Annotated in this window: 47 protein-coding genes (1 of these 47 running past the window's edge); 31 read left to right on the top strand and 16 right to left on the bottom strand. The window is 73.7% G+C overall.

The annotated features are described in order from the left end of the window. On the top strand, positions 1–766 hold the final stretch of the coding sequence (locus tag OGL89_RS08010; RefSeq protein ID WP_263119395.1) for a ribonuclease J. The gene continues 920 nt to the left of window position 1, outside the view; only the last 766 of its 1,686 coding nucleotides appear in the window; its start codon lies beyond the left edge, outside the window; the stop codon is at positions 764–766. A gap of 50 nt (positions 767–816) precedes the next feature. Here OGL89_RS08010 and OGL89_RS08005 read toward each other — a convergent pair whose 3' ends face one another. After that, positions 817–1,974 (bottom strand): winged helix DNA-binding domain-containing protein, encoded by a 1,158-nt coding sequence (locus tag OGL89_RS08005; protein ID WP_263119394.1) that lies wholly within the window; start codon positions 1,972–1,974, stop codon positions 817–819. An 84-nt stretch (positions 1,975–2,058) separates the two neighbouring features. Between OGL89_RS08005 and OGL89_RS08000 the strand changes: the two genes are divergently transcribed. The 4 genes from OGL89_RS08000 to OGL89_RS07985 all read left to right on the top strand — a co-directional run bounded on the left by OGL89_RS08000 (position 2,059) and on the right by OGL89_RS07985 (position 6,591). Then, on the top strand, positions 2,059–4,722 hold the full coding sequence (locus OGL89_RS08000) for a DNA translocase FtsK (RefSeq protein ID WP_263119393.1): 2,664 nt from the start codon (positions 2,059–2,061) through the stop codon (positions 4,720–4,722). Positions 4,723–4,757: 35 nt separating this feature from the next. Further along, positions 4,758–5,408, top strand: a complete 651-nt coding sequence (gene pgsA, locus OGL89_RS07995) for a CDP-diacylglycerol--glycerol-3-phosphate 3-phosphatidyltransferase (RefSeq protein ID WP_263119392.1) — start codon at positions 4,758–4,760, stop codon at positions 5,406–5,408. Between the two features lie 86 nt (positions 5,409–5,494). Beyond that, positions 5,495–5,986 (top strand): CinA family protein, encoded by a 492-nt coding sequence (locus OGL89_RS07990; protein WP_263119391.1) that lies wholly within the window; start codon positions 5,495–5,497, stop codon positions 5,984–5,986. Positions 5,987–6,255: 269 nt separating this feature from the next. Then, positions 6,256–6,591 carry a helix-turn-helix transcriptional regulator gene (locus tag OGL89_RS07985; protein WP_263119390.1) on the top strand — a complete coding sequence of 112 codons (336 nt, stop codon included), beginning with the start codon at positions 6,256–6,258 and terminating at the stop codon, positions 6,589–6,591. Positions 6,592–6,941: 350 nt separating this feature from the next. Here OGL89_RS07985 and OGL89_RS07980 read toward each other — a convergent pair whose 3' ends face one another. Then, positions 6,942–7,745 (bottom strand): DNA-formamidopyrimidine glycosylase family protein, encoded by an 804-nt coding sequence (locus tag OGL89_RS07980; protein WP_263119389.1) that lies wholly within the window; start codon positions 7,743–7,745, stop codon positions 6,942–6,944. 33 nt (positions 7,746–7,778) lie between these two features. Continuing rightward, positions 7,779–12,779: an ATP-dependent helicase gene (locus OGL89_RS07975; protein ID WP_263119388.1), complete on the bottom strand. Its 5,001-nt coding sequence runs from the start codon at positions 12,777–12,779 to the stop codon at positions 7,779–7,781. 95 nt (positions 12,780–12,874) lie between these two features. On the opposite strand from OGL89_RS07975, the gene OGL89_RS07970 reads away from it, so the two are divergent. The 6 genes from OGL89_RS07970 (at position 12,875) to rny (ending at position 20,454) form a co-directional block, all read left to right on the top strand. Further along, positions 12,875–13,108: a DUF3046 domain-containing protein gene (locus OGL89_RS07970; RefSeq protein ID WP_263119387.1), complete on the top strand. Its 234-nt coding sequence runs from the start codon at positions 12,875–12,877 to the stop codon at positions 13,106–13,108. A 23-nt stretch (positions 13,109–13,131) separates the two neighbouring features. Next, positions 13,132–15,264 carry an alkaline phosphatase family protein gene (locus OGL89_RS07965; protein WP_263119385.1) on the top strand — a complete coding sequence of 711 codons (2,133 nt, stop codon included), beginning with the start codon at positions 13,132–13,134 and terminating at the stop codon, positions 15,262–15,264. After that, complete coding sequence (locus OGL89_RS07960; protein ID WP_263119384.1) at positions 15,261–16,070, top strand: MBL fold metallo-hydrolase; 810 nt, start codon at positions 15,261–15,263, stop codon at positions 16,068–16,070. Before OGL89_RS07965 ends, OGL89_RS07960 begins: the two co-directional genes overlap by 4 nt. A 258-nt stretch (positions 16,071–16,328) precedes the next feature. Further along, the gene (recA, locus tag OGL89_RS07955) at positions 16,329–17,369 is read left to right on the top strand and encodes a recombinase RecA (RefSeq protein ID WP_263119382.1); all 1,041 of its coding nucleotides are present in this window, start codon (positions 16,329–16,331) and stop codon (positions 17,367–17,369) included. 476 nt (positions 17,370–17,845) lie between these two features. After that, entirely contained in the window at positions 17,846–18,766 is a 921-nt protein-coding gene (locus tag OGL89_RS07950; protein ID WP_263119381.1) for a RecX family transcriptional regulator, read from the top strand. Positions 18,767–18,840: 74 nt separating this feature from the next. Further along, entirely contained in the window at positions 18,841–20,454 is a 1,614-nt protein-coding gene (gene rny, locus OGL89_RS07945) for a ribonuclease Y (RefSeq protein WP_263119380.1), read from the top strand. Positions 20,455–20,464: 10 nt separating this feature from the next. On the opposite strand, the gene OGL89_RS07940 is transcribed toward rny, so the two are convergent. The 4 genes from OGL89_RS07940 to OGL89_RS07925 are packed head-to-tail and all read right to left on the bottom strand — an operon-like array spanning position 20,465 to position 23,677. Beyond that, positions 20,465–21,355, bottom strand: a complete 891-nt coding sequence (locus OGL89_RS07940) for an amino acid ABC transporter permease (RefSeq protein WP_263119379.1) — start codon at positions 21,353–21,355, stop codon at positions 20,465–20,467. Further along, entirely contained in the window at positions 21,352–22,053 is a 702-nt protein-coding gene (locus tag OGL89_RS07935; protein ID WP_263119378.1) for an amino acid ABC transporter permease, read from the bottom strand. The genes OGL89_RS07940 and OGL89_RS07935 overlap by 4 nt, the downstream gene beginning before the upstream one ends. A 5-nt stretch (positions 22,054–22,058) precedes the next feature. Beyond that, positions 22,059–22,901 (bottom strand): glutamate ABC transporter substrate-binding protein, encoded by an 843-nt coding sequence (locus tag OGL89_RS07930; RefSeq protein WP_263119377.1) that lies wholly within the window; start codon positions 22,899–22,901, stop codon positions 22,059–22,061. 23 nt (positions 22,902–22,924) lie between these two features. Then, positions 22,925–23,677 carry an amino acid ABC transporter ATP-binding protein gene (locus tag OGL89_RS07925; RefSeq protein WP_276582169.1) on the bottom strand — a complete coding sequence of 251 codons (753 nt, stop codon included), beginning with the start codon at positions 23,675–23,677 and terminating at the stop codon, positions 22,925–22,927. 83 nt (positions 23,678–23,760) lie between these two features. Between OGL89_RS07925 and miaB the strand changes: the two genes are divergently transcribed. Then, positions 23,761–25,302: a tRNA (N6-isopentenyl adenosine(37)-C2)-methylthiotransferase MiaB gene (gene miaB, locus OGL89_RS07920; protein ID WP_263119376.1), complete on the top strand. Its 1,542-nt coding sequence runs from the start codon at positions 23,761–23,763 to the stop codon at positions 25,300–25,302. 10 nt (positions 25,303–25,312) lie between these two features. On the opposite strand, the gene OGL89_RS07915 is transcribed toward miaB, so the two are convergent. After that, a complete protein-coding gene (locus OGL89_RS07915; RefSeq protein WP_263119375.1) occupies positions 25,313–25,810 on the bottom strand; it encodes a YbjN domain-containing protein in 498 nt (165 codons plus the stop codon). Continuing rightward, entirely contained in the window at positions 25,807–26,325 is a 519-nt protein-coding gene (locus OGL89_RS07910; RefSeq protein WP_263119374.1) for a YbjN domain-containing protein, read from the bottom strand. Before OGL89_RS07910 ends, OGL89_RS07915 begins: the two co-directional genes overlap by 4 nt. Positions 26,326–26,456: 131 nt before the next feature. On the opposite strand from OGL89_RS07910, the gene OGL89_RS07905 reads away from it, so the two are divergent. From OGL89_RS07905 to OGL89_RS07875, 7 genes are all read left to right on the top strand, one after another. Beyond that, positions 26,457–26,942 carry a YbjN domain-containing protein gene (locus OGL89_RS07905; RefSeq protein WP_263119373.1) on the top strand — a complete coding sequence of 162 codons (486 nt, stop codon included), beginning with the start codon at positions 26,457–26,459 and terminating at the stop codon, positions 26,940–26,942. A 64-nt stretch (positions 26,943–27,006) separates the two neighbouring features. Continuing rightward, entirely contained in the window at positions 27,007–28,914 is a 1,908-nt protein-coding gene (locus OGL89_RS07900) for an HSP90 family protein (protein WP_263119372.1), read from the top strand. Next, positions 28,911–30,869 (top strand): hypothetical protein, encoded by a 1,959-nt coding sequence (locus tag OGL89_RS07895; RefSeq protein ID WP_263119370.1) that lies wholly within the window; start codon positions 28,911–28,913, stop codon positions 30,867–30,869. The genes OGL89_RS07900 and OGL89_RS07895 overlap by 4 nt, the downstream gene beginning before the upstream one ends. Before the next feature lie 17 nt (positions 30,870–30,886). Further along, positions 30,887–31,690, top strand: coding sequence for a hypothetical protein (locus tag OGL89_RS07890; RefSeq protein WP_263119369.1), 804 nt, complete (start codon positions 30,887–30,889; stop codon positions 31,688–31,690). Further along, positions 31,687–32,646 (top strand): tRNA (adenosine(37)-N6)-dimethylallyltransferase MiaA, encoded by a 960-nt coding sequence (miaA, locus tag OGL89_RS07885; protein ID WP_263119368.1) that lies wholly within the window; start codon positions 31,687–31,689, stop codon positions 32,644–32,646. The genes OGL89_RS07890 and miaA overlap by 4 nt, the downstream gene beginning before the upstream one ends. Next, positions 32,643–33,581 carry a diaminopimelate epimerase gene (gene dapF / locus OGL89_RS07880; protein WP_263119366.1) on the top strand — a complete coding sequence of 313 codons (939 nt, stop codon included), beginning with the start codon at positions 32,643–32,645 and terminating at the stop codon, positions 33,579–33,581. The genes miaA and dapF overlap by 4 nt, the downstream gene beginning before the upstream one ends. 125 nt (positions 33,582–33,706) lie before the next feature. After that, positions 33,707–34,027: a thioredoxin family protein gene (locus OGL89_RS07875; RefSeq protein WP_263119365.1), complete on the top strand. Its 321-nt coding sequence runs from the start codon at positions 33,707–33,709 to the stop codon at positions 34,025–34,027. Positions 34,028–34,175: 148 nt separating this feature from the next. Here OGL89_RS07875 and OGL89_RS07870 read toward each other — a convergent pair whose 3' ends face one another. Further along, complete coding sequence (locus OGL89_RS07870; protein WP_263119364.1) at positions 34,176–34,787, bottom strand: methyltransferase; 612 nt, start codon at positions 34,785–34,787, stop codon at positions 34,176–34,178. Positions 34,788–34,952: 165 nt separating this feature from the next. On the opposite strand from OGL89_RS07870, the gene hflX reads away from it, so the two are divergent. The 3 genes from hflX (at position 34,953) to OGL89_RS07855 (ending at position 39,730) form a co-directional block, all read left to right on the top strand. Then, the gene (gene hflX, locus OGL89_RS07865) at positions 34,953–36,464 is read left to right on the top strand and encodes a GTPase HflX (protein WP_263119403.1); all 1,512 of its coding nucleotides are present in this window, start codon (positions 34,953–34,955) and stop codon (positions 36,462–36,464) included. Between the two features lie 42 nt (positions 36,465–36,506). Further along, positions 36,507–38,618: an ATP-dependent DNA helicase gene (locus OGL89_RS07860; protein ID WP_263119363.1), complete on the top strand. Its 2,112-nt coding sequence runs from the start codon at positions 36,507–36,509 to the stop codon at positions 38,616–38,618. Positions 38,619–38,722: 104 nt separating this feature from the next. Continuing rightward, positions 38,723–39,730: an L-lactate dehydrogenase gene (locus OGL89_RS07855; protein ID WP_263119361.1), complete on the top strand. Its 1,008-nt coding sequence runs from the start codon at positions 38,723–38,725 to the stop codon at positions 39,728–39,730. A 64-nt stretch (positions 39,731–39,794) separates the two neighbouring features. Here OGL89_RS07855 and lexA read toward each other — a convergent pair whose 3' ends face one another. Next, complete coding sequence (lexA, locus tag OGL89_RS07850; protein WP_263119360.1) at positions 39,795–40,511, bottom strand: transcriptional repressor LexA; 717 nt, start codon at positions 40,509–40,511, stop codon at positions 39,795–39,797. Between the two features lie 276 nt (positions 40,512–40,787). Here lexA and OGL89_RS07845 point away from each other — a divergent pair, with 276 nt between their 5' ends. The 3 genes from OGL89_RS07845 (at position 40,788) to OGL89_RS07835 (ending at position 44,108) form a co-directional block, all read left to right on the top strand. Next, on the top strand, positions 40,788–41,195 hold the full coding sequence (locus OGL89_RS07845; protein ID WP_263119359.1) for a LysM peptidoglycan-binding domain-containing protein: 408 nt from the start codon (positions 40,788–40,790) through the stop codon (positions 41,193–41,195). 365 nt (positions 41,196–41,560) lie between these two features. Further along, the gene (nrdR, locus tag OGL89_RS07840) at positions 41,561–42,073 is read left to right on the top strand and encodes a transcriptional regulator NrdR (RefSeq protein ID WP_263119358.1); all 513 of its coding nucleotides are present in this window, start codon (positions 41,561–41,563) and stop codon (positions 42,071–42,073) included. 43 nt (positions 42,074–42,116) lie between these two features. Beyond that, positions 42,117–44,108: a S9 family peptidase gene (locus tag OGL89_RS07835; RefSeq protein ID WP_263119357.1), complete on the top strand. Its 1,992-nt coding sequence runs from the start codon at positions 42,117–42,119 to the stop codon at positions 44,106–44,108. Positions 44,109–44,164: 56 nt separating this feature from the next. On the opposite strand, the gene OGL89_RS07830 is transcribed toward OGL89_RS07835, so the two are convergent. From OGL89_RS07830 to OGL89_RS07815, 4 genes are read right to left on the bottom strand one after another with little or no spacing between them, the layout of a single operon-like run. Then, positions 44,165–45,865 (bottom strand): AMP-binding protein, encoded by a 1,701-nt coding sequence (locus tag OGL89_RS07830; protein WP_263119356.1) that lies wholly within the window; start codon positions 45,863–45,865, stop codon positions 44,165–44,167. 46 nt (positions 45,866–45,911) lie between these two features. Beyond that, complete coding sequence (locus OGL89_RS07825; protein ID WP_263119355.1) at positions 45,912–46,943, bottom strand: aldo/keto reductase; 1,032 nt, start codon at positions 46,941–46,943, stop codon at positions 45,912–45,914. Between the two features lie 21 nt (positions 46,944–46,964). Further along, entirely contained in the window at positions 46,965–48,161 is a 1,197-nt protein-coding gene (gene serA / locus OGL89_RS07820; RefSeq protein WP_263119354.1) for a phosphoglycerate dehydrogenase, read from the bottom strand. Between the two features lie 45 nt (positions 48,162–48,206). Next, positions 48,207–50,453 (bottom strand): AAA family ATPase, encoded by a 2,247-nt coding sequence (locus OGL89_RS07815; RefSeq protein ID WP_263119353.1) that lies wholly within the window; start codon positions 50,451–50,453, stop codon positions 48,207–48,209. 197 nt (positions 50,454–50,650) lie between these two features. On the opposite strand from OGL89_RS07815, the gene OGL89_RS07810 reads away from it, so the two are divergent. From OGL89_RS07810 to OGL89_RS07800, 3 genes are all read left to right on the top strand, one after another. After that, positions 50,651–51,583: a PAC2 family protein gene (locus tag OGL89_RS07810; RefSeq protein ID WP_263119352.1), complete on the top strand. Its 933-nt coding sequence runs from the start codon at positions 50,651–50,653 to the stop codon at positions 51,581–51,583. Between the two features lie 22 nt (positions 51,584–51,605). Continuing rightward, complete coding sequence (locus OGL89_RS07805; protein WP_263119350.1) at positions 51,606–52,907, top strand: MFS transporter; 1,302 nt, start codon at positions 51,606–51,608, stop codon at positions 52,905–52,907. Between the two features lie 290 nt (positions 52,908–53,197). Beyond that, a complete protein-coding gene (locus OGL89_RS07800) occupies positions 53,198–53,401 on the top strand; it encodes a cold-shock protein (RefSeq protein ID WP_154731012.1) in 204 nt (67 codons plus the stop codon). A 339-nt stretch (positions 53,402–53,740) separates the two neighbouring features. Here the strand turns inward: OGL89_RS07800 and OGL89_RS07795 are convergent, their stop codons facing one another. After that, on the bottom strand, positions 53,741–54,553 hold the full coding sequence (locus OGL89_RS07795) for a fused MFS/spermidine synthase (protein ID WP_263119348.1): 813 nt from the start codon (positions 54,551–54,553) through the stop codon (positions 53,741–53,743). Positions 54,554–54,704: 151 nt separating this feature from the next. On the opposite strand from OGL89_RS07795, the gene OGL89_RS07790 reads away from it, so the two are divergent. From OGL89_RS07790 to OGL89_RS07780, 3 genes are all read left to right on the top strand, one after another. Further along, positions 54,705–55,166 carry an SAV_6107 family HEPN domain-containing protein gene (locus OGL89_RS07790; RefSeq protein WP_263119347.1) on the top strand — a complete coding sequence of 154 codons (462 nt, stop codon included), beginning with the start codon at positions 54,705–54,707 and terminating at the stop codon, positions 55,164–55,166. A 48-nt stretch (positions 55,167–55,214) separates the two neighbouring features. Continuing rightward, positions 55,215–56,909 carry a DNA polymerase IV gene (locus OGL89_RS07785; RefSeq protein ID WP_346770689.1) on the top strand — a complete coding sequence of 565 codons (1,695 nt, stop codon included), beginning with the start codon at positions 55,215–55,217 and terminating at the stop codon, positions 56,907–56,909. 77 nt (positions 56,910–56,986) lie between these two features. Continuing rightward, positions 56,987–57,376, top strand: a complete 390-nt coding sequence (locus OGL89_RS07780) for a DUF3040 domain-containing protein (protein WP_263119346.1) — start codon at positions 56,987–56,989, stop codon at positions 57,374–57,376. The last annotated feature ends 295 nt before the right edge of the window (positions 57,377–57,671 follow it).

Genomic DNA, 57,671 nt, shown 5'->3' with positions numbered 1-57,671 from the left:
CACCGGCTCCCAGGGCGAGCCGATGGCCGCGCTGAGCCGGATCGCCAACAACGACCACAAGATCTCGGTCGGGCCGCGGGACACCGTGATCCTGGCCAGCTCGCTGATCCCGGGCAACGAGAACGCGGTGTTCCGCGTGATCAACGGCCTGACCCGGCTCGGCGCCCGCGTGGTGCACTCCGGCAACGCCAAGGTGCACGTCTCCGGGCACGCCTCGGCCGGTGAGCTGCTCTACTGCTACAACATCCTGCGGCCCAAGAACGTCATGCCGGTGCACGGCGAGGTCCGGCACCTGGTGGCCAACGGAGCGCTCGCGGTGAAGTCCGGGGTCCCGGCCGATCGCGTGGTGCTGGCCGAGGACGGCGTGGTGGTCGACCTGGTCGACGGCAAGGCCTCCGTGGTCGGCGCCGTGCCCTGCGGCTACGTCTACGTGGACGGCTCCAGCGTCGGCTCGATCACCGAGGCCGAGCTGAAGGACCGCCGGATCCTGGGCGACGAGGGCTTCATCTCGATCTTCGCCGTGATCTCCTCCGCGGACGGCACCGTGCTCGCCCCGCCGCAGATCCAGGCCCGCGGCTTCGCGGAGGACGACGCGGTGTTCCGGACCATCCTGCCGGAGGTGACCTCGGCACTCGAGGACGCCCTGCGCGGCGGTGCGGTGGACACCCACCAGCTGCAGCAGATCATGCGCCGGGTGGTCGGTCGCTGGGTGTCGAACCGCCTCAAGCGCCGCCCGATGATCCTGCCGGTGGTCGTCGAGGCCTGAGCGCACGACGCGGAGCCCCCCGGTCGTCCCGGCCGGGGGGGGGTCCGTCGTCACTCCGCCCAGAGCAGCCCGCGGTGCGCGGCCAGCTCCTTGGCCTGGGCGCGGACCCGCGCGGTGACCGACCGGCCCCAGGGACCCCAGGGTTCGGCGAGCACCCGCAGCCTCCGACCGCTCGCCCTGGGTCGCCAGACGCCGACCGGCACCCCGTCCACCACCACGGCACCGGGACGACCGAGGACCGGCCACAGTTCCGCGCGCCGATCCGGGTCCGGCACCAGCAGCTCGCGGTCCCGCGCCTGGAGCAGCAGGTCGAAGGGGCCGAGCAGCCGGACCACGCTCTCGGGCTCGGTCGCCGACTCCAGAGCGGCCAGGTCGGCGGCCAGCACCCAGCCGGGGGAGGCCTCGGCGTCCTCGTCCACCACGACCACCTCGACCGCGTCGGACGGCCAGCGTCCGCGCACGTCCCGCACCGGCGCGTCCAGGTAGCCCGCGACGAGCTCCGGCGTGGTCGGGCCGAGCAGGTGCACGCAGGCCCGGACCAGGTCGAGCCGGGCGTGGTCGTCGGTGGGGTCCGGGACCGCGGGAGCGGACAGGTCCGGTCGGCTCCGGGGCCAGCCGTCGATCCGGCGCAGCACCGGGGGAGAGGTGTCCGGGGCCAGTTCCAGCCCGGCGTGCAGGGCGGCCAGCCGGAACGGCTGCTCGTAGGCGTGGGTGGTGGCGCACGAGCGGCACCAGCGCAGGTACGGGTCGGGGAGCTCGGCGGTCAACCGCCCGGACACCTCGCCCTTGGACCGCGGCTCGTCCACGATCTCCCGCAGCAGCGCCGCCACCCGGGTCAGCGCGTCCACCGCCGGGATGCCCGCCTGCTTGAGCGGCCGGTTCGCGTCGAAGATCCGTTTGCCGGCGTCCGCCTCGGAGAACGGGCGCACCGCCACCTCCACCGCGGGCAGGTCCGCGCGACGGTAGGCGTGCGGGGCGCCGCGCACTGTCCACGCCAGCCCGAGCTCACGGTCCCGGGCGGATGGGTCCGGCGGGGCGGGCACGCCGCGGTTCGCCAGGGACCAGGTGTACGCGGCCGGGCCGGTGGCCTGCACTCCGAGGTCGAGCACCGCCGCGTCGGTCAGCGCACGCCCGGGATCGGTCGCGCGCCCGAGCTGCTGGGTCCGAGCGCGGAACCGGAGCGCCTGCGCCCTGGTCACCGTCGTCATCGGCACACTCTGGCACGCCTCGACACGCCACCGCGATCCCCCGGTTCCCCGGTCGCGAGCGGGCTGACGGTTACCGTGGACGGTATGTCCCCGCGTGCCTCCACCCCCGCCGCCCGCTCGACCGGGCGTGCCGCGGGCACCGCGAGCAGCACGGCCAAGAACGCCGGCAACCGCGGACGGGGGGGTGGTGGTCCCGCCGCGACCCCCGCCGAGCGTCGTCCGGCCCTGCCGGTGCGGATGGTCCGCGGCACCTGGATGGGCATCGCCCACCTGGTCGGCGGCGGTGCGCGCAAGGTCGGCACCGGGGCGCGTGAGCTCGACCCGGCGCTGCGCCGGGACGGTGCCGCGCTGTTCCTGCTGGCGCTGGCCGTGATCGTGGCGGTGCGCGAGTGGTGGGGACTGGACGGGATGGCCGCGGACGCGGTGCACGTGGTCGCGGCCGGCACCTTCGGCCGGGTCGCGGTCGCGGTGCCGGTGGTGCTGGTCGGCATCGCGGTGCGCCTGATGCGGCACCCCGAGCAGAACCAGGCGAACAGCCGGATCGCGATCGGCCTGACCGCGATCACGCTGGCGTCCTGCGGGCTGGTGCACATCTCCGCCGACCTGCCCGCACCGTCCGGTGGATTCGAGGCTGTCCGGGACGCGGGCGGCATCGTCGGCTACCTGGTCGGTGCCCCGTCGGTCGCGCTGATCACCGCCTGGGCCGCGGTGCCGGTGCTGATCCTGCTGGCGTTCTTCGGGCTCCTGGTCGTCACGGCGACCCCGGTGAACCAGATCGTGCCCCGGCTGCGCGCCGCCTACGACCGGCTGACCGGCAACCACCGGCCCGAGACCGAGGACGTCGACGACGACGCCCCGCTGGTGATCAACGCCGGGCACACCGCCTTCGACGAGGAGCCGGCCAAGCCCAAGCGCTCGCTGTTCGGGCGCCGGCGCAAGGACCAGGCGGCCGAGGACGACACCCGGATCCTGGACGAGTACGACGGCGACGAGGCGTTCACCCGCGCGGCCGCGGTGGCCCCGGTGGACGACGACGCGACCGAGATCGTCGAGCCGGAGGCGCCCGGGACCCCCGAGACCGCGCCCACCCAGGCCGTCACCACGATCGCCCCGTCACCCGCGAAGGAGCTGGCCGCGCCGCCGACCAGCGGGGTGCCGCGCGGCGAGCAGCCGATGCTCGAGGGCGACGTCGTCTACATCCTGCCCACCGAGGAACTGCTGGCGAAGGGCGCCCCGCACAAGGTGCGCTCCGCCGCCAACGACCGGGTGGTCGAGGCGCTCACCGGGGTGCTGGACCAGTTCGGCATCGACGCCAAGGTCACCGGTTTCACCCGCGGCCCGACGGTCACCCGGTACGAGGTCGAGCTCGGCAAGGGCGTCAAGGTCGAGCGGGTCACCGCGCTGAGCAAGAACATCGCCTATGCGGTGGCCAGCGCCGACGTGCGCATCCTGTCCCCGATCCCGGGCAAGTCGGCGATCGGTATCGAGATCCCGAACACCGACCGGGAGACGGTCTCGCTCGGTGACGTGCTGCGGTCGTCCGTGGCCCGGCGCAGCGACCACCCGATGGTGATCGGCGTCGGCAAGGACGTCGAGGGCGGCTACGTCACCGCGAACCTGGCCAAGATGCCGCACCTGCTGGTCGCCGGTGCCACCGGTGCCGGTAAGTCCAGCTTCGTGAACTCGATGATCGTCTCCATCCTCATGCGCTCCACCCCGGACGAGGTCCGGATGGTGCTGGTCGACCCCAAGCGGGTCGAGCTGACGATCTACGAGGGCATCCCGCACCTGATCACCCCGATCATCACCAACCCCAAGAAGGCCGCCGAGGCCCTGGAGTGGGTGGTCCGGGAGATGGAGGCGCGCTACGACGACCTGGCGATGTTCGGCTACAAGCACATCGACGACTTCAACGCCGCGGTGCGCTCCGGCAAGGTGAAGCCGTTGCCGGGCTCCGAGCGCAAGATCGCCACTTACCCGTACCTGCTGGTGATCGTGGACGAGCTCGCCGACCTGATGATGGTCGCCCCGCGGGACGTCGAGGCGTCGATCCAGCGGATCACCCAGCTGGCCCGTGCCGCAGGCATTCACCTGGTGCTGGCCACCCAGCGTCCGTCGGTGGACGTGGTCACCGGTCTGATCAAGGCGAACGTGCCGTCCCGGCTGGCGTTCGCGACCTCGTCGCTCACCGACTCCCGCGTGGTGCTGGACCAGCCCGGCGCGGAGAAGCTGATCGGCCAGGGTGACGCGCTCTTCCTGCCGATGGGCGCCGCCAAGCCGATGCGGACCCAGGGCGCCTGGGTCGCCGAGTCGGAGATCCACGCGGTCGTCGAGCACGTCAAGAAGCAGCTCAAGCCGGTCTACCGCGAGGACGTGGCGGTCGTCGCCGCCAAGAAGCAGGTGGACGAGGACATCGGCGACGACCTGGACCTGCTGCTGCAGGCCGCGGAGCTCGTGGTCACCAGCCAGTTCGGGTCGACCTCCATGCTGCAGCGCAAGCTCCGGGTCGGCTTCGCGAAGGCCGGACGGCTGATGGACCTGCTGGAGTCGCGGGAGATCGTCGGCCCGTCCGAGGGGTCCAAGGCCCGTGAGGTCCTGGTGCAGCCGGACGACCTGCCCGGCACGCTCGCCATGCTGCGCGGCGAGGACGAGCCCGCGGCGGACCGGTACGCCGCCCCCGACGGCCGGATGCCGAACGAGCCGCCGGAGGCCGTGGACTACGACGACGACGCGGACGATCTGCGCTGAACGGGACCGATCCGCGAGGCACGTACCCTGGGCGGGTGGTGGATCACCGACCCCCCGTCCTCAATGTCGCGAACGTGCTGACGCTGCTGCGCATCGTCGTGGTGCCGTTCTTCGCCTGGGCGCTGCTCGTCGACGGCGGGGACTCGATCAGCTGGCGGCCGGTGGCCACCGGGCTGTTCGTGCTCGCCGCCGTGACCGACCAGGTCGACGGCCATCTGGCCCGGCGGATGAACCTCGTCACCGACCTGGGCAAGCTGCTGGACCCGATCGCGGACAAGCTGCTGGTCGGCGCCGCGCTCGTGCTGCTGGCGGCGCTGGGGGAGCTGCCGTGGTGGATCCCGGCCGTGATCCTGGCCCGGGAGCTCGGCATCACGGTGATGCGGTTCTTCCTGCTCAAGTACCTGGTGCTGCCGGCCTCCCGGGGCGGCAAGATCAAGACCGTGCTGCAGATCGCGGCGCTGACCCTGTTCCTGCTGCCGCTGGGTCACCTGCCGGCGTTCGTCGCGATGGTCGCCTGGGTGCTGATGATCGCCGCCGTCGTCGTGACCGTGGTCAGCGGCGCCGACTACGTGCGCACCGCGGTCCGGGTGCATGCGGAGCACCGGCGCGGACTGGCCGGGGGCCACGAGCTCACCCGCCATGCCGCCGCCACCGGCACCACCCCGGCGGAGCCGGCCGGGGAGTGACCGCGGAGGGCGCGAGCCGGACGGGTGACCGACCGTCACCGCAGACGCCAGGGCCGTCGAGGACCGCATCGTCCAGGGAGGACGTCATGAGCGCCGAGGAGTCGGAGGACGGTGCCCTCGCCGTCGCCCTGCTGGACACCCTGCTCGACCGGGGCCGCACCCTCGCGGTCGCCGAGTCCCTGACCGGGGGACTGGTCGCCGCCACCCTGGTCGACGTGCCGGGGGCCTCGCGGGTGCTGCGCGGCGGGATCGTCGCCTACGCCACCGACCTGAAGGCCGCCCTGCTCGGTGTCGACCCGGCGCTGCTGGCCGTCCACGGCGCCGTGCACCCGGAGGTCGCGGCCCAGATGGCCCGTGGCGTCCGGGAGCGGCTGGGCGCCGACGTCGGACTGGCCACCACCGGCGTGGCGGGGCCGGATCCCCAGGACGGCCGCGCCGCGGGCACCGTGTTCGTCGCGGTGTCGACGTCGGACGGGGAGCAGGTCCGCCAGCTCGCGATCGAGGGCGGCCGGGCCGAGGTCCGGGCGGCCAGCCGGGACGCGGTGCTCGCGCTCGGGATCGACGTGGCGCAGGGCTGACCCGGTGTGCGCAGCGGGTGAACATCCGGTGCCGGGTCGGGGTCGGTTGCAGGGCCGGGAACACGGAGAACACCCCGGGCGTTGTGCCCACCGTGATGAACACCCGGCCGACCGCCCGTCCAGCCGCTGCCTCTGTGGGCGGCGACCTGTACGGTGGGAGCCTGCCCCAGCGGGGCCACCAGGGAGCCGCACTCCGGAACCGTCCGACCCGACCGGGTCAGGCGCCGACCGTGCGGCAGGATGAACGAGGAACGAGAGGGGGACACCAGATGATCGTGTTGCGTCGTGAGATCGGTGACGTGCTGCGGGATGCCCGTCAGCGGCAGGGTCGCACCCTGCGAGAGGTGTCCTCCGCCGCTCGGGTGTCGCTGGGATATCTCAGCGAGGTCGAGCGCGGTCAGAAGGAGGCGTCGTCGGAGCTGCTGGCCAGCATCTGCGACGCGCTGGACACCCCGATGTCGCTCGTCCTGCGCGAGGTCAGCGACCGGATCGCCGTCGCCGAGGGTCTGCTGATCCCCGACACCGTCCCGGCCGACTTCACCACCTGGGACGGCCCGGAGGGCACCTGGGGGCGGCGACGCCCCGAGCTCGCCCCCATCGGCTGAGCCACCGACCGGCCATCGCGTCGGCGCGGCCCCGGAACGCCTCGGCGTCCCGGGGCCGCGCTGTGTGCGGCATCGCGGTCCCCTGGTCCCTGAGAGGGCCCGCTGGGTTCTTCGAGCCGCCGAGGGGCCGCTCAGTTCCTCTACGGTGACCGCCCACCGAGTCCCACGAACCAGTGACAGCCCGCCGAGTGCGAGGAAGTTGTCGCTGTTCGGGCGATTTGGGCGGCAACTTCTTCGCATTCAATGCTCTGGGGTACGCGGGGTGGGGCGGGCTGGATGGGTGCGCGTGTGGCTCGGCGCGGGTGTGCCCGCGGAACGTACTGGTCTCGCTCGCGTGCGGCCGGCCGGGCTCAGGACGGGGTTTCCGGCTGACAGCGCGGGCACCAGAACACCGGTCGCTCCTGCGGTGGCCGGCGGGCGGTGCCGCGCCGGATCGGGGTGCCGCAGCGTCGGCACGGTTCGCCGCGGCGCGAGTGCACCCAGCTGCCCCGGCCCCGGGTGACGTCGCCCGTGGTGGTCGGCAGCGGAGTCTGCACCGAGCGCTGCATCAGGGCGCGGGCGATCCGGATCAGCCGGGTCGGGTCCGGCACCCGGTCGGCGGGGGTCCAAGGCCACAGGTGGTCCAGGAACTGGGACTCAGCCATGTAGATGGTGCCGATCCCGGCGAGCACGGTCTGGTCCAGCAGCACCTCGCACACCGGCATGGCCCCTCGTGCGGACCAGCGACGGAGCACCTCGGGCAGTCCGGCCGTCTCGAAGTCGTCGGCCAGGATGTCCGGACCCAGATGCCCGATCAGGGTGTGTTCCTGCGTGGTGGGCAGCACGTCGAGCATGCCGAGCAGCTCGCCGACCGCAGTCCAGGTGGCGTTGGCCAGCACCGCGCGGACCACGGGGGACCCTGCCTTCGCGCCGGGGGTGCCGGTGCGGGCGATCCGCCAGGACCCGTCCATCCGCAGGTGGGTGTGCAGCGTCCGGCCGTCGTCGAACCGGGTCAGCAGGTGCTTGCCGTAGGACGCGGTGCCGAGCACGGTGCGGCCGACCAGGTCGACCGTGGCCGCGGTGGGCCAGCGCAGGTCGGCACGGGTCAGCTCGCGTCCGGCCAGGGCCTCGTCCATCCGGGTGGCGGTGCGACGGAGGATGTCGCCCTCAGGCACCGGGCCTCCCGGGGACGGTGACGATTGGTCCGGTCATCGTGTGCCCCGCAGCCGCAGGCCGCGCGGGGTCGGCACGAAGCCCGCGTGCGCGAGCACCCGGGCCAGTGCGGTCGGCTCGGCACCGGAGGCGACCAGGAGGTCCACCCCGTCCGCCCGGACCAGGGTGATCCGGCCGAGCCGCTCCTCGCGCACCGCGTCCGCGAGCCGGGCGGTGGCCAGCCGGAGCTCGTCGGGCCGGTCGGAGAAGGTCAGCACGGTACGGCCGCCCTTCTCCAGGTACAGCACGAGGGCCCCGTCGACCAGCACGACGACCGCGCCGGACTTGCGGCCGGGCCGGTGACCGGTGGCGTCGTGGGCCCAGGCGGGCGAGGCGGGCCAGGCCAGTGCCGCCCCGTACGCGTTCGCGGGATCGGTGGCCGCGAGCAGCACCACTGCACGGTCGGCGTCGGCGGGCTCGCTCGCCTCGGCGATCTGCTCGATCCGCCGGGCCTCGCCGCGCAGCTCGTCCACGGCCCCGGGCAGCGCGAACTGCGAGCCGCCCAGGTGTTCGGTGAAGTACCCGCGCCGCACCTGCCCGGACTGCTCCAGCGCGGACAGCACCCGGTACACCCCGGCGAACTGGCGGGTGATCCCCTCGGCGGGGGCGACCGCCCGGGTGAGCACGCCGTGCCGGTCCAGCAGCTGGGCGGCGAGTGCGTGCGCGCGCCGGGTGGGATCCGTCTCCGGACGGGGCAGCACCGACCACCGTCCACCACCGTCCGGGCCGGTGACCGCGGGGCGGGGCGGACGCATGCCGCCCCGGAGTCCGAGTGCGCCGCCGTAGCGTCCGCCGGACATCGATCGTGCCCGGGGCGGGGCCGCCGGGGTGCGGTGCGCGGTGCGACCGGCGCCGAGCCGGGCCCGCAGCGGGGCGAGCCCGTCGTTGGTGGCGAGGCCGGCCCACACCAGGTCCCAGACCGCGTCGGTGAGTGCCGCCTGGCTCGGTGGGGTGCCGTCCTCGCCGAGCAGGTCGCGCACCCGCTCGGCCAGAGCCCCGAGGAAGTACGCGCCGCCGCCGGACAGGGCGCCCAGCACGGCCCGGTGCACATCGGTGTCCACCGTGCCGGGCAGCTCCTCCGGTGGCAGCGGCAGCGTGAGGTCGGCGGTGGCGGCCAGGTGCAGGCTGACCAGCCCGTCCTTGCCCGGCAGCGTGGCGTGGCCCGCCCAGAGCACCTCGCCGGAGGCGGTGAGCTCGTCCAGCATTTCCGGTCGGTAGTCGCGCACCCGGGCGGGCAGCACCAGCTGCTCCAGCGCGGAGGCGGGCAGCGCCGTCCCGGCCAGCTGTTCGACCGCACGGGCCACACCGTCCACGCCACGCAGCCCGGCGCCCGAGGACCCGGCGGCCAGCCCGGTCGCGTGCTGCCACGCGGGGAGGAACCGGGCGAGGGCCTGCTGCGGCACCGGCTCGACCTCGGAGCGCAGCGCGGCCAACGACCGGCGGCGCAGGGTGCGCAGGACGTCGGCGTCGCAGTACTCGTCGCCGGTGCCGCCGAGCGCGTCCGGTCGCAGCCGACCCTGCACGATCGACCCGGTGCGCTCGAGCCCCCGCAGCCCGGCCTGCACCACGGCGGTGCCGAGACCGAACCGCGCGCCGGCCTGGGCGGCGGTGAACGGTCCGTGGGTGCGGGCGTGCCGACGCAGCAGGTCACCGAGCGGATCGGGCAGCACCTCGGTGAACGCCTCGGGCACCCCGACCGGCAGCGCCACACCGAGCGCGTCCCGCAGTCGGCCGGCGTCCTCGATCGCGGCCCACTGGTCGGGCTCCGCCACCCCGGACATCCGGACCCGGATCAGCCGGCGACGGTGTTCCAGGTCGGCCAGCCACTGCTCGGCCTGGTCCCGGACGTCCTCCCGGGTGCGGTCCAGCACGCCGGACAGCGGCAGCGGGCCGTGCCGACGGACGACGTCGGCCAGTCCCTCCAGGTCACGGGCCTGCCGGTCGGGGTGCACGCCGGAGACCTCGGCCTCGGTGCGTTCCACCGCCTCCGGGTCCAGCAGGTCGGCGATCGCCGCGTCCCCGCCGCCGCCGAGCAGTTCCTCCAGCAGCGCCGGGTCCAGGGTCAGGGCGGCAGCCCGGCGCTCGGCCAGCGGGGCGTCGCCGTCGTAGAGGAACTGCGCGGTGTAGCCGAACAGCAGCGACTGGGCGAAGGGCGACGGCCGGGTGGTGGTGACCTCGACCAGCCGGATCCGCCCGGCCTGGACGTCCCGCATGATCTCGACCAGCGCGTCCACGTCGAAGTCGTCCTGCAGGCACTCCCGCACCGCCTCCAGCAGGATCGGGAAGTCGGGGTACCGGGACGCGACCGACAGCAGCTGGGCCGACCGCTGCCGTTGCTGCCAGAGCGGCTGACGACGGTCGGGGCGGCGGCGGGGCAGCAGCAGCGCGCGGGCCGCGGCCTCCCGGAACCGGGCGCCGAACATGGCCGACCCGCCGAGCTCGCTCCGGACCGCGGTGGCGACCTCCTCCGGCTCGATCAGCAGGTCGTCGGTGGTGACCGGTGACTCGTCGCCTGCGCCCGCGGCGGGTCCGGTGCCGAGCAGCTCCTCCAGGAAGTCGCCGGAGGCGATCATGTCCGGCAGCCTCAGCACGATGCCGTCGTCGGCGTGCATCGCGGCCGCGTCCACCCCGAAGCGTTCGCGCAGACGCGCGCCGACCACCAGGGCCCACGGGGCGTGCACCCGGGCGCCGTAGGGGGAGTGCACGACCACCCGCCAGTCGCCGAGCTCGTCCCGGAACCGCTCCACCACGATGGTGGAGTCGCTGGGCAGCGCACCGGTGGCCTCCTGCTGCTCGCGCAGGTAGGCCAGCAGGTTGTCGCCGGCCCAGTCGTCGAGACCGGCGGCCGTGACCCGCTCGCGGGCCTGCTCGTCGGGCAGTGCGGCCACCTCCCGGGACCAGGCGCCCATCGCGCGGCCGAGGGTGGCGGGCCGGCCCTGGGAGTCGCCCTTCCAGAACGGCAGGCGTCCGGGCAGTCCGGGGGCGGGGGTGACCAGCACCCGGTCCGGGGTGATGTCCTCGATCCGCCAGGTGCTGGAGCCGAGCGTGAAGGTGTCGCCCACCCGCGACTCGTAGACCATCTCCTCGTCCAGCTCACCGACCCGTTTGCCGCCGCGCAGCTGACCGCCGGAGCGCTCGGCGTCCACCGGTACGTCCGCCGTCTCGGCACCGGTGGCCAGGAACACGCCGTACAGCCCGCGGTCGGGGATGGTGCCGCCGCTGGTCACCGCGAGCCGGAGCGCGCCGGGCCGGGCGGTGAGCACGTCGGCGGCCCGGTCCCAGACGATCCGGGGCCGCAGCTCGGCGAACTCCTCCGAGGGGTAGCGCCCGGCCAGCATGTCCAGCACCGCGCGCAGCGTGCCCTCGCCGAGGGTGGCGAACGGCGCGGAGCGGCGCAGCACCGTGGCGAGCTCGGCCACCGACCAGTCCTCGGTGGCCACCATGGCGACGATCTGCTGGGCCAGCACGTCCAGCGGGTTGGCGGGCACCGACACCGGTTCGATCAGGCCGGCTCGCATCCGCTCGGCGGTGACCGCAGCCGGCACCAGATCACCGCGGAACGCCGGGAAGACCACCCCGTGCGACACCGCGCCGACCTGGTGCCCCGCCCGGCCGATCCGCTGCAGACCGCTGGCCGCCGACGGGGGAGCCCCGACCTGCACCACCAGGTCGACCGCGCCCATGTCGATGCCGAGCTCCAGCGAACTGGTGGCGACCACCGCGGGCAGTCGACCGGCCTTGAGCTCGGACTCGGTGCGGGTGCGCTCGGCCCGGCTCATCGATCCGTGGTGCGCCCGGGCGATGATCGTCTCCGCGTCCCGGGTGTCCACGCCGACCGCGGCACCGGACTGCGCGATCACCTGCGCGGGCTGCACCTCGCCGTGATCGGGCAGCTCCTCGCCCTGCCGCTCGGCCCAGATCTCGTTCATCCGGGCGGTCAGTCGCTCGGCGCCGCGCCGGGAGTTGGTGAAGACCAGCGTCGAACGGTGCGCGGCGACCAGGTCGACCACCCGCTCCTCGACGTGCGGCCAGATCGACGGGCGGCTGACCGCGCCGCCCGGGCCGGCCGCCTGACCGGTCAGATCGCGCTCCCCGTCGGGCAGCGGTTCCGGTCGATCGGCCTGCGGCCGTGCGGAGCCGAGGTCCGGCGCGGACGCCAGGTCGGACAGGTCCGGCACCGGGACCACGACGTCGACGTCGATCACCTTGCTCGACGGCGGCTGCACCACCACGACCTCGCGTCCGCCGTCCGCGGGGGTCCGGGCGCCGGACAGGAACCCGGCCACCCGGTCCACCGGGGTGACCGTCGCGGACAGCCCGACCCGCTGCGCCGGTCCGGGCCCGCCAGGGCGGTCGAGCATCGCGTCGAGCCGTTCCAGCGACGCCGCCAGGTGCGCACCGCGCTTGGTCCCGGCGACGGCGTGGATCTCGTCGATGATCACCGTGCGCACCCCGGACAGCCCGGAGCGTGCGGCCGAGGTCAGCACCAGGAACAGCGACTCCGGGGTGGTGATGAGGATGTCCGGCGGTTTGCCGGCGAACGCCCGGCGCTCGGCCGGGGGCGTGTCGCCGGTGCGGACGCCGACCTGCACGTCGGGCAGCTCCAGCCCGCGCCGGGTCGCCGCCTGGCGGATGCCGACCAGCGGGGACCGGAGGTTGCGCTCGACGTCGGTGGCCAGGGCCTTGAGCGGGGAGATGTAGAGCACGTGGCAGCGCTGCAGCGGGTCGGGATCGCCCCCGCCGCTCTGCGGGTCGCCCTGGGGCCCGAGCGGCGCCCGGCCGGTGAGGATGCCGTCCAGCGCCCAGAGGAAGGCGGCCAGGGTCTTGCCGGAGCCTGTGGGGGCGACCACCAGGGCGTGCCGGCCGGTGGACACCGCGTCCCACGCACCGGCCTGGGCGCCGGTGGGCTCCGCGAACGCCCCGCGGAACCAGTCCTCGGTGGCCGGGGAGAACCGTCGCAGCACGTCATCGGGGGCGGGGCGTTCTGCGTCGGTCACCGGGTCATTGTGGCCCGGGGGTCCGACATCCGCGCCGCGGCCGATCGGCGGGGAGGGGGTGCGTCGGCACCGGCCGGTCGTGGCAGGGTGTGCGGGTGCGGTATCGCGAGTTCTGGCAGTTGGTGGACGAGGTCTTCGGCAGTGCGCACGGCCGGTCGCTGGTGCGCGAGTACGTCCTGCCCCGGCTCGGCGGCCTCACCGCGGAGCAGGCGATGGAGCAGGGCGTCGAACCTCGGGACATCTGGCATGCACTCTGCGACGAGCTGGACGTGCCGGACGCGCAGCGCTGGGGCACGGACCAGCACCGGCAGGCACCGCCGCGCCGCTGACCAGCGCGTGGCACGCTGAGGGCATGACCGGACGGCAGGCGCTGCGTCGCTGGTGGGCGATCACGCTCAGCGACCTGGGCGACGTGCTGCTCGGCCTGATGATCACCGCGCTCGGCCTCGGGGTCGGCATCGCCCTGGTCGACGGGGTGAGTGCCAGCAACCCGGGATCGGTGCTGCTGGTGACCGCCGCCGTCGGACTCGGCGACCTGGTGCTGCGGCCGTCGCTGCGGGTGCTGGCCCGGGTCGGCGGGGCGATGGGCGCCCTGGTCGCCGGGCTCGGAGCGCAGGTGCTGGTCGCGTGGCTCGCGCTCTGGGCGGTGCCCGGGGTCCAGGTGCGCAACGGTTGGGCCGCGATCGGCGTCCTGCTGGTCACCGCGGTGGCGATGGCGATCGGCCGCTGGGTGTGGGGCGCGGGAGACTCGGACTACGTGGTCGGCGACGTGCTGCGGCGCGCGCGCTCGCGGGCCCGTCGCGCTGGGGAGGGCGGTGCGGTCGACGACGACCGGCCACGGCCGCCCGGACTGCTGGTGGTGCAGCTGGACGGGGTGTCCGCTCCGGTGCTCGCCCAGGCGGTGGACGCGGGTCTGGTGCCCACCATGGCGAGCTGGGTCTCCGCGGGCAGCCACCGCCCGGACCGGTGGTGGGCGCGGATCCCGTCCACCACCCCGGCGAGCCAGGCCGGGATCCTGCACGGCGCCGCCGACCGGGTCTGCTCCTTCCGCTGGTGGGACCGGGAGGCGGGTCGACTGGTGGTGACCAACCATCCCGACGACGCCGCCCTGGTCGAGCGTCGGCTGAGCGACGGTGCCGGGCTGCTGGCGGGCGGCGGCGCGGCGGTGGCGACGATGTTCTCCGGCGACGCGGAGCGGCAGTTCCTGGTGATGAGCCAGGCCCGGCGGGGGATCGGCCCCGGTGCGCCGTACCTGCGGTTCTTCGCCAGCCCGTTCGTGCTGGCCCGCGCGGTGACCCTGACCGCCGGCGAGGTGGTCAAGGAGCTCTACCAGGGACGTCGTCAGCGGCTGCGCGACGTGCGACCCCGGGTGGCGCGTCGCGGGTGGTACGTGGTGCTGCGCGGGATCACCAACGTGCTGCTCCGCGACCTGGCGACCTCCCTGGCCGCCGAGCAGCTGGTGCGCGGGGTGCCGGTGCTCTACCTGTCGCTGGTCGACTACGACGAGATCGCGCATCACGCCGGGCCCACCCGGCCGGAGTCGCTGCGGTCGCTGGAGGGGCTGGACCGGGTGCTCGGCACCCTCGACCGGGTGCGGGAGGTGGCGCCCCGGGACTACCGCGTCGTGGTGCTCTCCGACCACGGGCAGACTCTCGGTCCGACCTTCGAGCAGGTCACCGGGAGCTCGCTGCCCGATCTGGTGCGCCGGTTGATGGCCGAGCCCGGACTGGACACGGTGCAGGCCGCCGGCGACGAGGAGTGGGGACCGTTGAACGCCTTCCTGGCCTCGGTCCGGCCGCATGGGGAGGACCGCTCGGTCGTGCTCGGTCCGCAGGGCAAGGAGCGGTCCGGCGACCGGCACGCCGACAGCAGCCGGCCGGCGGGGGTGCGCACCGGGGCCCCGCCGCCGGATGTCGCGGTGACCGGCTCCGGCAACCTCGGCATGGTCTGGTTCCCGCGCGCAGAGCGGCGGCTGTCGCTGGAGCAGATCGACGCCCGCTGGCCCGGACTGGTCGGCGGGCTCGCGGCGAGCCCCGGGATCGGTCTGGTGCTGGTCGACACGGTCGCGCACGGCCTGGCCGCCGTCGGCCCCGAGGGGATCGCCTGGCTGGAACGCGGGGACGACGTCGTGGTCGAGGGCGTCGACCCGCTCGCCCCGTTCGGACCGCACGCCGGGCCGGATCTGCGTCGTCTGGGACGGCTGGCGCACGTGGGGGACCTGGTGCTGCTGTCCGAGCTCACGCCCGAGGGCTGGGTGCACGCCTTCGAGGGGCAGGTCGGGTCGCACGGCGGGATCGGCGGCGCGCAGAACTCGGCGGTGCTGCTGCACCCGGCCGAGCTGACCCTCGACGACGACCTGGTCGACCCGGAGGCGGGCACGCTGGTCGGCGCGGACGCGGTGCACCGCCAACTGGTGCGCTGGGCCGAGCGGCTGGGCCTGCGGGACGGCGTGACGCCGGTCGCGGAGCCGGGACGCACCCGATGAGCACCCTCGGGCTGCACTGGCTCGGGCACGCGAGCGTCGTCCTGGACCTGGCGGGGGCCCGGCTGCTCACCGACCCGCTGCTGCGCCCGCACGCCGGACTCCTCCGCCGTCGGGCCGCCCCGCCCCGCCCCGCGGACTGGGCGGGTGCGGACGCGGCGCTGATCTCCCACCTGCACCACGACCACGCCGAGCTCGGCTCGCTCCGGCTGCTCGGCGACACCCCGGTGCTCTCCGCCCCGGCGAACGCGCACTGGCTGGCGGGTCACGGACTGCCGGGGGCGCGGGGGATCGGCCCCGACGAGTGGTGGCCGGTGCCGGGGACCCCGGTGCGGGTGCGGCCGGTCACCGCGGTGCACGGGCACCGGCCGATGCCGCACCGTCCGAACGCCACGAACGGCTTCCTGATCGTGGCGCCCGGGATGCGGGTGTGGTTCGCGGGGGACACCGCCCCGTATCCGGCGATGCGTGAGCTGCCCGAGCTCGCCGGGGGGCCGATCGACCTCGCCCTCGTGCCGGTGGGCGGCTGGGGGCCGCGGCTGTCCGGCGGGCATCTGGACCCGGTGCAGGCGGCCCGGGTCTGCGCACTCGTCGGGGCGCGGCACGCGGTGCCGATCCACTGGGGCACCCTGCACGCGCCCGCCTCGCGGCGACTGCCGCCGGGCTGGATGGACCGGGGCGGTCCGGCCTTCGCGGTGGCGCTGGCGCGGGAGGGGCTGACGGGCAGCGTGCTGGAGCCCGGCGAGCGGCTCGCGCTGCCGGTCCCGGGCTCGACACGCGGGGTCCCGGACGACGTTTCTGCCCCCTGACCTGCGACGGCATCGTTCCCCGACACTCCGGGGCGGTGTGGTGGGTCACTCGAACAGATGTTCGGCTAGAGTGACCGCTGATGACACCGGAGCGGCGTCGTCCAGGGTCGTCGGACCGTCCCCAACCGGGGTGGAACGATGAGCTGTGGACAGCCGCACCGGGCATGTCGGTGGTCGGGCATACCGTCGTCGCAGCAGCCAAAGACCAGCCCCCGCAGGCGCAGCGAGAGACGCTGCTCGAATCGACGAGGTGGACACATGCCCGCTCCCCAGGACCGCGAGAAGGCCCTCGAGGCCGCCCTCAGCCAGATCGACCGCCAGTTCGGCAAGGGCTCGATCATGCGCCTCGGAGACGACGGCCGGCCGCCGGTCGCGGTCATCCCGACCGGCTCCATCGCGTTGGACGTCGCGCTCGGCATCGGCGGACTGCCGAAGGGCCGCATCGTCGAGGTCTACGGCCCCGAGTCCTCCGGTAAGACCACCGTCGCCCTGCACGCCGTGGCCAACGCCCAGCGGCAGGGGGGCATCGCCGCCTTCATTGACGCCGAGCACGCGCTGGACCCCGACTACGCCAAGAAGCTCGGCGTCGACACCGACGCGCTGCTGGTCTCCCAGCCGGACACCGGTGAGCAGGCGCTCGAGATCATGGACATGCTGATCCGCTCCGGCGCGATCGACATCATCGTCATCGACTCGGTCGCGGCCCTGGTGCCGAAGGCCGAGATCGAGGGCGAGATGGGTGACAGCCACGTGGGTCTGCAGGCCCGGCTGATGTCCCAGGCGCTGCGGAAGATCACCGGTGCGCTGAACGCCTCCGGCACCACCGCCATCTTCATCAACCAGCTGCGCGAGAAGATCGGTGTGTTCTTCGGCTCCCCGGAGACCACCACCGGTGGCAAGGCGCTGAAGTTCTACGCCTCGGTCCGGATGGACATCCGCCGGATCGAGACCCTCAAGGAGGGCTCGGACGCGGTCGGCAACCGCACCCGGGTCAAGGTGGTCAAGAACAAGATGGCCCCGCCGTTCAAGCAGGCCGAGTTCGACATCCTCTACGGCGTCGGCATCTCCCGGGAGGGCAGCCTGATCGACCTGGGCGTCGAGCACGGCATCGTCCGCAAGTCCGGCTCCTGGTTCACCTACGAGAGCGACCAGCTGGGTCAGGGCAAGGAGAACGCGCGCTCCTTCCTGCGCGACAACCCCGAGCTCGCGGCCGAGATCGAGACCAAGATCAAGGACAAGCTGGGGATCGGCGTCTCCGCCGCCGTGGAGACGGCCGAGGAGGTCAAGGTCGACTTCTGATGTCGACCGAGCACGCGACCGGCAGCGGCGCCCCGGGAGACGATCCCTGGGCGCCGGTGCCGGCGTCGGACGACCCGTGGGCCGACGTCGCCGCGGGCGATGACGCCTGGTCGGGCGGGGACGTGCGGGAGGCCTGGACGGCCGACGAGTCCGGGTCGGCGTGGTCCTCCGGTGCGGTGCACGAGGACTCGCCCGACCGGTGGAGCAGCAGCGCCGGGGCGGGGAGCGATCGCGCCGACGCCTGGGGCGATGCGGGGTCGCGCGGGGGCGACCGCGGTGGCCGGTCGGCGACGGCCGGACGGGCGCGGAGCGCGCGCTTCTCGGAGACCGGGCCGGGAGAGGTCACGGCCGGTGACGCGCCGGAGCGGAGGACTACCGTCTCCCGGCGGGGGGCGGTCGGGACACCCGCCGGTCCTGGCGCCGCGGAGCGATCGGTCGGCCCGGTGTCGCGGACGGCTCGTGGCGCAGACGCTCCGGTGTCCCTCGCCGACCTCGCCGCCGTCCTGACACCGGCCTCGGCGCTCGCGCGGCCGGCCGACGACAGGTCCGCCGCCGTGGACTCGGGTGAGCGGACCGGCGAGCTCCGCGACGGTCGCACCGCCCGTCAGGAGCGGATCGCGCGGATGCTCGCGGAGCGCGCCGCCGGTAGTGAGGCGCCCGAGGATGCCGAACCCGCCCTCTCGGACCCCGCCGTCTCGGACCCGGCACTGTCGCACCCCGCACCCTCGGATCCGGCCCTCTCGTACCCCGCACCCTCGGACCCGCCACCGCGCGCCGCCGTCGATCAGCGGGCCGCCGACGAGCTCGGCAGACCCGCGCGGTCGACCGCTCCGGCGCGTCCGCGTCGGGGCGGCCGACGTGCCCCGGCGACCGAACCGCCCGATCAGGGCAGCGCCGCCGTCGACGCCGAGCCCGATCAGGAGTCGGTCGCCCGGACCATCGTGCTGCGCCAGCTCACCGCCGCGCCCCGCAGCCGCCATCAGCTCTCCGAGGCGTTGGCCAAGCGCGACGTCCCGGCGGACGTCGCCGACCGGGTGCTGGACCGCTTCACCGAGGTCGGCCTGATCGACGACGCCGCCTATGCCGAGATGCTGGTCCGCTCCCGGCACTCCGAGCGAGGGCTGTCCCGGCGTGCGCTCGCCCTGGAACTGCGCCGCAAGGGGGTGTCGCCCGAGGACTCCGAGGTCGCGCTGGACCAGGTCGACGACGAGGACGAGGAGCAGGCCGCCCGCGCGCTCGCACGGAAGAAGCTCCGGTCCACCCGCGGCCTGGAGCGTGAGGTCCGCTTGCGGCGGGCGTACGGCGCGCTCGGCCGCAAGGGGTACGGCGGGGCGCTGGTCTCCAAGGTCGTGCGCGAGGAACTCGCCGCCGAGGAGGACGGCGCGGCGGACGCGTGAGCTCACCGCGCGTCCGGCGGGTGCGCACCCATAGGGGAGAATGACACCTCCAGCACGGCAGCACAGGAGGATTCATGCGGGACACGGCCATCGTCGTCGGGATGCTGGCCGCGTGCCTGGTCGCACTGGTCCTGGTGCTGATCGCACGACGGGAGGCCGCCGCGGTCCGCCGTCAGGCGCAGGAGGACGTGCAGTCGATCAAGGACGAGGCGCGCAGCGGACTCGCCGATGCCCAACGCCGGGAGGAACGGGTCTCCGAGCGCGAGCAGGCGCTGAATGCCGCCGAGCGCACGCTGTCCGAGCGGGAGCGTGAGGCGACCCAGCGCGAGCGCGCCGCCCGGGCCGATGCCGAGCAGGCCGCCGCCGCGCACCGCTCCGCCACCGATCGGGTCGCCGCCGCGGAACGTGACCTGGCCGAGCGACTCGCCGCCGCCGAACGTGAGCTCGCGACCCGCCGCGCCGTGACCGAGGACCAGACCCGCGCCGCGATCGCCGCCGCCGAGGACGACGCCCGGCAGCGGGTGGCGGCCGCCGAGCAGGAGGCGGTCGATCGTCTGGAGGCGGCCTCCGGGCTGACCGCTTCCGAGGCCCGGTCCGAGCTGATCCGCCGGGTGACCGCCGAGGCCACCCAGTCCGCGGCCGCCTCGGTCCGCCGGGTCGAGGCCCAGGCCAAGCGCACCGCGGACGCCCGGGCCCGCCGGATCATCGCCACCGCGCTGTTCCGCACCGCCGCGGCCACCAGCGCGCAGAGCACGGTCACCGTCCTGCCGCTGCCGTCGGACGACATGAAGGGCCGGATCATCGGCAAGGAGGGGCGGAACATCCGCACCTTCGAGGCGTTGACCGGGGTGAACGTCCTGGTGGACGAGACCCCCGGCTCGGTGGTGCTGAGCTGCTTCGACGCCGAGCGTCGTGAGGTCGCCCAGGTGGCACTGGACGCGCTGATGGCCGACGGCCGGATCAACCCGCAGCGGATCGAGGCCGCGTACGCCGACGCGGTGGCGGGTGCCGAGCAGCGGGACGAGGAGGCGGGGCACGACGCCGCGGAGCGGGCCGGGGTGAGCGGGCTGGACCCGGCGCTGATCCGGCTGCTGGGCCGCCTGCGGATGCGGACCTCCTACGGCCAGAACGTGCTCGAGCACCTGGTGGAATCCGCGTTGATCGCCGCGCAGCTGGCCACCGAGGTCGGTGCGGACGTCCAGGTCACCCGGCGTGCCGCGTTCCTGCACGACATCGGCAAGGCGCTCACCGGCCAGCAGCCCGGCACGCACGCTCAGGTCGGCGCTGCCCTGGTCGAGCGGCACGGTGAGGCGTCGGTCGTGGTGAACGGGGTGGCCGCGCACCACGACGAGGTCCCGCCGGAGACGGTCGAGGCCGTCCTGGTGCAGGCCGCCGACGCGGTCTCCGCGGCACGTCCGGGCGCTCGGCGCGAGGACATCGACCAGCACATCGAGCGCCTGGACGAGCTGGAGAAGCTCGCGGTCGGCCACACCGGGGTGCGACGCGCGCTCGCGATGGCCGCGGGCCGGGAGATGCGGGTGGTGGTCGAACCCACCGAGGTGGCGGACGAGGCGATGGGCCGGCTGGCCGTCGAGATCGCCCGGCACATCGAGTCCGAGCTGTCCTACCCGGGCGAGATCAAGGTGACGGTCGTGCGTGAGGTGCGCGCGTCGGCCACCGCGGGCTGACGCGCGCACCTCACCGCGGGGCCGCGCCGGTGGTCCCCACCGTTCCCGCGGTACCGACCGCGCCACCGGGCGCCCCGGCGCGGACCGCACCGGCCGTCCGACCCCGCAGTCGTCCGGCCAGCTTCTGCGCCAGCGCGCCGAGCAGCACGTTCAGCAGGATGAAGATCACGGCCACCACGATCAGGGCCGGGATCAGGTTCTGGTAGGTGGTGCCGATCTGCCGGCCCTGGCGCAGCAGCTCCACATAGGTGATCAGGTATCCGAGCGCGGAGTCCTTCAGGATCACGACCAGCTGGCTGATCAGCGCGGGCAGCATGGCCACCAGTGCCTGGGGCAGGAGCACCGACCACAGGGTCGAGCCCTCGGTCAGCCCCACCGCCAACCCGGCCTCACGCTGACCGCGGGGGAGCCCGTACACCCCGGAGCGGATCAGCTCGGCGACCACGGAGCCGTTGTAGAGGGTCAGACCGGCGACCACCGCGACCAGCGGCAGCTGGTCGACCGGCAGGATCTGCAGCTGGCCGAGGAACAGCCAGCCGAAGACCATCATCAGCAGCACCGGCACCGCACGGAAGAACTCGACCACCACGCCGCAGAACCAGCGCACCGGCGCCACCGGGGACACCCGGCCGAGCCCGAACAGCAGGCCGAAGACCAGCGAGGTGACGATGGAGATCCCGGCCGCCACCAGGGTGCCGCGCAGACCGGGCAGCAGGTAGTACTGCCAGACGTCGGCGGTGGCGAACGGCGACCACCGGGCGGCGGTCAACTGGTCCTTGTCGGCCAGCGCCTTGACGAACACCGCCGCGATCGCCAGCAGGACCACCGCGGCGACGATGTTGGCCACCAGCATCCGGCGCCGGGCCCGCGGACCCGGCGCGTCGAACAACAGCTGCGTCATCGTTGCACCGCCAGTCGTCGGGACGCCCAGGTGATCAGGACGCCGGTGGGCAGCACGATGATCACGAAGCCGAGCGCGAACAGCAGGAACACCGCGAAGATCACGTCCGGCCGGAACTCGATCATGGTCTTCATCAGGGCGGACGCCTCCGCGACCCCGATCGCCGAGGCCACGGTGGTGTTCTTGATCAGGGCGATCAGCGCGTTGCCCAGCGGCGCCACCGCGCCCCGGAACGCCTGCGGCATGATGACGATCCGCATGGTCTGGCCGAAGCCCAGCCCGATCGCCCGGGCGGCCTCCGCCTGACCGGTGGGCACCGTGTTCACCCCGGAGCGCAGGGCCTCCGCGACGAAGGCCGCGTGGTAGACGGACAGCCCGAGCACCGCGAGCCGGACGTTGTTGTCGTCCAGGAACGTGGGCGAGGACTTGTCGGCCAGGGCGATGCCCAGCGTGTAGAACAGCCCGAGGCTGCAGAACACGATGATCAGGGTCAACGGGGTGTTCCGGATCGTGTTGACGTAGAACGCCCCGGCGGCCCGCATGCTCGGCACGGGGGACACCCGCATCACCGCGATGATCGTGCCCAGGATCAGCGAGCCCACCGCCGACAGCCCGGACAGCAGCAGCGTGATGCGGAACGCGGCGAGGACGTCGTACTGGCTGAACAGCTCGGTGAAGTCGGCCCAGTAGCTGCCCATGCGCGTCAGCCGCAGGCCTCGGGCGTCGGCGGGTTGAGGTCGGCGTTCGGGGTGTAGTTCGCGTCGCCCAGGTTGTCGTCCAGCAGCTGCTGCCAGGTGCCGTCGTCGATCATGGCGGTGATCGCGTCAGTCACGTCCTGGCACATGTCGGAGTCCTTGGGCAGGCCGACGCCGTAGTTCTCCTCGGAGAACGGGTTGCCGACCACCTTGAGCTTCCCGGCGTAGGCGTCCTGCGCCGCGAATCCGGCCAGGATGATGTCGTCGGTGGTGACCGCGTCGATGGTCCCGGCGGCCAGGGCCTCCACGCACTCGGAGTAGCCGTCGAACTCCTGCAGCTGCACGTCCCCGGCGTAGTCGTCCTTGATCCGCTGGGCGGGGGTGGAGCCGGTGACCGAGCAGAGCAGCTGCCCGTCCAGGTCCTCCGGGCCGGTGATGTCCGAGTCCTCGGCGACCAGCAGGTCCTGCCCGGCGACGAAGTACGGCCCGGCGAAGTCCACGGTCTGCTTGCGCTCGTCGGTGATCGAGTAGGTGGCCACGATCATGTCGACCTGGCCGTTGGACAGCAGGTTCTCCCGCTGTGCGGACGGCGCCTCGCGGAATTCGATCTGGTCCTCCGAGTAGCCGAGCTTCTCGGCGATATACCGGGCGACGTCCACGTCGAACCCGGTGTAGTCGCCGCCCTCCTGCAGTCCGAGGCCGGGCTGGTCGAACTTGATCCCGACGGTCAGCGTGTCGGAGCTGTTCGAGCCGCCGTCCGTGGACCCGGAGTCCGAGCCGCCGGACGAACAGGCGGTCAGGGTGAGGCCGACGGCGGCCAGGGCCGCTCCGGTGCGAGCGATGCGGTGCATGGCGTGCTTCCTTCCGGTTGACGTCAGTGCGTGAGGATCTTCGACAGGAAGTCCTTGGCGCGATCCGTGCGTGGTGCGGTGAAGAACTCCTCCGGGGTGCCCTCCTCGACGATCTGCCCGCCGTCCATGAACACCACCCGGTGCGCGGCGCGGCGGGCGAAGCCCATCTCGTGGGTGACGACGATCATCGTCATGCCGTCCTTGGCGAGGTCGGTCATCACGTCCAGGACCTCGTTGATCATCTCCGGGTCGAGGGCGGAGGTCGGCTCGTCGAACAGCATGACCTGGGGCTTCATCGCCAGGGCCCGGGCGATGGCGACCCGCTGCTGCTGTCCGCCGGACAGCTGCGCGGGCAGCTTCCCGGCCTGATCGGCGACCCCGACCCGTTCCAGCAGCTCCTGCGCGCTGCGCTTGGCCTCCGCCTTGGACTGCCGTTTGGACTTGACCGGGCCGAGGGTCACGTTCTCCAGCACGGTCTTGTGCGCGAACAGGTTGAAGGACTGGAACACCATCCCCACGTCCGCGCGCAGCCGGGCCAGCTCCTTGCCCTCGGCGGGCAGCGGGGTCCCGGCGACGCTGATCGTGCCCTCGTCGATCGTCTCCAGCCGGTTGATGGTCCGGCAGAGCGTGGACTTGCCGCTTCCCGACGGGCCGATCACCACGACGACCTCACCCGTGCGCACGGTCAGATGGATGTCGCGCAGCACGTGCAGGTCACCGAAGTGTTTCTGCACCCCGTCGAGCACCACCAGCGGCGCTGTATCGGTCTGAACCATTCCGTGACGGTATGGGCGGTCTGTGACCTGCGCCATTCGGTCCGGTCACAGGGAGGTAACACCTGGACGTACCCTGGTCCGCGATGAGCACGATGACGCCCCCCGCATCCGCCGTCGGCCAGGAGACTCGCACCTACCTGGTCAAGACCCTCGGCTGCCAGATGAACGTGCACGACTCCGAGCACATGGCCGGCCTGCTGGAGCAGGCCGGTTACGTCGCTGCGACCCCGGAGGCGGCCGCCGCCGAGGAGGCCGACGTCATCGTGATCAACACCTGCGCCGTCCGGGAGAACGCCTCCGACCGGCTGTACGGCAACCTCGGCCGACTGGCCGGGACCAAGCGGAACCGGCCCGGGATGCAGATCGCGGTCGGCGGTTGTCTCGCGCAGAAGGACCGGACCGGCATCGTCGAGCGCGCGCCGTGGGTGGACGTGGTCTTCGGCACGCACAACCTGGACGTGCTGCCGGTGCTGCTGGAGCGCGCCCGGCACAACCGGGACGCCGCGGTGGAGATCGCCGAGTCGCTGCAGGTCTTCCCCTCGACGCTGCCGACCCGGCGCGAGTCGGTCTACGCGGGCTGGGTGTCGATCAGCGTCGGCTGCAACAACACCTGCACCTTCTGCATCGTGCCGCACCTGCGCGGCAAGGAGCGCGACCGCCGGCCCGGCGACGTGCTGGCGGAGGTGCAGGCGCTCGTCGACCAGGGCGCGATCGAGGTCACGCTGCTCGGCCAGAACGTGAACTCCTACGGCGTCGAGTTCGGCGACCGGGGTGCGTTCGCCAAGCTGTTGCGCGCGGCCGGCGCGACTCCCGGACTGGAGCGGCTGCGCTTCACCTCACCGCACCCGGCGTCCTTCACCGACGACGTGATCGCCGCGATGGCCGAGACCCCCGCCGTCATGCCCTCCCTGCACATGCCGTTGCAGTCCGGCTCCGACCGGATCCTGCGGGCCATGCGCCGGTCGTACCGCTCGGCCAAGTTCCTCGGCATCCTGGAGCGGGTGCGCGCCGCGATGCCGGACGCCGCGATCACCACGGACATCATCGTGGGCTTCCCGGGGGAGACCGAGGAGGACTTCGCCGAGACGCTGCGGGTGGTCGAGGAGAGCCGGTTCTCGTCGGCCTTCACCTTCCAGTACTCGATCCGCCCGGGGACCCCGGCCGCCGACCTGCCGGGCCAACTGCCCAAGGCGGTCGTGCAGGAGCGCTACGAGCGGCTGACCGCCCTGCAGGACCGGATCGCGCTGGAGGAGATGCAGCGGCAGACCGGTCGCACGGTCGAGGTGCTGATGGCCGAGGGCGAGGGGCGCAAGGACGGCGAGACCCACCGGCTCTCCGGCCGGGCCGCGGACAACCGGCTGGTGCACTTCGCGCTGCCGACCACCCTGGCCGAGGCCGACCGTCCGCGCCCCGGCGACCTGGTCACGGTCGACATCACCCGGGCCGCGCCGCACCACCTGGTGGCGGACTCGGCGCTGACCGGTGGCAGCTTCGCGGTGCGCCGGACCCGGGCGGGCGACGCCTGGGCGCGCGGCGACGAGCACGACCACGGCGGCGACTCCTGCGGCACCGGTGCGGCCCCTGCCGGTCCGGTGCTGCTCGGCCTGCCGACCGTGGGACGCTGACCGGGCCTGGTCAGCCCTCGACGGCCGGCGGCAGCAGTCCGTCGAGCGCCTCGAACGCCTGCACTCCGGTGCCGAGCCCGCAGGAGATCAGCTGGTCCAGCTGTTCCGCGGTCACGCCGTGCTCCAGGTCGGTCGACACCTCGGAGTAGAGCGCCAGCTGGCCCTCCTCCTCGCGCAGGTAGAGCTTCGGCCAGATCCGGTCCCGGTTCCAGTCGTTGAGCGCCAGCGACGCCGACCGGCGTGCCTCCACCGGCAGCTGGCGGTGCCAGCGGCCACGGACCTGCAGCACCTCCTGGTCGTCGCCGAGCAGGAAGAACCAGAACCGGTTCTGGTTCCACACCCCGGTGAGGTCGCCGTCGTCGTCGATCCGGAAGTGGTAGTCGTGCGCCCCCAGCGCCGCCGACACCCGCTCCTGGGTGATCCGGGTGGGCCGGGCCTGCGCGGGCCGGACGGGAGCGGGCTGGCTGCCGAGCACGCGGGACAGCCAACTCGGCGAGCGCGCGGTCACGGGGCCACCGCCGCCGGGTCCGGGTACAGCTGATCGACACTGTCGAAGAAGCTGTTCGCGCTGCTCAGGCCGCAGTTCAGCAGCTGGTCCAGCTGGTCGTCGGTGGCGCCGTGCTCCAGGTCGGTGGAGGTCTCCGCGACCACGTTGACCATGCCGTTGTCCCGCACCCGGGCGTAGGTCTTGGGCCAGATCCGCTCCGCGTTCCACTCCTCGCAGAGATCCAGCACCTCCTGCAGGCGTTCCAGGGCGATGTCCCGGTGCCACTGGCCGCGGATCTGCAGGATCTCCTGCTTCTCGCCCAGCAGGAAGAAGAAGAACAGCCGTCCCTTCCACAGCCCGCCGATGTCGCCGTCGTCATCGGTGAAGTAGTGGAAGTCGTTGCCGGTCAGCCAGGCGGCGATCCGCTCGGCGGCCAGTGGCGTGGGGCGGCCGTCCGAGGCGTCGGCGGTCGTGAGCGCTCCGCCCGACGCCAGACCGGAGGTGGTCGGCCGCCGGCGGTTCCGGAAGAGACCCATGGCCTCACATTACCCGCGCCGCCCCTGCGTGACCCGAGGGCGCGAGAACCCGCCCTGACCTGGTCCGGAACGTCCGGTTCGATAGTCTCGTCCCGCGCGACTCCCTGACCGCACGACTCACGAGGATCACCATGGGCTTCTTCACCAAGCCGGACGCGACCCCGGCGGACGCGCTCGCTCCGCTGACCAAGGACCGGATGAAAGCCGTCCTGGACAGCCGCGAGATGAACTACGGCGTCGACGACGACGGCGACATCGGCGGCTACTGGGACGGCCACCTGTTCTTCTTCTTCCAGCTCGGCCAGTCCGGCGAGTACCTGCAGACCCGGGGTCGCTGGAACCGCAAGGTCGGCGCCGACCAGCTGCCGGCCGTCGCCGAGGCGGTCAACGAGTGGAACTCCACGAAGCTGTGGCCGAAGGTGTATGTCCGGGTCGAGGACGAGGGCCTCGGCGTCTACGGCGAGCACACCGTGGACTACGAGTCCGGCCTGACCGACGAGCAGCTGGATCAGCACCTGGCCTGCGGCATCATGACCACGCTGCAGTTCTTCGAGCAGCTGGACGAGGCCTACCCGGCCGAGGCCGCCGTCGCGAAGGCCGAGTACGACGCGGAGTGACGTCTGAGCCGGGGCCGTGACGCAGCCGGCGTCACGGCCCTCACGCATGCCACGGAAGGAACCGATGAGCGACACCAGGGCGTTCCAGGTCGACCTGCACGGGGTGGTCGACCTGCTGGCGCGCCACCTCTACTCCGGCGAGCGGGTCTACCTCCGCGAGCTGATGCAGAACGGGGTGGACGCGATCACCGCCCGCCGCGGGCTCGATCCGGAGGCCCCGTCCACGGTGCGGATCCGTCCGCTGCCGGGCGGCGCGCTCGCGGTCACCGACTCCGGGGTGGGGCTGACCGCCGCCGAGGCCGAGGAGCTGCTCGCCACCGTCGGTCGCTCCTCCAAGCGGGACGTCGACCTGGGTCTGGCCCGCCAGGAGTACCTGGGCCAGTTCGGCATCGGTCTGCTGTCCGCCTTCATGGTCGCCGACCGGATCGAGCTGACCTCGCGCTCGGCCCGGGACCCCCGGGCCCCCGCGGTGCGGTGGACCGGGCACGCCGACGGGTCGTACCAGCTGGTCGAGCTGGATCCCACCGCCAGTGCTGCCGTGCCGGTCGGCTCGACCGTGCTGCTGCGACCGCGCCGGGACGCCGAGCACTGGCTGGAGGTCGGCACCGTCGTCGCCCTGGCCGAGGAGTTCGGCTCGCTGCTGCCGGTGGAGCTGTCGGTCGAGGTGCCGCTGGACGAGTCAGCCCCCGCCGGTGACCCCGGACGCCCGGACGCCCCCGAGCCCCGGCCCGGACACCTGTGGCGCCGGATCTCCGAGCGCGACCTGCCCTGGCGGGTGGAGCACCCCGACGACGGCCGGCGCACGGCCGAGCTCACGCGGTACTGCGAGCGGGCGCTCGGCTTCACGCCGCTGGCCGCCATCGACCTGGACGTGCCGCTGGCCGGGGTCAGCGGGGTGGCCTACGTGCTGCCCAGCGCGGTGCCGCCGGGCGGGTCCGGGGCACACCGGGTCTACCTCAAGCGGATGCTGCTCGGCACCCGGGTGGACGGGCTGCTGCCGGAGTGGGCGTTCTTCGTCCGTTGCGTGATCGACGCCTCCGGGCTGCGGCCGACCGCCTCGCGCGAGCAGCTCTACACCGACGAGGTGCTGCTGGCCACGCAGGAGGCGCTCGCGGACGGCATCCGGTCCTGGCTGCTGCGCACCCTCGAGTCCGGCTCGGGACAGGCCGCGCAGTTCGTGCGGACCCATCACCTGGCGGTGCGCTCGCTGGCGCTGACCGACGACACCATGCTCGACCTCGCCGCGCGGATCCTGCCCTACGAGACCACCGACGGGATGCTCACCCTGGACGAGGTCGCCGCCCAGCACGGCACCGTGGTCTACGCCGCCACCCTGGAGGAGTACAAGCGGATCGCGCCGGTGGCCCGGGCCCAGGGCATGGCCGTGGTCAACGCGGGCTACGTCTACGACTCCGACCTGCTGGAGCGACTGGCACGCCGCCGGCCGGGCACCGTGCGGCCGCTGGCCGCCGGGGACATCGCCCAGGTGCTCAGCCCGGTGCCGCCCGAACGCGAGCTGGCCACCTGGGACGCGGTCGCCGCCGGGAACGCCGTGCTGGCGGATCAGGACTGCGAGCTGGTGCTGCGGACCTTCGAGCCCGCGGAGCTGCCGGCCGTGCTGCTGCACGACCGGGACGGCGACCATCAGCGCGCCCTGCGCCGGACCCAGGAGGAGGCGGACGACCTGTGGGGCGACGTGCTCTCCGGGTTCGCCGAGCCGGTCGCCGCCCGGCACCTGGTGCTGAACGACGCCGCACCCGTGGTCCGTGACCTGCTGGCCGCCCCGCGCGGGGAGGTCTTCGACGCCGGTCTGCGCTCGTTGTACGTCTCCGCGCTGCTGCTGGCCGGGGAGCCGCTGCGGGCACGGGAGTCCGAGCTGATGACCGGGTCGATGGCCGCGCTGCTGCGTGCCGGACTCGCCGGGACCACCCGTCCGACCACCGATGACGACGCCGAAGAGGACCACCGATGACCCGCACGCTCGACCAGGCCAACCGGGAGATCAGCCGGGTGCGGCAGATGCCCTACGGGCTCGCGCACACCCAGGCCGCCGAGGAGCAGGTGAAGCTGGTCGACGCCGAGGGCCCGGACGAGGCCAAGGCCTTCGCGCTGTTCACCTTGATCGACGCCTACCAGTGGGGCGGCGAGCCGGAGCGCGGCTACGTGCCCTTCGCGCAGCTGCTGCGCTGGTGGGACCAGCGACCGGAGATGTTCGACGCCGACGACCGGCACTCGCTGTTCTGGTCGTTCAAGTGGATGGTCTCCGGCCTGGCCGATTTCCCGAACGTCCCCGCGGCACAGATCGAGCGCACCCTGGACGACATGGAGCGGCGGTACGCGCTGGCCGGGAACGGGATGGACGCGGTCGCCCTGGAGCGGTTCTCGTGGGCCAACCGCCGCGGTGCGCCGGAGACCGAGGACCTGTTCGCGCAGTGGGTCGCCACCCCGCGCGACGACTTCTCCCAGTGCGAGGCCTGCGACCCGGGCGACCGGGCGGCGTACCTGATCGGCGCCGGTCGGCTGGAGGAGGGCGTGCGGCTGATCGAGGAGACCCTGCCGCACCGTCCGCGCTGCGCCAGCGAGCCCGCCGACATGCTGGCGGACCTGGCGGACGCGTACCTCGACCTCGGCCGGCCGGCCGACGCGGTCCGCGCTCACCGGCAGGCGGTCGCGGAGCTGGCGACCACCCAGGGGGACATGGCCTCGGCCCGCGGCCAGCGGATCCGGTTGCTGGCCCGTGCCGGTCAGCCCGAGCGGGCGATCCGGGCGCTGGAGGCCGAGCAGCACCTGCTGGCCACGGCCGATACGCCCTTCGACCAGCTGTCCTTCGCCCGGCTGGTCGGCGCCGCGACCCACGTGCTGCGCGCCGGGCACGCCGACCGTGCGTTGCGGATCACCGCCGTGCCGGAGCTCGGCGCCACCCCCACCGTCGCGCAGCTGGACGACTGGCTGCGGGCCAAGGCCGACCGGCTGGCCGCGCAGTTCGACGCGCGCAACGGCTCCGACCGGCAGGCCGAGCTGGTCCGCCGGGCCTGGGACACCGCGCCGGCCGCCGAGGGATTCGATCTGGACGTGCTGCCCCGTGGGTTCGCCGGTGCCCCGGTGCCCAGCGGTGCGCCCACCGTCCCCGCCGTCACCTCCGGACCGGGCGACGCCGACGACCCGCTGGCCCAGCGCCCGGGCGAGGACATCAGCGCCTGGTCCGACCGCCTGCTGCGCGCCGGGGAGGCCCAGCGTGCCGCCACCGCCTGGCTCGCCGCCGCCACGGCCGCCGACGACGACGGTCGCCTGGTCGACGCGGGCTTCGCCTACGCCGAGTGCGCCCGGATCGCGCAGCAGTTCGACGACCAGGACGGCGCCGACGCCGGGTACCGCTCCGCCGTGCCCCGGCTGCGCGCCGGGGGACTGGCGCCCGAACTGCTGGTCCAGGTGCTGGTCGCCTGGGCGCCCACCGCCGCCCAGCTGGACGGCGCCGGGGACGTGCTGGCCGAGATCGACCGGGCGCTGGCCGCGCTGCGGGTCGAGGGCGACGACGACCGGGACGAGGCCCTGGTCGCCCGGGAGCAGGCCACCCGCCGCCGGGCCGCCGCCGATCTGGAGGATGCCGCCGCCCGGTTGCTCGCCGGATCCGGGGACCCGGAGCAGCAGGCGCTCGCGGCGCGCACCGCCCAGTCCGCGGCCGAGGCCTACGGCGGTCAGGGCGCCGTCGCCGACGCCGCGCACGCCTTCTGGCTGGCCGGACGGCTGTACGACCAGCTCGGCCAGGTCGACGAGGCGGTGTGGAACCTGGAGTCCGCGTTGGAGGGCTTCGGCCACGTCCGGCAGCGGGCGCCCTGGGGCGAGGTCGCCGATCTGCTGGTGCGGGTGCTGCGCGACTCCGGGCAGACCGCGCGCGCCGAGGAGCTGGCGCGGGAGATCGTCAGCTGACTCGGTACGGTCAGCGGGTGCCGACCGTGCTGCTGCTGCCCGACTCCGCCCTGCTGGTGCCCGGCGCGAGCGGTGCGCTCGCCGACCCGTTGGGTGAGGCGCGCTCCGCGGCACTCCAGGTGCTGCAGCAGGTGCCCCGGCATGGGACGGCCCTGGTGATCGCGCCGGGTCGCAGGGCCCGGGTGCTGTCGGGGCCGTTCGGCGACGGGCTGGCGGCGGCGGGGATCGGCGGGACCGCGGTGCGCCGGAGACCGGAGCCGGTCGACGACGGCCGGCCGGAGGAGGGGACGGTGGTGCGCGCGGCCGTACCCGGGGTCGGCGCCGCCGCGGCCCTCGCCCTGCTGCGGCTGACCGGCCACGAGCCGGACCGGACGGCCACGGTGCTCGAGGTCGCACCGGGCGGCGTCCCGGCCCCACCGGACCCGGACTCCGCCATCGTCGACCCCGGCGGCGCTGCCGAGCAGCCGGAGCCGGACGTGCCCGGTCTGCCGTCCGACCCGCGGCTGGTGGTCGTGGTCGGCTCGCTGTCCGCCCGGCACGGGCCCGACGCCCCGCTGCCCGACGACCCGGCCGCGATCGCCGTGGACGTCGCCCTGCTCACCGCGCTCGCGGCCGGCCCCCGGGCGCTCGCCGAGGTGCTCCGGGACCTGCGGCTGCCCGAGTCCGATCGCCTGGCGATCACCGGTGGCCGCCCGTGGCGCGCGGCATTGTCCCTGCTGGCCCGGGACGGCGCGCTGCCGGACGCGGACGCCGAACTGCTCTGGTCCGGCGCGCCGGGCGGTGCCCAGCACGCGGTCGCCCGGTGGAGGATCGCGGCATGAGCGTCATCGTCGCCGTGGTCGGCCCCACCGCCACCGGCAAGTCCGACCTCGCGCTGGACCTGGCCGAGCGGCTGTCGGGCGAGGTGGTCAACGCCGACGCGCTGCAGTTCTACCGGGGCATGGACATCGGCACCGCCAAGCTGCCGGTCCACGAGCGCCGCGGCATCCCGCACCACCAGCTCGACACCCTCGACCCGGACCAGGACGCCTCGGTGGCCGACTTCCAGTCCCAGGCCCGTGCCGACATCGACGCGATCCACGCCCGGGGACGGCGGGCGGTGGTGGTCGGGGGCTCCGGCCTCTACCTGCGCGCCCTGCTGGACCGGATCGAGTTCCCCGGCACCGACACCGCGGTCCGTGCTGCCCTGGAGGAGCGGGCGGAACGCGACGGCACCCGGGCGCTGCACACCGAGCTGGTCGCCCTGGACCCGGTGGCCGCCGAGTCGATCGGTCCGCGCAACACCCGGCGGATCGTCCGCGCGCTGGAGGTGATCGCGCTCACCGGTCAGCCCTACTCCGCGAACCTGCCCGGTCACGACTACCACCGGCCCGCGGTGCAGATCGGGCTGGACTGCGACCGCGCCGCACTCGACCGCAGGATCGAGCACCGGGTCGCCCGGATGTGGCAGGACGGCCTGGTCGCGGAGGTGCGCGGCCTGCTGGACCACGGCGGGATCGGCCGCACCGCCGCCCGCGCGGTCGGTTACGCCGAGGTCCTGGCCGCCCTGCGCGGGGAGATCACCGAGGACGAGGCCCGGGAGCAGGTGGTCGCGGGCACCCGGCGCCTGGCCCGCAAGCAGATGGGCTGGTTCGGCCGCGACCCCCGGGTGCACTGGCTGGACGCCCGTGACCCCGACCTGCTGCCCCGGGCGCTGGACCTGGTCGCGGCCGCCGACACCGGCACCCTGGGACTCGCCACGGCGGACCCCGCGCCGCGCCGTAGTCTGGGGTCATGACCGCCCCCCTGCACGTCACCAAGGGTCACGGCACGCAGAACGACTTCGTGCTGCTGGACGGCCGCCGCACCCCGGAACTGGACACCGCCCTGGTCCGTGCGCTCGCCGACCGCCGGGCCGGGATCGGCGGCGACGGCGTGATCCGGCTGACCGCCTCCACCGACCTGCCCGAGGGCGTCGCCCTGCTCGCGGTCGAGCCCGCCGCCACCTGGTTCATGGACTACCGCAACGCGGACGGCTCGATCGCCGAGATGTGCGGCAACGGTGTGCGGGTGGTCGCCGACTACGCCCGCGCGCTCGGCCTCTGGGACCCCACGGCCGGGGAGCTCGTGCTCGGCACCCGGGCCGGGGTGCGTCGCGTGTGCCGGGTCGATCCGCCCGCCGGATCCTCCGAGGCCGACTGGTACGCCGTCGACATGGGGGAGTGGCGTCTGCCCGCCGGTGAGCAGGCGGCCGCCGCCGGTGCCGACGCGGAGGTCACCGTCGCCGGACTCGCCGTACCCCGGCCCGCGCTGAGCGTGGACCTGGGCAACCCGCACACCGTGCTCGCGCTCGCCGACGAGGGCGAACTCGCCGCCGTCGACCTCACCCGGGCCCCCGACGTGCTGCCGGTGCCGCCCCACGGCACCAACGTCGAGCTGGTGGTGCCCGTGGGCGAGTCGGTGGCCGCCGACGGGTCGACGGTCGGCCGGCTCCGGATGCGGGTGCACGAGCGCGGTGTCGGCGAGACCCGCTCCTGCGGCACCGGCGCCTGCGCCGCGGCACTCGCGGTCCGGACCTGGGCCGGAGCCGGGTCGCCCACGGTGTGGCTGGTCGAGGTGCCCGGTGGGACGGTGCGGGTCACCGCGTTGCCCGGCGGCCGGGTGGAGCTGGCCGGACCCGCGGTGCTGGTCGCGGAGCTCGACGTGGACGTCGAGGCGCTGGCCGGGGTCTGAGCCCGGGACCGTCGGCGTCGCGCGAGATCGGCCGCGACGGCAGGGACACCCGCCTGCGTGCCCGATGCCGTGTTCCCGCCGAGCGCAGCGGGAACACACCGCCCCCACGCGCCGTTGCCGCTGACGTGACCACCACACCCACCGCCCTGACTGCCGACGATCTCGGCGCGCCGTTGGGCGAGCGGTTGACCCTGCTGCAGTTCTCCACCGGGTTCTGCGCCCCCTGCCGGGCGGCCCGCCGCGTGCTGGAGCGGGTGGTCGACACCAGCGAGGGGGTCGCGCACGTGGAGGTCGACGTGGCGGACCACGCGGCGCTGGCGACCCGGTTCGAGGTCACCGCGACGCCGCTGGTGCTCCTGCTCGACCCCGAGGGCACTCCGCTCGCTCGCCTCGCGGGCGTCCCGACCCTGGCCCAGGCCCGCGCCGCGGTCGCCGCACTCGGCTGACCTCCGCGCGAGCCCGGCCACATCCCGCCCACACGGGCGCCGAGAAGTAAGTTCTCGTCGCCGCGCGGGCGATTTGGGCGACAGGACGTGGCTTCTTGGTGACCGCGCAGCGCGCGGGAGTGTGCGGGAACGGGTCGCGGGAGTGCGGTCAGTCGGCGCGGATCGCGCGCAGGACGCGGAAGCCCTTGGCGGTCGCTGCCCGGTCCGCGGTGAAGTCCGGGCCGAGCTCGGTGTCCAGCCAGCGCAGCAGCGAGTCCGATCCGAGGTGCTTGGCGACCACCAGGTGGGCCTCGCCGCCGGGCAGCAGGCGGTGCAGCCACTGCCGGAGCATGGCGTGCAGCGCCTCCTTGCCCACCCGGATCGGCGGGTTGGACCAGATGGCCGCGAACCGCACGTCCTCCGGCACGTCCTCCGGCCGGTGCGCGTGCACCCGGGCCGCCACCCCGGCCGCCTCGGCGTTGCGCCGGGTCAGGTCCAGCGCACGCTCGTTCACGTCCACCGCCCACACCCGGGCCAGCGGGCTCGCCCCGGCCAGCGCGAGGGTGATCGGCCCCCAGCCGCAGCCGAGGTCCAGCAGGTCGCCCTCCACCGGCGGCTCCGGCACCTCGCGCAGCAGGACCTCGGTGCCCTGGTCCAGATGATCGGGGGAGAACACGCCCCCGGCGGTCTGCACCTGGACGTCCGCGCCGCGCAGGCTCACGGTGCGCTCCCGCCGCTGGTCGGGGGATGCGGGCTCGGCGGTGAAGTAGTGGTCGGACACGGGGACGACCCTAGTCCGAGCCGGTCGGTCCCCTGCGCCGTGCGCGAATACGGTCGCGCCCCGTCCCCGCGCCGTGCCAGGCTGGAATCCGCGGCACCCGATCCGTGTTGTGCCGAGCACCGATCCGTAGCACCCGAGAGGACCCCCGTGACCGAACGCGACCACATGGACGAGACGACGACCGCCGACCCCCAGCAGGAGGCGCGTGACGCGCAGCGGGTCGCGGACGACGTGGTCGCCCGGGTGCTCGCGCGGGCGGGCACCGCGGTGCACGAGGGCGGCACCGTGCACACCCGGCACGACGGCGATCAGCTGGACCTGGCCGAGCGGACGTCCCTGCGCCGGGTCGCCGGCCTGTCCACCGAGCTCCAGGACGTCACCGAGGTCGAGTACCGCCAGCTCCGGCTGGAGAAGGTGGTGCTGGTCGGGCTGTGGACCCACGGCCCGCTGGAGGTGGCCGAGGTGTCGCTGCGCGAGCTTGCCGCGCTGGCCGAGACCGCGGGCTCCGAGGTGATGGACGGTCTGATCCAGCGTCGGCAGAACCCCGACCCGAGCACCTACCTGGGCTCCGGCAAGGCCGCCGAGCTGGCCGAGCTGGTGGCGGCGGCCGGTGCGGACACGGTCGTGGTGGACGGCGAGCTCGCACCCTCGCAGCGGCGTGCGCTGGAGGACGTGGTCCGGGTCAAGGTGGTCGATCGGACCGCGCTGATCCTGGACATCTTCGCCCAGCACGCCAAGTCCCGGGAGGGCAAGGCCCAGGTCGAGCTCGCGCAGCTGGAGTACCTGCTGCCGCGACTGCGCGGCTGGGGCGAGTCGATGTCCCGTCAGGCCGGTGGCCAGGTCGGCGGCGCGGGGGCGGGCATGGGCTCGCGTGGACCCGGTGAGACCAAGATCGAGCTGGACCGGCGCCGGATCCGCAACCGGATGGCCAAGCTGCGGCGGGAGATCGCCGCGATGGAGCCGGCCCGGCAGACCAAGCGCGCCACCCGCCGCAAGAACGCCATCCCGTCGGTGGCGATCGCCGGGTACACCAACGCGGGCAAGTCCTCGCTGCTGAACCGGCTGACCGACGCGGGGGTGCTGGTGGAGAACGCGCTGTTCGCCACCCTGGACCCGACGGTGCGCCGGGCGCGGGCCGCCGACGGCCGGGTGTTCACCCTGGCCGACACGGTGGGCTTCGTGCGGAACCTGCCGCACCAGCTGGTCGAGGCGTTCCGGTCCACGCTGGAGGAGGTCGCCGACTCCGACCTGGTGCTGCACGTCGTCGACGCCTCGCACCCGGACCCGGAGGGCCAGATCGCCGCGGTGCGCGAGGTCTTCGGCACCATCCCGGGCGCGATGGACGTGCCGGAGATCATCGTCCTGAACAAGGCCGACCTGGCCGAGCCGGAGACGGTGGCCCGGCTGCGGTCGCGGGAGCACGGCGCGATCGTGGTGTCGGCGCACACCGGTGAGGGGGTCGAGGAGCTCCAGGCGCTGATCGCCGACCAGCTGCCCCGGCCGGGTGTGACCATCGACGTCGTGGTGCCCTACAGCCGCGGTGACCTGGTGCACCGGGCGCACGAGCACGGCGACATCGACGCCGAGGAGCACCTCGCCGACGGCACTGTGCTGCGGGGCCGGGTGGACGCCGGGCTGGCCGCCGAGCTGGCCGCCGTGGATGTGCGCTCGGCCTGAGCCCCGTCCTCGGCTGTCCCCGCCGTCGCCTACCCTGTCCCGGTGCCCGATCCCACCCCCGACGTCGATGCCCTGCTCGACCTGGCGGTGGCCGAGCTCGGCGGCGCCCCGCGCGAGGGGCAGCGCCGGATGGTCCGGGAGGTCGCCCACGCGGTGGAGGCCGGGGAGCACCTGATGGTGCAGGCCGGCACCGGCACCGGGAAGTCGCTCGGCTACCTGGTCCCGGCGGTCCGGCACGCGGTCACCGCGGAGGAACGGGTGGTGGTCTCCACCGCGACGCTGGCCCTGCAACGCCAGGTGATGACCCGGGACCTGCCGTTGGTCGCCCGCACGCTCGGCCCGCGACTGCCCCGCCGCCCCACGATCGCGCTGCTCAAGGGCTGGCACAACTACGTCTGCGTGCACAAGATCGCCGGGGGGTACCCGCAGGACGACCAGGGCACCCTGTTCGCGATGGCCGAGGCCCCCGGACCGGCCGAGCACCCCGCCGAGGACGACGACGGCAAGGAGTCGCTCGGCGCGCAGGTGGTCCGGCTCCGGGACTGGGCGCAGGACACCGACACCGGCGACCGGGACGACCTGGTGCCGGGCGTGAGCGACCGCGCCTGGCGGCAGGTGTCCGTGACCGCGCTGGAGTGTCTGGGCCAGAAGTGCCCGCTGCTGGAGGAGTGCTTCCCGGACAAGGCCCGGGCGATCTCCCGGGCCGCGGACGTGGTGGTGACCAACCACGCCATGCTCGGCATCGCCGCGGGCGGGTCGCCGAACGTGCTGCCCGAGCACCAGGTGCTGGTCGTGGACGAGGCGCACGAGCTCTCCGACCGGGTCACCGCCCAGGCCACCGCCGAGCTGTCCGTGGGCACCGTCGAGCAGGCGGCGCGCAGCGCCCGGCGGCACGGCGGGATCGTCACCACCGAGCTGGACCAGGCCGCGACCGTGCTCGGCACCGTGCTGATCGGTCTGCCCGAGGGCCGGTTCGCCGACGGACTGCCGGAGGGCACCCGCCAGGCGGTCGCCATGGTCCGGGACGCCGCCCGTGGACTGCTGACCGAGCTGCGCCCGCAGAAGGGCGAGCAGGAGGACACCGGCCTGAAGCTCGCGTCCTCGGCCGTGCTCGCGCTGTTCGAGGTGGCCGAGCGGATGGCCGCCGACCCGGAGGACCAGCGGTACACCGTGATGTGGTGTGCGCGACAGGACGGCCCCCGTGGCGACGGCGCGACCCGGCTGTACGCCGCCCCGCTGGCGGTGAACGGCCTGATCCGGACCAATCTGCTGGCCGGGCGTGCCTCGATCTTCACCTCCGCGACCCTGAGCCTGGGCGGGCAGTTCGACGCCACCGCGCGCGCGGTCGGACTCGCCGGGGCCACCGAGAGCGCGGCGGCCACCGCGACCGCCTCGGCGACGGCGCTCGCGGACTCGGTTCCGGAGGGCCGGGAGTCCGCGGCGGACCGCACGGCGCCCGCCGCTCCCGCCCCTGCGACGCTGCCCTGGCACGGGATCGACGTCGGCAGCCCCTTCGACTACCCGAAGCAGGGCATCCTCTACATCGCCCGCCGTCTGCCGCCGCCCGGCAGGGAACCGGCCACGGACGCGCAGCTGGCGGAGATCGAGGCGCTGATCACCGCGGCGGGCGGTCGCACGCTGGGACTGTTCTCCTCCCGCCGGGCCGCGGTCGCCGCCGCAGAGGCGATGCGGGAGCGGCTGGACGTGCCGATCCTGGTCCAGGGCGAGGACCAGCTGCCGACGCTGGTCCGCCAGTTCGCGGAGGACGAGCCGACCTGCCTGTTCGGCACCCTGTCGCTGTGGCAGGGCGTCGACGTGCCGGGCCGGTCGAACAGCCTGGTCCTGATCGACCGGATCCCGTTCCCGCGGCCGGACGACCCGGTGAAGTCCGCCCGGGCCGAGGCGGTGGTGGCCTCGGGCGGGAACGGCTTCATGTCGGTGTCGGCGACGCACGCCGCGCTGCTGCTGGCCCAGGGCGCGGGGCGACTGATCCGGTCCACGGCGGACCGCGGGGTGGTGGCGGTGCTCGACCCGCGGCTGGCCACGGCGCGCTACGGCGAGTTCCTGGCCCGCTCGCTGCCGCCGTTCTGGCGCACGTCGGACCGGGCGGTCGCGGAGGGTGCGCTGCGCCGGCTCACCAGCTCCGCCGACTGACGCGACGAACCGCCCGGATCGGAACGGGTGATCGGCTCGCCGGTCGTCTAGCCTCGTGTCCGAGCCAGGGCATTCACCTGCGCCGACCCCTGCGAGGAGGACCCGTGAGCGAGCAGACTGACGACGGCGACGAGCTCGGCCTGACCAGTGCCACCGCCGGCACCCGCCGGACCACCAAGCTGGCCGTGATCGGTGCCGGGGCGGTGGGCTCGACCATGGCCTACGCGGCCCTGATGCGCGGCGCGGCCCGGTCCGTGGCGCTGTACGACATCAACAAGGCGAAGGTCGAGGCGGAGGCGCTCGACCTGGGCCACGGCATCCAGTTCATGCCGATGGCCGAGGTGGTCGGCTCCGACGACATCGCGGTCTGCGCGGACGCGGACGTCGTGATGGTGACCGCCGGCGCCAAGCAGAAGCCCGGGCAGTCCCGGATCGACCTGGCCGAGGCGACCATCTCCCTGGTCAAGAAGATCCTGCCCCAGGTGGTCGAGGTCGCCCCGAACGCGATCTACGTGATGGTGACCAACCCGGTCGACATCGTCACCTACGCCGCGCTGAAGACCTCCGGCCTGCCGCCGACCCAGCTGTTCGGCTCCGGCACCGTGCTGGACTCCTCGCGACTGCGCTACCTGATCGCCCAGCACACCGGCGTGGCGGTGCAGAATGTGCACGCCTACATCGCGGGCGAGCACGGCGACACCGAGCTCCCGCTCTGGTCGTCCGCGACCATCGGCGGCGTGCCGATCCTGGACTGGAACGGGCTGGACGGCCACGTGCCGCTCACCGGGCAGGTCCGGGACTCGATCGCCCGGGAGGTCGTCGAGTCGGCCTACCGGATCATCGAGGGCAAGGGCGCGACCAACTACGCGGTCGCGCTGGCCGGGTCGCGGATCATCGAGGCGATCCTCAAGGACGAGCACCGGATCCTGCCGGTGTCCTCGCTCCTGCAGGGCTACCACGGCATCAGCGACGTCTGCCTCTCGGTGCCCACCGTGGTCGGCCGGGAGGGCGTCGGGGAGCGGCTGGAGGTGCCGATGAGCGCCGACGAGCTCGCCGGGCTGCGCCGGTCCTCGGAGTCGCTGCGCGCGGTGGCGCGCCGGTTCGGCTTCTGAGTCGCCGAACGCAGGAGGGGCCCCGGCGAGTCGATCGCCGGGGCCCCTCGTCGTCGGGCGCGGGCTACAGGCTGCGCAGCACCGAGACCACGCGACCCAGCACCTGGGCGTGGTCGCCGTCGATCGGTGAGTAGGCCGGGTTCTGCGGCAGCAGCCACACGTGGCCGTCCGTGCGCTTGAGAGTCTTCACCGTGGCCTCGCCGTCGAGCATGGCGGCGACGATCTGACCGTTCTCGGCCACCGGCTGCCGCCGGACCACCACCCAGTCGCCGTCGCAGATGGCGGCGTCCACCATCGAGTCGCCGACCACCTTCAGCAGGAAGAGCTCGCCCTCGCCGACCAGCTGGCGGGGGAGGGGGAACACGTCCTCCACCAGCTGCTCGGCCAGGATCGGGCCACCGGCGGCGATCCGGCCGACCACCGGCACGTAGGCGGCCTCGGGAGCGCCCTCCCGGGCGGCGGAGTCCTCGTCGCCGATCATCCCGGCGACCGTCCCGGGCAGCGCGCCGACCGGACGGGAGTCGTCCGGCTGCACGACCTCGATCGCCCGTGGCCGGTTCGGGTCCCGGCGGAGGTACCCCTTGCGCTCCAGTGAGGTGAGCTGGTGCTTGACGCTGGACGGGCTGGTGAGGCCGACCGCGTCGCCGATCTCCCGCATGCTCGGCGGGTAGCCGCGGCTCTCCACGGAGGCGCGCACGGTCTCGAGCACCAGCCGCTGCCGCGGGGTCAGGCCGTCGCCCAGACCGATCTCGGCCTCGTCCTCGGTCGCCTTCGATGCCATGCGCCTCTCCCGTCCGTCCCTGCCGTCACGGGCCGACCGTGCCTCGAACGCCCAGGTGAGCGGGCGATCCGGCGGCGATGTCAGTGCCTCGTGATCGGGTGTTCCCAGTGCCCCGAGCCTAGGGGTCGCGACACGCCGAATCAAACACCTGTTCGATCGTGTCTCGACAACCCGCCCGGCGCGTGGCAGTCTTCGTACAAGCGTTCGACGAACACCTGTTCGACTCGACCGGACGGACGGTCACCCAGCCAGGGTGGCAGGAGGGAAGTGGTGGGAATGAGCACCATCGCAGCGCAGCCGCGGATCATCGGCCGGATGGCCCCCGTGCGAGTCACGACGCCCGCCCGTACCCAGGCGCCGGCCCGTGCCGCCGTCCCCTCCGCCGCGCCGACTGGCCGGCTCACCCTGACCCGGCGTGGCCGTGTGGTGATCGCGCTGCTCGGTCTGGTGCTCGCGACGGCCGGGGTGATGGGTGGTCGCGCCGTGGCCGACGGACCGCAGCAGGCGACCGAGGTCCAGACCTATTCCGTGCAGTCCGGCGACACGATGTGGAGCATCGCCCAGGGGGTCGCGCAGCCCGGTGAGGACGTGCGTGACGTGGTGATCCGGCTCCAGCGGCTGAACGACCTCGGGGACAGCTCGCTGCTGGCCGGGCAGGTGCTGATGCTGCCGGTCACGGACTGATTCCGGCCGACCGGGCGACCGCCGGGACGATCACGGTGAGATTACGAAAGTCGGAGCTTGCGTAATTCGCAGGACGCCCTCTACTGTGGGTCTCACCTCGACGGCTGGCTGGGGGGCTCGCCACGAGGGACGTGACATCGGTGCTGGTGACAGTGCCGTCGCGCGTGATCTACACCGCTGAGGCGAGGCGAGTCGCCTCGGCGAGACGGGACGGGGGCGTCCCCACGAGGGTGGCCGCGACTACGCGGCCACCCTCGTCGTCTGTCCGGCGCCGGAACCGGATCGGGCGTCGCCGTCGCGCCCGGTACAGTGACCCGGTCCCGCCCGCAGGTCAACCGCGCGGGCGGCGCGAGGAGGAGGCACCCATGCACTGTCCGTTCTGCCGGCACCCGGACTCCCGGGTGGTCGACTCCCGGACGTCGGACGACGGTCTGTCGATCCGTCGTCGTCGGCAGTGCCCGCAGTGCAACCGCCGCTTCACCACCATCGAGACCGCGAGCCTCTCCGTGGTCAAGCGTTCCGGTGCCACCGAGCCGTTCAGTCGCGAGAAGATCGTGGGCGGCGTCCGGAAGGCGTGCCAGGGCCGACCGGTCTCGGACGACGACCTGGCCGTCCTGGCCCAGAGGGTGGAGGAGACGCTGCGCGCCTCCGGTTCCGCCGAGCTGGACGCCTACGAGATCGGCCTCGCCATCCTCGGGCCGCTGCGCGAACTGGACGAGGTGGCCTACCTGCGCTTCGCGAGCGTGTACCAGGCGTACAACTCGTTGGAGGACTTCGAGGCCGCGATCACCGCCCTGCGGGCCGAGAACGAAGAGGCCGAGGCTCGTCGCGCCGCCGGCGCCGACCAGCCGCAGCCCGAGGACACCCCCGCCGACTGACCCCGATCCCCACCCGTCCCCGGGGGGTACTACGGTCGGTCACGTGATTCCTGCTGACCTCTCCCTCCTGCACACCCCGGGCGCTCCGGCGCTCAGCCCCGACGGGCGGTGGGCCGTGGTGGCCCGCACCGCCCCCGATCTGTCCGCCGACGAGTACGTCGGCCGGTTGTGGCGGATGCCCACCGACGGCAGCGCCGCGCCTGCCCCGCTGACCCGCGGACACCGGGACACCGCGCCGGTGTTCTCCCCGGACGGCCGGTGGATCGCCTTCCTGCGCGCCGAGGCCAAGGGGCGCCCGCAGATCCATCTGGTCGAGGCCGAGGGCGGTGAGCCGGTCCGGCTGACCGACGCCCCGCTCGGCGCCTCCTCACCGCGGTTCTCCCCGGACGGCCGCAGCCTCGCCTTCGTGGCGCGGGTGCCGGAGGAGGGTCGTTACCTGCCCGAGGGCGACTCCGCAGCCGAGGCGCCGCGGCACATCACCACGTACACCTACCGGAACGACGGCGTGGGCTTCCGGCAGGACAAGAAGCCGCAGCTGTTCGTGCTCGAGTTGCCCGCGCAGCCGGGGGAGGGCGAGCTGCCCGTCGCTCGGCAGATCACCGCCGGCGTCGAGGTGGACCACATCGCCTGGCTCGCCGACTCCGCGCACGTGGCCGTGGTCGCGGCCCGGCACGCCCGGGCGGACGACGACCTGCGTGCAGACGTGTCTGCGGTGGACGTCAGGATCGACCAGGACCACGCGCTGCGCCCGCTCACCGATGCCGACCGGGGCAGCACGCTCGCGGTGGCGGCGACGATCGAGGCCGCGGACGGCAGCGGTCTGTGGCTGCTCGCCCAGGACATGGGAACCGCGGGCCGGGACTTCGTGGCGGCGCAGACCGGTCTGTTCCACCTGGCGCTCACCGACGGCGCGCAGGGCCCCGAGGCCGTCGGCACCCCGGAGCGGGTGACCGACGCCGATGCCGTCGACCTGGACCCCGGCACCCTCGCGGTCACCGAGGACGGCGTGCTGGTCGGCGAGCTGGACCGCGGCACCGTCCGGCTGCGGGAGCTCCGCCGGGACGGCTCGTCCCGCGACCTGCTGACCGGGCTGGTCGCCCACGGCGCCGAGTATGCCCGCGGCACCGTGGTCACCTCGGCCGCCGGTCCGCTGACCAGCGGCGAGGTGCACGCGATCGAGCTGAGCAGCGGCATCGGCCGTCGGCTCACCGACTGGTCGGCCCCGCTGCGGGAGACCGGTCGGCTGCGGGAGCCGCGGGAGCTGAACGGCACCGCGCCGGACGGGTACCCGGTGCACGGCTGGCTGGTCACCCCGGACCCGGAGCGGTTCGGCTCCGGTCCGCACCCGACCATCCTGATGATCCACGGCGGTCCCTACGCGCAGTACACGGTCGGCCTGTTCGACGAGGTGCAGACCTTGGCCGAGGCCGGCTACGCCGTGGTCTACGGCAACCCGCGCGGGGCGGCGGGCTACGGTCGCGCGCACGGCCGGAGCATCCGGCAGGCCTTCGGCACCGTGGACGCGGTGGACGTGCTCGCGCTGCTGGACGTCGCCCTGACCGACCCGGCGCTGGACGGCGAACGGGTGGGCGTGATGGGCGGCTCCTACGGCGGCTACATGACCGCGTGGCTGACCACCCGGACCGACCGGTTCCGGGCCGCGATCGTCGAGCGCGGGTTCCTCGACCCGGTGAGCTTCGTCGGGTCGTCGGACATCGGCTGGTTCTTCGGCCTGGAGTACGTGGGAGACGGCGACACCGACGCCGACCGGGCCGCGGTCGCCGCCCAGTCGCCGATGGCGCAGGTCCACCGGGTGACCACCCCGACCCTGGTGATCCACTCGGAGCAGGACTGGCGGTGCCCGGTGGAGCAGGGACAGCGCTGGTTCGTCGAGCTCAAGCGGCGGGGCGTGCCTGCGGAGCTGCTGCTGTTCCCCGGCGAGGGCCACGAGCTGACCCGCTCCGGGCGGCCGAAGCACCGCGAGGTGCGCTTCGACCACGTGCTGCGCTGGTGGGCCGAGCGACTGCCGGTCTGACCCGGACGCACGGGAGCCCGGCCGATCCGTGGGGATCGGCCGGGCTCTGTCGTCTGTCAGGCCGGGGCGGCCGTGGCCAGCAGATTGTCCCGGACCACCCGGCGCAGGACCTTCCCGATCTGGGAGCGCGGCAGGTCGGGCAGGATCACCAGGTCCTTCGGCACCGCGTAGCGGGCGAGCTTCTGCTGGCACCAGTCCCGGACCGCCTGCAGGTCGATCTGCGCGCAGTCGGCGTCCATCACGACCGCGGCCACCACCTTCTCGCCCAGGTCACCGCCGGGCAGGCCGACCACGGCCACGTCCCGGACGCCCGGCATGGTGCGCAGGTGGTCCTCGACCTGGGCGGGGTACACCTTGTACCCGCCGGTCACGATCATCTCCTTGATCCGGTCGACCAGGACGATGAATCCGTCCTCGCCCATCCGGACCACGTCGCCGGTGCGCAGCCAGCCGTCGGCCAGCAGCTGTCCGGCGGTCTCCTCCGGCCGGTTCCAGTAGCCCTGGAACACCTGCGGGCCACGGACCAGCAGCTCGCCGGACTCGCCGGGGGGCACCTCCTGCGTGGGGTCGTCCTGGCTGACGATCCGGACGTCCGTGCTCGGGAACGGCAGGCCGAGGGCACCGGGGATCCGGTCGGGGGACAGCGGGTTGCCGAGTGCGATCGGGCTGGTCTCGGTCATGCCGTAGCCCTCGATCACCAGTCCGCCGGTCAGGCGCTCCCAGCGGGTCGCGGTGGTCGCGGGCAGTGCCATCGCGCCGGAGATCGCGTGTCGGAAGGAGGTCAGGTCGGCGCCGGACTTCTCCGCCGCCGCGCACAGCCGGTCCAGCATCGGCGGGACCGCGGGCAGGAAGGTGCCGGGTCGGCGGCGCTGGGCGGCCAGCACGGAGGCGGCATCGAACTTGGGGAACGCGACCAGGGTCGCGGCGATCCGCGGCGCGTAGGTCAGGCAGAGCGTGAGACCGAACGCGTGGAAGAACGGCAGCACCGCGTACAGCGTCTCGTCACCGGGCTGGTGGTGGGTCCACTCCTGGCCCATCGCGGCGTTCGAGACCAGGTTGCGGTGGGTGAGCACCGCGCCCTTCGGGGTGCCGGTGGTGCCGCCGGTGTACTGCAGCAGCGCCACGTCGTCGGCGGTCGGCCACGGGTGGTCGGCCGGCAGAGCGGTGCTGCGCGCGACCAGGCGGTGCCAGCTCGGGATGTGCGACGGCACCGGGCCGCACAGCGCGGCGCGGGTCTCACGCGCCTTCTTGACCGGCAGGCGCAGCGCGATCCGCTTGGCCAGCGGCAGGTCCGCGGCGACGTCGACAGCGACCACGGTGTGGACGTCGGTCTCGTCCTGGCGCTCCAGCACGGTCGGGACGGCCTTCTGCCAGAGCAGGGCGACCGTGGCGCCGGAGTCGGACAGCTGGTGCGCGAGCTCCGCGCCGGAGTACGTCGGGTTGTGCTCGACGACCACCGCGCCCAGGCGCAGCACGGCGTAGAACGCGATCACGTGTGCGGTGCAGTTCGGCAGGGCGATCGCGACCCGGTCACCGGCGACGACTCCGAGGTCGCGCAGCGCGGTGGCGCCCCGGGCGATCTGCTCCGCGAGCTCCGCGTAGGTCAGCGTGGCGCCCTGGAAGTCCACGGCGATCCGCTCGGGGAACTCGGCTGCCGCACGCTCCACCGCGAGGCCCACCGGCTCGTCGGGGATCGTGATGTCACCGGACACGCCGTCGGCGTAGGACCGGTGCCAGAAGCGCTCGAATGTCGTCACCCTGCGAACAGTAACCTACGGAACCGTAGGTTTTCCTGTATCTACCCTAGAGATCGCTGGATCGGGAGCCCCACAGGTTGATCCCGGCGTCCACGGCGTGCTGATCGATCCGGGCCAGGTCGTCCTCGGACAACTCGCTGACCTGCGTCGACGCCAGGTTCTCCCGGAGCTGCTCCGGCGTGCGGGCACCGAGGGTCACCGAGCTGATCCGCTGATCGCGCAACACCCAGGCGATGGCGAGCTGGGGGAGTGAGACGCCCAGATCACCCGCGATCTCGTTCAACGCGCGGATGTGCGCGAGGTTCTCCTCGGTGAGGTACTCCGAGCGCAGCGAGCTGCCGGTCGCCGCGCGCGAGTCGGCGGGTACCCCGTCCAGGTACTTGGTGCTCAACATGCCCTGGGCCAACGGGGAGAACGCCACCACGCCGAGTCCGGCCTCGCCGACGACGTCCAGCAAGGACCGGCCGTCCTCACCCGGCTGCTCGATCCACCGGTTCAGCAGGGAGTACGACGGCTGGTGCAGGCTCAGGGTGAGACCGATCCGGTCCGCGACCGCCAGGGCCTCCGCGGTGCGCTCGGCCGAGTAGGAGGAGATGCCCGCGTACAGCGCCCGGCCGGAGTCCACGGCCGTCTTCAGCGCGCCGAGGGTCTCCTCCAGCGGGGTGTCCGGGTCGTAGCGGTGGCTGTAGAACACGTCCACGTAGTCGGTGCCGAGCCGGCGCAACGACTGGTCCAGGGACGCCAGCAGGTACTTGCGCGACCCGAACTCGCCGTACGGACCGGGCCACTGCCGGTAGCCGGCCTTGGTCGCGATCAGCAGCTGGTCCCGGTAGGGGCGCAGGTCCGAGGCCAGCAGTCGGCCGACCGACTCCTCGGCGGCGCCCGGCGGGGGACCGTAGTTGTTCGCCAGGTCCAGGTGCACCACCCCGGCGTCGACGGCGGCCAGCACCAGCGCACGCTGATCGGCGTAGGGCGTGGCATCGCCGAAGTTCTGCCACAGGCCCAGCGTCACCGCGGGCAGCTGGAGGCCGGTACGCCCGGCCCGGCGCAGGGGAAGACGGTCAGCGGCTCGGTTCACACCGCCCGACGCTAGCCGGGATCAGGAGACGACGCGCAGCCGGATGCTCTCCGGCCGGGCCCGCAGCGCCTCGACCACCTCGCGCTCGACGGAGCCGGCGTCGGTGACCACGTAGCCCACGTCGCCGCGGGTGGCCAGCAGCTGGGCCTCGATGTTCGCGCCGTGCTCCGCCATCGTCTGGTTGACCGCGGCCAGCACACCCGGCACGTTGCGGTGCAGGTACGCCAGGCGCTGGACACCCGGGCGGGGCTCCAGGGTCAGGTTCGGCAGGTTGACCGACAGCGTGGTGGTGCCGGTGTTCAGGTAGTCGCGCAGCTTGTTGGACACGAACTGCCCGATCGCCTCCTGCGCCTCCTCGGTGGACCCGCCGGTGTGCGGGGTGAGGATCACGTTCGGCAGCCCGCGCAGCTCGGACTCGAAGGGGTCGCCCTTGCGCTTGGGCTCCTCGGGGAAGACGTCGACGGCCGCACCCGCGACCTGACCCGCCAGCACCGAGTCGCGCAGCGCGGCGTAGTCGACCACGAACCCCCGGGACAGGTTGAGGAAGATCGACCCCTGGCGCATCCGGGCGAACTGCTTCGCGCCGAACATGCCCGCGTTGCCGCTCCGGCCGTCCACGTGCAGGGTGACCACGTCGGCCACGTCCAGCAGCTCGTCCAGGGTCTCGGCTCGCCGGGCGTTGCCCAGCGCGAGCTTCTCCTGGGTGTCGTAGAAGATCACCGACATCCCGAGGTTCTCGGCCAGCACCGACAGCTGGGTGCCGATGTTGCCGTAACCCACGATGCCGAGGGTGCGACCGCGCACCTCGTGCGAGCCGTCCGCGGACTTGTTCCAGACGCCGTCGTGCATGGACCGGTCCAGCACGGTCAGCCGCCGGGTCAGCGCGATGATGTCGGCCAGCGCGATCTCGACCACCGAGCGGGTGTTGGAGAACGGCGCGTTGAACACCGCCACACCCCGGGAGGCCGCGGCCGCCAGGTCGATCTGGTTGGTGCCGATGCAGTAGGCGCCGACCGCGACCAGATCCGTGGCGGCGGCCAGCACGGACTCGGTGACCTGGGTCTTGGACCGGATCCCGAGCAGGTGCACCCCCTGCAGGGCCTCGGCCAGCTCGGACTCGTCCAGGGCACCGGATCGGGTCGAGACCTCGTATCCGGCCGCCTCCAGGATGGTCGTGGCCTGGGGGTGCAGATTCTCCAGCAACAGGGCGCGCAGCACGGGCCCATGGTGCGCCGACCGGGCGGATCGGCCAAACCGGTTCCGTCAGATGGACGTCCACCCGGGCGGCAGGTCCCGGTGGTGCACCACCCGCAGCGCGGTCGTCGGGCGGGTCATCGCCACGTAGAGGTCGCCCGGGCCGCCGTCGTCCAGCACCGCGGCCGGCTCGATCAGCACCACGGCGTCGAACTCCAGCCCCTTGGACTGCTCCGCGGTCATCGGGGTCACCGGCGCGTCCAGATCCGGTGCGCCGGTCCGGGTGCCGCCCAGCAGCGCGCCGTGTCCGGAGTCCACCAGCGCGGCGCGCACCGGCGCGATCATCGCCGGCGCGGCGATCACGGCGACCCGGCCCGCACCGGAGGCGTCCCGGACGGCGCCGACCTCGGTGACCGCCCACCGTGCGGCGGCCACGGCCAGCCCCTCGACGGCGACCCGCTCGGTGACCAGGGCGTCCGGCACGTCGCGGGCGGCCTCCGTGGTGGTGAGCGGCAGTCCGGCGGCCCGGCCCACCGACTCGGCGACCGTGGTGACGCCGGCCGGGGTGCGGTAGTTGACGGTCAGCGTCTCCTGCCGCCACTGCCCGGCCAGGATCCGGTCGAAGACCTCGGCCCAGTCCCGGGTGCCCGCGGCGGTCGAGGTCTGCGCGACGTCGCCCACCACGGTCAGCGACCGGGTCGGCACCCGGCGCAGGATCATCCGCCAGGCCATCGCCGACAGCTCCTGAGCCTCGTCGACCACCACGTGCCCGTAGGCCCAGGCGCGGTCCGCGGCGGCCCGCTCGGCGGTGGTCAGCACCGGGCCGCTGCTCGCGAACCGGTCGGCCAGCACGTCGGCCGACACCAGGGCGTTGCCGGACTGCTGCAACACCTGGCGGGCGTAGTCCAGCTCCTGGTTCCGCTGCTCGGTGTCGGCGCGGGCCTGCGCCTTGGCGGCCTGATCGTCCTCGCCGAGCAGCTCGGCGGCCTCGTCCAGCAGCGGGACGTCGGCGGGGGTCCAGGGCGCGTCGGCCGGGCGCTCCAGACGGCGGCGCTCCGCCCGGGTGAACACCCCGGCGGCGGCGTCGGCCAGGCGCTGCGGCTTGGCGAACAGCCCGGCGACCAGGCCCTGGGCGGTCAGCGGCATCCAGGCCAGGTTGAGCGCGATCCGGATCTCCCGGGTGCTGCGCAGCTCCTCCAGGATCTCGCCCCGGTCCTCCGGCGCCACCGAGAACGCGAGCTGGCCGATGTACTGGTCGGCGAGCCGGCCCAGCATGTCCCGGACGAAGGTGACCCGGGCCTGGTTGTGCGGACGGTGGCCCCGCCGGGCGTGGTGGATCGCAGCGCGCACGTCGCCGGGCTTCACGACCACGGTCCGGCCGTCGACGGTGACCCGCACCGGCTCGGCGGGCACCCGCTGGCGCTGCGTGACCGCGCGCTCGATCACCTCACGCCACACCGCGCGGCCCTTGATCTCCGCGACGGCGTCGTCCTCGACGCCGTGCGCGACCACGCCGGGGAACAGCTCGGCGACGGTGGTCGACACCACGCCGGTCTCGCCCAGGGACGGCAGCACCTGGTCGATATAGCGCAAGAAGGTCCGGCTCGGGCCGACCAGCAGCACCCCGGAGCGCTCCAGCACGCGGCGGTGGTTGTAGAGCAGGTAGGCGGCGCGGTGCAGCGCCACGGCGGTCTTGCCGGTGCCGGGCCCGCCCTGGACCACCAGGGCGCCCTGCAGCGCGGAGCGGATCACCGCGTCCTGCTCGGCCTGGATGGTGGCCACGATGTCGCCCATCCGGCCGGTGCGCCGAGCGGCGAGCGCGGCCAGCAGCGCGCCCTCGCCGGACAGCTGCTGGTCCTCGCCCTCGCCCACGGCGGACAGGTCGAGCAGCTCGTCCTCGAGGCCGGTGACCGACCGGCCGCGGGTGACCAGGTGCCGGCGCAGCACCACGCCGTCCGGGTGCGCGGCGGTCGCGCGGTAGAAGGCCTGGGCGGCGGGGGCCCGCCAGTCGGTGAGCAGCGGGGCGTGATCCTCGTCGTTCAGGCCGATCCGGCCGATGTACCGGCGCTCGCCGTCGACCAGGTCCAGCCGGCCGAAGGCCAGTCGGTCCTCGACCGCCTCCAGCCGGGCCACCCGGTCCTCGTACAGGGTGGCGAAGGCGTCCCGCTCCGAGCGGTTCTGCGGTGACCCCGAGGGGCCGGCCTGGCGCACCTGGGCCAGCCGTCCCCGGGTCTGGCCGCGCAGCTCGTCGAGCCGGCGGTAGAGCCCGTCCACCACGTCCTGCTCGGCGCGCAGCTGCTTGTCGATGGAATTCACCCGTGCTCCGTCTGTCGCCCTCACCGCGCTCGAACCCCTCGCGAGCGGCCGTCCATTATGCCGTGCCGAGCGGGGTGCCGGGGCCGGCTTCCCGCGGTCCGGACCGATCCGCTCGCGGCGAACAGGATCACGGGAAGGATCGGCGGGCGACCTGCGTTGACACCCGCATTGACCCGATCAGGTTCACAGGAGGACCGATGCTGGATCCGAGCGAGATCTACGCCGTCGACCCGGCGGTCGCCGCCGAGGTGGAGGCGCGGACCGCGGGCGGCAGCGGCCCGGTGCTGGTGCACGCGGTCCGTGGCTTCATGGACGCCGGCGGTGCCGGGCGCCTGGCCGCCGAGCACCTGACCGACAGCTACGAGACCGCCCGGCTGGCCACCTTCGACACCGACCAGCTGATGGACTACCGCTCCCGGCGCCCCACCGCGACCTTCGACGCGAACCACTGGAGCGGCTACGACCGACCCGAGCTCGTCGTCGACCTGGTCCGGGACTCGGCCGGTGTGCCCTTCCTGCTGATGCACGGCATGGAGCCCGACTTGCAGTGGGAGCGGTACGTCGCCGCGGTCCGGCAGATCGTCGAGCGGTTCGACGTGCCGCTGACCGTGGGCATCCACGGCATCCCGATGGGCATCCCGCACACCCGGCCGCTGTCGGTGACGGCGCACGCCAACCGCTCGGAGCTGGTCGCCGACCACATGCCGTGGTTCGGCACCGTGGAGGTCCCGGCGGACTCCAGCACCCTGCTGGAGATCCGGCTCGGCGAGTCCGGCCACGACGCCCTGGGTTTCGCGGTGCACGTGCCGCACTACCTGGCGCAGTCGTCGTTCCCGCAGGCCGGCATCATGGCGCTGGAGCAGGTGCAGCGTGCCACCGGTCTGGAGCTGGACCTGGCGGAGCTCACCGAGTCCGCGCAGGACGCCATGCTGGAGGTCGAGCGCCAGGTCGGCGAGTCGCCGGAGGTGGCCGCCGTGGTGCACGCGCTGGAGCAGCAGTACGACGCGTTCAGCAAGAACATCGGACGCCCGAACCTGCTGGCCGACACCAGCGACATCCCGACCGCCGACGAGCTCGGCGCGGAGTTCGAGCGCTTCCTCGCCGAGCAGGGTCCGGACACCGATCGCTGATCTCGGGGCAGAATGACCCCACGTGAGCCACGTCCCGCATCCCCGCCGCGCCCTGCTGGTCTGGGGGGTCGGGGTCGCGGCCTACGTGGTGGCCATCTGCAACCGTTCGTCCTTCGGGGTCGCGACGATCGAGGTCCGCGAGCTGTTCGGCGTCTCGTCCGCCCTGATCGCGTCGATGGCGGTGGCCCAGCTGGTGGTCTACGCCGCGCTCCAGATTCCGGTCGGCGTGCTGCTGGACCGGTACGGCCCACGGGTGCTGGTCGGCACCGGCGCCCTGGTGATGGCGGCCGGGCAAGCGGTGCTCGCGCTGGCGCCGGCTGCCGGGTGGGTGCTCGCCGGGCGGGTCCTGGTCGGTGCCGGTGACGCGCTGACCTTCGTCTCGGTGGTGCGGCTGGTCCCCGCGTGGTTCGCACCGCGGCACGTGCCCGTGCTGACCCAACTCACCGGGTCGATCGGCCAGCTCGGCCAGGTGCTCTCCGCGATCCCGGTCGTCGCGCTGCTGCACGCCGAGGGCTGGCGGACGACCTTCCTGTGGGTGGCCGCGGTCGGCGTGCTGGCGGCGGTGCTGGCGCTCGCGGTGCTGCGGGACGCCCCGCCGGTCTCCGAGATCGATCCCGCCGCGCCCCCGGGCGACCGGGTCGGCTTCCTCGCGCGGCTGCGTGCGGCGTCGGCGGCGCCCCGCGATCCCGGCGCGTTGCGGGCGGTGCTGGCCGAGCCCGGCACCCGGCTGGCGTTCTGGATGCACTTCTCCGGCCAGTTCAGCAACCACGTCGTCGTGCTGCTGTGGGGGTACGCGTTCTTCGTGGAGGGGGAGGGCCGCACCCCGGCCGAGGCGAGTGCGCTGCTCACCCTCAATGTGGTGGCGGGGGTGGTCGCCGGGCCGGTGATCGGTGCCTTGGTCGGTCGGCGGCCGCGACTCCGGATGCCCCTGGCGATCGGCACCGTGCTGGCGATCGGGGCGGTCTGGCTCGCGGTGCTGGTGCCGTCGGCGCCGGTGCCCTGGCCGGTGCTGGGCGTGTTCGTCGTGGTGGTCGCGGTCGGCGGCCCGATCTCCCTGGTGTCCTTCGACGTCGCGCGGTCCAGCAACCCGATGTCCCGGCTCGGCACGGCGACCGGATTCGTCAACACCGGCGGGTTCATCGGGGCGTTCGTGACGATGTTGTTGATCGGCCTGGTGTTGGACCGGGTAGGCGGCGGGGTGCGCGATCTGGGGGCGTTCCGAGCGGCTCTCGTCTGCGTCGTCCTGCCCTGGGTGGTCGGGCTCGTGGGCATGCTGCACGGCGCCCGCGTGCTGCGCCGGCGGCATCCGGGGATCGATCTGTGAGCCCAGTCCTGGGATCACTGTGCCGTTCCGTGACCGCTCCGTGACCGAAATGTTGTCCGAAAGGTCGGTTCCCGGACGGCGAAGCACGTAGCGCCGCGCCATTCACCGTGAGAGGATCGACACGTTGCAGTGACGTACTGACGCTTGACCGGCGTCCGGACGGGGTCACCCGATCGGGCACCGCCAGCCTTGGCTGGTCCTCCGGTGCAGGACGTGGTTTTGGCATTGCGGCACGGTGCGGGGCCACACGGGTCCCATGCCGTCACCGGATGGACAAGAAGGACAAGAACATGGCACAGGGTGCTGTCAAGTGGTTCAACGCTGAGAAGGGCTATGGCTTCATCGCCCAGGACGGCGGCGGCGCCGACGTCTTCGTGCACTACTCCGCGATCGACTCCTCGGGCTACCGTTCCCTCGAGGAGGGCCAGCGGGTCGAGTTCGAGATCACCCAGGGCCCGAAGGGTCCGCAGGCCGAGCAGGTTCGCCCGCTCTGATCTCGCTCTGCTCGGCCGAGCTCAGCTCGATCGAGCTCTGCGCGCACGCGCAGGACGCGCGAGTGGTCGTCACTGACGACTGATCGTTCGACGAAGGCCGCACCCGTTCGGGTGCGGCCTTCGTTCTGTCCCCGGGAGATCTGGCCCTGTCCCCGGGGGATCCTGGCCCTGGCCCTGGCCCTGGCCCTGGCCCTGGCCCTGGCCCTGTGCCTCATGCCTCGTGCCGGGTGCCCGGTGTCGCGCGTGGCGGTTCACGCCTGGCTGAGCTGGCTCGTGCTGCCCTGAGGCGGCTCGCGCTGCGCCCGCGGCTGGCCCCGAGGCCGCGGTGCGTGCCGGGGCTCAGTCGTCGGCGGGGCCGAGGTCCCGGACCGGTGCGACGTCCCGCAGCGCAGTGCCTCGCCGGGCGAACTCGCGCAGCTCGTCGCCCACCAGCAGGCGGGCCGGCACCGGGAGCGAGCGCAGGGCGCGGGCCAGTCCGGGGTCGTCCAGCAGTGCCGGGTCGTCGGTGCCGATCAGGAGCAGGTTGCCGTAGCGCCGGCCACGCAGCACGCCGGGCTCCGCGACCAGCCCCACGTGGGCGAACACCTCCGACAGGGTGGCGACCTCGTCCCGGGCCAGACCCAGCGGCGGACGGTCCGCGCAGTTCGCGAGGTAGACCCCGCCCGCCCGCAGGACCCGGTGCACCGACGCGGTGAACTCGACGGTGGCCACGTGCTCCGGCGTGCGGTCCCCGGCGAACACGTCGCGGAGCACCGCGTCCGCCGAGCCGTCGGCCAGCGATTCCAGCTGGGCGCGGGCGTCCCCGGCGCGCAACCGCAGAGCCGGGGAGCGTGGTAGGTCGAACCAGCCGCGCACCAGGTCGACCAGGATCGGGTCCAGGTCCACGGCGACCTGCCGGGAGCCCGGCCGCCGGGCGTCGACCCAACGGGCCATCGCGCAGCCGGCCGCCCCGAGGTGCACGGCGCGGAACGGACCGTCGCCGGCGGGCACGGCGTCCAGGACGGCCGCCATCTGCTGCATGTACTCGAAGTCGAGGCGCAGCGGGTCCGCCAGGTCCAGGTGCGAACTCGGCACGCCGTTGACCATCAGCGTGACGGCGGTCGGGTCGTCCGGGGTGGTGACCAGTTCGGCGGTGCCGGAGGCGATCGGCACCGGGCCCCGGGGCCAGGCGTCCGCGGGGCGTGTGGGTGCCCGGTGGGAGGCTTGCGCACGTCGACGTTCACGGTGGGCCACGCATCTCACCGTACGTGTTGACCGATTCGAACAGGTGTTCGATAATGGGTGGACGAGAGGGAGGTGCGGGATGTCGGTCAGGACCTTGCACGTCGCACGTGCCGCGGCCCCCGGGCTGTCCGGTCGGACGGCAGAGCTGCTGTCCCGAGCGGACGCCGAGCTGGTCGCCGCCCAGTTCTCCTCCGAGCCGTGGGAGAAGTTCGCCCACGCCCACCTGGCGGCGCTGCGGGCCGGGGCGGCGGTGCTGGCCGAGCGCCAGCCGTTGTCGCGCCGGCGGCAGACCCGTACGGTCTGGGAGCTCCTGGACCAGGTGACCCCCGAGCTCGGTCGCTGGTCCGCCTACTTCGCCGGGGGTGCCGCGCTGCGGGCCGCGGTGGACGCCGGACGGTTCGACGCGGTCTCGGACGAGCGGGCGGAGCAGGTGCTCTGCCACGCCGAGGACTTCCTGGACGTGGTCCGGGCCGAGCTGGAGGCATGGGCGGAGCACGCCGAGGTCGACGCAGTGGCCCCGGGCGGGCGCCGCGCGGGCTGAGATGCGCGGGTCGGGAAGCGCCGGTTGAGATGCGCGAGTTGAGGTGAGATGAGTCGAGGGCCACGCGCCGAGGGAGTGCGGCGCGACTGGGGGCGCGAGGAGGAGGGCGCGTCCATCCTCCACGTCGACATGGACGCGTTCTTCGCCTCGGTCGAGCTGGCCCGACGCCCGCACCTGCGCGGTCGACCTGTGATCGTCGGCGGGTCCGAGCGCTCGGTGGTGCTGGCCGCCACCTACGAGGCGCGCGCCTTCGGGGTGCACTCCGCGATGCCGATGGCCGTCGCCAAGCGGATGTGCCCGCAGGCGATCGTCATCCCACCGGATCATCGCGCCTACTACGACGTCTCCCACTCGGTGATGGCCGTCCTGCACGACATCACCTCCCTGGTCGAACAGGTCAGCGTGGACGAGGCGTTCCTGGACGTCGCGGGCGCCCGGCGACGGTTGGGTCCGCCGACCCGGATCGCCGCACAGATCCGAGAACGCGTGCGGGACCAGCACGGCATCACCTGCTCGGTGGGGATCGCCGCGAACAAGTTCGTCGCCAAACTGGCCTCCGGACATGCGAAGCCGGACGGTGTCCTGCTGATCCCGCGGACGGCGACGGTCGATTTCCTGCGGGCGCTGCCGGTCGGGGCGCTCTGGGGCGTCGGCGAGCGGACCGCGGCCAATCTGGAGCGGTGGGGGATCCGGACGGTCGCCGAGCTGGCCGATTCCGACGTCAGGACCGTGCAGCAGGCGGTGGGCAAGACCGCCGGGGCGCACCTCTACGACCTCGCGTGGGGACGCGATCCCCGGCCGGTGAGCCCCAGCCGGGACGAGAAGAGCGTCGGAGCGGAAGAGACCTTCGACGTCGACATCCACGACCTCCGGCAGGTGGAGAGCAAGCTGCTGGACCTCGCGGACCGGTGCGCGGGGCGGCTGCGGGCGCAGCAGCTGATGGCGAGGACCGTGGCGATCAAGATCCGCACCTCGGACTTCCGCACCCTCAACCGGTCGCGGACGCTGCCCCAACCGACCGATGTCGCGCGGGAGATGTACCTCGCCGCCCGCGAGCTGCTGGCCGGAGTCGACCTGGCCGGACTCCCGGTGCGGCTGGTCGGGGTGCGGGCCGAGGGGCTGCTCGCGGTGGAGCAGGTGGTGCAGCAGCCCACGCTCGAGGAGTCGGTCACCGGGCAGGCCGAGGCGCAGCGGCAGGCGGAGCTGGTGATGGACCAGGTGCGCGAGCGGTTCGGTCGGGCGGCGATCGGATCGGGCACCCGGACGGTCGGGCGGCATGCCGGCGGAGGCGCGGTCGCGGCGCGGCACGTCAGCTCCAAGTCGGCCGATCCCTCGGGCCGCGAGAGGCCGGACATCGCACAGGACAGCGACCAGCGCCGGGGACCGGGCCCGGGCGGCCGAGGCCAGAACGAGCAAGGCGTGGACGGGCCAGGACCGGGGGGCCGAGGCCGGGACGAGCAAGGCGTGGACGGGCCAGGCCGGGACGAGCCGCGGTCCGATCGTCGGCTGCCGGACGGGCCGGTGGGCAGCGGGCAGTCGCGGAGCGCGTCGGCACGGAACGGTGGACGACCGGACCGGGCGGCGGGCGAGCGTGGATCCGCTGGTGGCGAACGCGGCACGGGCGGCCCGGTGGGGGATCGGACCGGCTCGGACCGCGGTTTGGCCCCGGAACGCCTGGCCCGCGACCTGCCGAAGCGCTATCGGCTGAACTCCGGCGGGGGCCCGCGGCGGGACGAAGCCTGAGCGCTCGACTACCGGCATTCGGAAACGGCATCTATCCTGGGGCGAAGAAGTCCCGACGGCGGAGCACGGGGGTCGATATGCCTCTCTCCGAGTACGAGCAACGTGTACTGGAGCAGATGGAGCGGCAGCTCACATCTGATGATCCCCGGCTCGCGACCACGCTCACCTCGAGCGGTCGCAAGCCGGTCCTGCGATACATCCTGGGTGGAGTCGGCGCGCTCGTCGGCCTGCTCCTGCTGGTGATCGGCGCTGCCGCCTCGCTGGTGTGGCTGGGGGTGCTCGGCTTCATCGTCATGTTCGCCGCCGTCGCCGTGGCCTTCACCAAGCCGCGCAAGTCCGGTCCCGCCGGTGTGGTGCGCCCGGACGGCAGCACCGCCCCGCGGCCCACGGCCAAGAAGTCCTCGAAGAAGGGCTTCATGGATCGGATCGAGGAGCGCTGGGACCGCCGCAGCGATGGCGGTCGCTGACCCGGGGCTCCCCGCGATGTCCTGACGCGCCGTGCCGATCCCGATCGGCACGGCGCATCCGTGTCCGCCCCCGCGGCGACCCCGTCCGACTCCGGCGCCGGCATCACCCCCCCGGGTCGGCGTTGAGCTCGGCAGATCGCACCGACTCACGGGGATGACACGCCGTCGGTCCGGTGGGAGGTGCCGAGTTCGCCGCCGACGCGCCGCGTTCGACGCGGGTGCGCCGTGCTCGCCCCGACGCGCCGCGTTCGGCGCGGACCCTCGGCGTTCGGCGCGAGGGCGCGACACGCCGCCA

This window comes from Cellulomonas sp. RIT-PI-Y (assembly GCF_025642745.1).
Lineage (GTDB): Bacteria > Actinomycetota > Actinomycetes > Actinomycetales > Cellulomonadaceae > Cellulomonas.
The sequence above is the reverse complement of the archived record's forward strand: the minus strand, read 5'-3'. Positions and strand labels throughout refer to the sequence as shown.

Bases quoted from the DNA above. Each gene is read 5' to 3' on its own strand.
- OGL89_RS07785 (WP_346770689.1), top strand. From the start codon at position 55,215: ATGAGTCGAGGGCCACGCGCCGAGGGAGTGCGGCGCGACTGGGGGCGC.
- OGL89_RS07900 (WP_263119372.1), top strand. From the start codon at position 27,007: ATGAGCGACACCAGGGCGTTCCAGGTCGACCTGCACGGGGTGGTCGAC.
- OGL89_RS07895 (WP_263119370.1), top strand. From the start codon at position 28,911: ATGACCCGCACGCTCGACCAGGCCAACCGGGAGATCAGCCGGGTGCGG.
- nrdR (WP_263119358.1), top strand. From the start codon at position 41,561: ATGCACTGTCCGTTCTGCCGGCACCCGGACTCCCGGGTGGTCGACTCC.
- OGL89_RS08000 (WP_263119393.1), top strand. From the start codon at position 2,059: ATGTCCCCGCGTGCCTCCACCCCCGCCGCCCGCTCGACCGGGCGTGCC.
- OGL89_RS07940 (WP_263119379.1), bottom strand. From the start codon at position 21,355: ATGACGCAGCTGTTGTTCGACGCGCCGGGTCCGCGGGCCCGGCGCCGG.
- OGL89_RS07960 (WP_263119384.1), top strand. From the start codon at position 15,261: ATGAGCACCCTCGGGCTGCACTGGCTCGGGCACGCGAGCGTCGTCCTG.
- miaA (WP_263119368.1), top strand. From the start codon at position 31,687: ATGAGCGTCATCGTCGCCGTGGTCGGCCCCACCGCCACCGGCAAGTCC.
- OGL89_RS07790 (WP_263119347.1), top strand. From the start codon at position 54,705: ATGTCGGTCAGGACCTTGCACGTCGCACGTGCCGCGGCCCCCGGGCTG.
- OGL89_RS07965 (WP_263119385.1), top strand. From the start codon at position 13,132: ATGACCGGACGGCAGGCGCTGCGTCGCTGGTGGGCGATCACGCTCAGC.
- lexA (WP_263119360.1), bottom strand. From the start codon at position 40,511: ATGGCATCGAAGGCGACCGAGGACGAGGCCGAGATCGGTCTGGGCGAC.
- OGL89_RS08005 (WP_263119394.1), bottom strand. From the start codon at position 1,974: ATGACGACGGTGACCAGGGCGCAGGCGCTCCGGTTCCGCGCTCGGACC.
- OGL89_RS07935 (WP_263119378.1), bottom strand. From the start codon at position 22,053: ATGGGCAGCTACTGGGCCGACTTCACCGAGCTGTTCAGCCAGTACGAC.
- OGL89_RS07810 (WP_263119352.1), top strand. From the start codon at position 50,651: ATGCTGGATCCGAGCGAGATCTACGCCGTCGACCCGGCGGTCGCCGCC.
- hflX (WP_263119403.1), top strand. From the start codon at position 34,953: ATGGACGAGACGACGACCGCCGACCCCCAGCAGGAGGCGCGTGACGCG.
- dapF (WP_263119366.1), top strand. From the start codon at position 32,643: ATGACCGCCCCCCTGCACGTCACCAAGGGTCACGGCACGCAGAACGAC.
- OGL89_RS07985 (WP_263119390.1), top strand. From the start codon at position 6,256: ATGATCGTGTTGCGTCGTGAGATCGGTGACGTGCTGCGGGATGCCCGT.
- OGL89_RS07930 (WP_263119377.1), bottom strand. From the start codon at position 22,901: ATGCACCGCATCGCTCGCACCGGAGCGGCCCTGGCCGCCGTCGGCCTC.
- OGL89_RS07780 (WP_263119346.1), top strand. From the start codon at position 56,987: ATGCCTCTCTCCGAGTACGAGCAACGTGTACTGGAGCAGATGGAGCGG.
- OGL89_RS07910 (WP_263119374.1), bottom strand. From the start codon at position 26,325: ATGGGTCTCTTCCGGAACCGCCGGCGGCCGACCACCTCCGGTCTGGCG.
- OGL89_RS07905 (WP_263119373.1), top strand. From the start codon at position 26,457: ATGGGCTTCTTCACCAAGCCGGACGCGACCCCGGCGGACGCGCTCGCT.
- rny (WP_263119380.1), top strand. From the start codon at position 18,841: ATGCGGGACACGGCCATCGTCGTCGGGATGCTGGCCGCGTGCCTGGTC.
- miaB (WP_263119376.1), top strand. From the start codon at position 23,761: ATGAGCACGATGACGCCCCCCGCATCCGCCGTCGGCCAGGAGACTCGC.
- OGL89_RS07845 (WP_263119359.1), top strand. From the start codon at position 40,788: ATGAGCACCATCGCAGCGCAGCCGCGGATCATCGGCCGGATGGCCCCC.
- recA (WP_263119382.1), top strand. From the start codon at position 16,329: ATGCCCGCTCCCCAGGACCGCGAGAAGGCCCTCGAGGCCGCCCTCAGC.
- OGL89_RS07800 (WP_154731012.1), top strand. From the start codon at position 53,198: ATGGCACAGGGTGCTGTCAAGTGGTTCAACGCTGAGAAGGGCTATGGC.
- OGL89_RS07990 (WP_263119391.1), top strand. From the start codon at position 5,495: ATGAGCGCCGAGGAGTCGGAGGACGGTGCCCTCGCCGTCGCCCTGCTG.
- OGL89_RS07925 (WP_276582169.1), bottom strand. From the start codon at position 23,677: ATGGTTCAGACCGATACAGCGCCGCTGGTGGTGCTCGACGGGGTGCAG.